Annotated in this window: 61 protein-coding genes and 2 pseudogenes (2 of these 63 running past the window's edge); 16 read left to right on the plus strand and 47 right to left on the minus strand. The window is 45.8% G+C overall.

What is annotated here, in order from left to right:
• From ltrA to AC566Q_RS15655, 3 genes are all read right to left on the minus strand, one after another.
• Positions 1-61 carry the start of a group II intron reverse transcriptase/maturase gene (ltrA, locus tag AC566Q_RS15645; protein ID WP_499607873.1) on the minus strand. 1,328 nt of this gene lie to the left of the window's left edge, so the window shows 61 of its 1,389 coding nt (coding positions 1-61); it begins with the start codon at positions 59-61; its stop codon lies off the left edge, out of view.
• Positions 62-605: 544 nt separating this feature from the next.
• Positions 606-1,298 (minus strand): hypothetical protein, encoded by a 693-nt coding sequence (locus tag AC566Q_RS15650; protein ID WP_138686915.1) that lies wholly within the window; start codon positions 1,296-1,298, stop codon positions 606-608.
• Positions 1,299-1,317: 19 nt separating this feature from the next.
• Positions 1,318-2,013 carry a tetratricopeptide repeat protein gene (locus tag AC566Q_RS15655; RefSeq protein WP_499607876.1) on the minus strand — a complete coding sequence of 232 codons (696 nt, stop codon included), beginning with the start codon at positions 2,011-2,013 and terminating at the stop codon, positions 1,318-1,320.
• Positions 2,014-2,171: 158 nt separating this feature from the next.
• Between AC566Q_RS15655 and AC566Q_RS15660 the strand changes: the two genes are divergently transcribed.
• A complete protein-coding gene (locus AC566Q_RS15660; RefSeq protein ID WP_499606862.1) occupies positions 2,172-3,152 on the plus strand; it encodes an IS5 family transposase in 981 nt (326 codons plus the stop codon).
• 85 nt (positions 3,153-3,237) lie between these two features.
• Here the strand turns inward: AC566Q_RS15660 and AC566Q_RS15665 are convergent, their stop codons facing one another.
• From AC566Q_RS15665 to AC566Q_RS15680, 4 genes are all read right to left on the minus strand, one after another.
• On the minus strand, positions 3,238-3,744 hold the full coding sequence (locus AC566Q_RS15665; RefSeq protein ID WP_499607879.1) for a hypothetical protein: 507 nt from the start codon (positions 3,742-3,744) through the stop codon (positions 3,238-3,240).
• The gene (locus AC566Q_RS15670) at positions 3,745-4,305 is read right to left on the minus strand and encodes a hypothetical protein (RefSeq protein ID WP_499607881.1); all 561 of its coding nucleotides are present in this window, start codon (positions 4,303-4,305) and stop codon (positions 3,745-3,747) included.
• Positions 4,296-6,941, minus strand: coding sequence for a carboxypeptidase regulatory-like domain-containing protein (locus AC566Q_RS15675; RefSeq protein WP_499607884.1), 2,646 nt, complete (start codon positions 6,939-6,941; stop codon positions 4,296-4,298). The genes AC566Q_RS15670 and AC566Q_RS15675 overlap by 10 nt, the downstream gene beginning before the upstream one ends.
• A 278-nt stretch (positions 6,942-7,219) precedes the next feature.
• Positions 7,220-8,734: a transposase gene (locus AC566Q_RS15680; protein ID WP_069945706.1), complete on the minus strand. Its 1,515-nt coding sequence runs from the start codon at positions 8,732-8,734 to the stop codon at positions 7,220-7,222.
• Between the two features lie 206 nt (positions 8,735-8,940).
• On the opposite strand from AC566Q_RS15680, the pseudogene AC566Q_RS15685 reads away from it, so the two are divergent.
• Both AC566Q_RS15685 and AC566Q_RS15690 read left to right on the plus strand, forming a co-directional pair.
• Positions 8,941-9,012 (plus strand): annotated as a pseudogene (locus AC566Q_RS15685) (AAA family ATPase); the annotation flags it as partial.
• Between the two features lie 54 nt (positions 9,013-9,066).
• Positions 9,067-9,810, plus strand: coding sequence for an ATP-dependent metallopeptidase FtsH/Yme1/Tma family protein (locus AC566Q_RS15690; protein WP_499607886.1), 744 nt, complete (start codon positions 9,067-9,069; stop codon positions 9,808-9,810).
• On the opposite strand, the gene AC566Q_RS15695 is transcribed toward AC566Q_RS15690, so the two are convergent.
• Positions 9,791-10,690, minus strand: a complete 900-nt coding sequence (locus AC566Q_RS15695; RefSeq protein ID WP_499607888.1) for a winged helix-turn-helix domain-containing protein — start codon at positions 10,688-10,690, stop codon at positions 9,791-9,793. The two genes, AC566Q_RS15690 and AC566Q_RS15695, sit on opposite strands and share 20 nt — an antisense overlap.
• Before the next feature lie 202 nt (positions 10,691-10,892).
• On the opposite strand from AC566Q_RS15695, the gene AC566Q_RS15700 reads away from it, so the two are divergent.
• The 4 genes from AC566Q_RS15700 (at position 10,893) to AC566Q_RS15715 (ending at position 14,647) form a co-directional block, all read left to right on the plus strand.
• A complete protein-coding gene (locus AC566Q_RS15700; RefSeq protein ID WP_499607891.1) occupies positions 10,893-11,708 on the plus strand; it encodes an alpha/beta hydrolase in 816 nt (271 codons plus the stop codon).
• A gap of 126 nt (positions 11,709-11,834) precedes the next feature.
• Complete coding sequence (locus AC566Q_RS15705; protein ID WP_499607894.1) at positions 11,835-13,154, plus strand: aromatic ring-hydroxylating oxygenase subunit alpha; 1,320 nt, start codon at positions 11,835-11,837, stop codon at positions 13,152-13,154.
• A gap of 14 nt (positions 13,155-13,168) precedes the next feature.
• The gene (locus AC566Q_RS15710) at positions 13,169-13,690 is read left to right on the plus strand and encodes a 3-phenylpropionate/cinnamic acid dioxygenase subunit beta (RefSeq protein ID WP_499607896.1); all 522 of its coding nucleotides are present in this window, start codon (positions 13,169-13,171) and stop codon (positions 13,688-13,690) included.
• A gap of 60 nt (positions 13,691-13,750) precedes the next feature.
• Positions 13,751-14,647 carry a DMT family transporter gene (locus AC566Q_RS15715; RefSeq protein WP_499607898.1) on the plus strand — a complete coding sequence of 299 codons (897 nt, stop codon included), beginning with the start codon at positions 13,751-13,753 and terminating at the stop codon, positions 14,645-14,647.
• 7 nt (positions 14,648-14,654) lie between these two features.
• On the opposite strand, the gene AC566Q_RS15720 is transcribed toward AC566Q_RS15715, so the two are convergent.
• Both AC566Q_RS15720 and AC566Q_RS15725 read right to left on the minus strand, forming a co-directional pair.
• Positions 14,655-15,167 carry a zinc-binding dehydrogenase gene (locus tag AC566Q_RS15720; protein WP_499617524.1) on the minus strand — a complete coding sequence of 171 codons (513 nt, stop codon included), beginning with the start codon at positions 15,165-15,167 and terminating at the stop codon, positions 14,655-14,657.
• Positions 15,168-15,395: 228 nt separating this feature from the next.
• Positions 15,396-15,920 (minus strand): transposase, encoded by a 525-nt coding sequence (locus AC566Q_RS15725; RefSeq protein ID WP_499607901.1) that lies wholly within the window; start codon positions 15,918-15,920, stop codon positions 15,396-15,398.
• A gap of 42 nt (positions 15,921-15,962) precedes the next feature.
• Here AC566Q_RS15725 and AC566Q_RS15730 point away from each other — a divergent pair, with 42 nt between their 5' ends.
• Positions 15,963-16,709: a methyltransferase domain-containing protein gene (locus tag AC566Q_RS15730; protein WP_499607904.1), complete on the plus strand. Its 747-nt coding sequence runs from the start codon at positions 15,963-15,965 to the stop codon at positions 16,707-16,709.
• Here the strand turns inward: AC566Q_RS15730 and AC566Q_RS15735 are convergent.
• From AC566Q_RS15735 to AC566Q_RS15760, 6 genes are all read right to left on the minus strand, one after another.
• Entirely contained in the window at positions 16,699-17,058 is a 360-nt protein-coding gene (locus tag AC566Q_RS15735) for a hypothetical protein (RefSeq protein WP_499607908.1), read from the minus strand. The two genes, AC566Q_RS15730 and AC566Q_RS15735, sit on opposite strands and share 11 nt — an antisense overlap.
• 1 nt (position 17,059) lies before the next feature.
• Positions 17,060-18,175 carry a glycosyltransferase family 2 protein gene (locus AC566Q_RS15740; RefSeq protein ID WP_499607909.1) on the minus strand — a complete coding sequence of 372 codons (1,116 nt, stop codon included), beginning with the start codon at positions 18,173-18,175 and terminating at the stop codon, positions 17,060-17,062.
• Between the two features lie 250 nt (positions 18,176-18,425).
• Positions 18,426-19,325, minus strand: coding sequence for a VOC family protein (locus AC566Q_RS15745; protein ID WP_499607912.1), 900 nt, complete (start codon positions 19,323-19,325; stop codon positions 18,426-18,428).
• A 36-nt stretch (positions 19,326-19,361) separates the two neighbouring features.
• On the minus strand, positions 19,362-19,895 hold the full coding sequence (locus AC566Q_RS15750) for a 3-phenylpropionate/cinnamic acid dioxygenase subunit beta (RefSeq protein ID WP_499607915.1): 534 nt from the start codon (positions 19,893-19,895) through the stop codon (positions 19,362-19,364).
• Between the two features lie 10 nt (positions 19,896-19,905).
• Positions 19,906-21,225, minus strand: a complete 1,320-nt coding sequence (locus AC566Q_RS15755) for an aromatic ring-hydroxylating oxygenase subunit alpha (protein WP_499607917.1) — start codon at positions 21,223-21,225, stop codon at positions 19,906-19,908.
• Between the two features lie 417 nt (positions 21,226-21,642).
• Positions 21,643-23,157, minus strand: a complete 1,515-nt coding sequence (locus tag AC566Q_RS15760) for a transposase (RefSeq protein ID WP_069945706.1) — start codon at positions 23,155-23,157, stop codon at positions 21,643-21,645.
• Between the two features lie 206 nt (positions 23,158-23,363).
• On the opposite strand from AC566Q_RS15760, the pseudogene AC566Q_RS15765 reads away from it, so the two are divergent.
• Positions 23,364-23,435 (plus strand): annotated as a pseudogene (locus AC566Q_RS15765) (AAA family ATPase); the annotation flags it as partial.
• Positions 23,436-23,489: 54 nt separating this feature from the next.
• A complete protein-coding gene (locus AC566Q_RS15770) occupies positions 23,490-23,771 on the plus strand; it encodes a hypothetical protein (RefSeq protein WP_499607920.1) in 282 nt (93 codons plus the stop codon).
• Positions 23,772-23,819: 48 nt separating this feature from the next.
• Here the strand turns inward: AC566Q_RS15770 and AC566Q_RS15775 are convergent, their stop codons facing one another.
• From AC566Q_RS15775 to AC566Q_RS15785, 3 genes are all read right to left on the minus strand, one after another.
• On the minus strand, positions 23,820-24,179 hold the full coding sequence (locus AC566Q_RS15775; protein ID WP_499607923.1) for a DsbA family protein: 360 nt from the start codon (positions 24,177-24,179) through the stop codon (positions 23,820-23,822).
• Positions 24,180-24,192: 13 nt separating this feature from the next.
• Positions 24,193-24,507, minus strand: a complete 315-nt coding sequence (locus AC566Q_RS15780; RefSeq protein ID WP_499607926.1) for a non-heme iron oxygenase ferredoxin subunit — start codon at positions 24,505-24,507, stop codon at positions 24,193-24,195.
• Between the two features lie 96 nt (positions 24,508-24,603).
• Entirely contained in the window at positions 24,604-25,626 is a 1,023-nt protein-coding gene (locus AC566Q_RS15785; protein WP_499607929.1) for a 2Fe-2S iron-sulfur cluster-binding protein, read from the minus strand.
• Positions 25,627-25,730: 104 nt separating this feature from the next.
• On the opposite strand from AC566Q_RS15785, the gene AC566Q_RS15790 reads away from it, so the two are divergent.
• Positions 25,731-26,417, plus strand: a complete 687-nt coding sequence (locus AC566Q_RS15790) for a DUF2461 domain-containing protein (protein ID WP_499607933.1) — start codon at positions 25,731-25,733, stop codon at positions 26,415-26,417.
• Positions 26,418-26,419: 2 nt separating this feature from the next.
• On the opposite strand, the gene trpB is transcribed toward AC566Q_RS15790, so the two are convergent.
• Positions 26,420-27,598, minus strand: coding sequence for a tryptophan synthase subunit beta (trpB, locus tag AC566Q_RS15795; protein WP_499607936.1), 1,179 nt, complete (start codon positions 27,596-27,598; stop codon positions 26,420-26,422).
• 190 nt (positions 27,599-27,788) lie between these two features.
• Here trpB and AC566Q_RS15800 point away from each other — a divergent pair, with 190 nt between their 5' ends.
• Positions 27,789-28,193, plus strand: a complete 405-nt coding sequence (locus AC566Q_RS15800) for a group II truncated hemoglobin (RefSeq protein WP_499607938.1) — start codon at positions 27,789-27,791, stop codon at positions 28,191-28,193.
• Positions 28,194-28,260: 67 nt separating this feature from the next.
• Here the strand turns inward: AC566Q_RS15800 and bphC are convergent, their stop codons facing one another.
• The 19 genes from bphC to AC566Q_RS15895 form a co-directional block, all read right to left on the minus strand.
• A complete protein-coding gene (gene bphC, locus AC566Q_RS15805; protein WP_499607941.1) occupies positions 28,261-29,157 on the minus strand; it encodes a biphenyl-2,3-diol 1,2-dioxygenase in 897 nt (298 codons plus the stop codon).
• A gap of 32 nt (positions 29,158-29,189) precedes the next feature.
• The gene (locus AC566Q_RS15810) at positions 29,190-30,146 is read right to left on the minus strand and encodes an IS1595-like element ISAma5 family transposase (RefSeq protein WP_499607944.1); all 957 of its coding nucleotides are present in this window, start codon (positions 30,144-30,146) and stop codon (positions 29,190-29,192) included.
• 82 nt (positions 30,147-30,228) lie between these two features.
• Positions 30,229-30,483 (minus strand): aromatic-ring-hydroxylating dioxygenase subunit beta, encoded by a 255-nt coding sequence (locus AC566Q_RS15815; RefSeq protein WP_499607946.1) that lies wholly within the window; start codon positions 30,481-30,483, stop codon positions 30,229-30,231.
• A 226-nt stretch (positions 30,484-30,709) separates the two neighbouring features.
• A complete protein-coding gene (locus AC566Q_RS15820) occupies positions 30,710-32,029 on the minus strand; it encodes a transposase (RefSeq protein WP_499607949.1) in 1,320 nt (439 codons plus the stop codon).
• A 20-nt stretch (positions 32,030-32,049) separates the two neighbouring features.
• Positions 32,050-33,581, minus strand: a protein-coding gene (locus tag AC566Q_RS15825; protein WP_499607952.1) for an IS3 family transposase whose coding sequence is annotated in 2 segments (ribosomal slippage) — positions 32,050-33,119 and positions 33,119-33,581 — 1,533 coding nt in all. Because the reading frame shifts where the segments join, the coding sequence is not laid out codon by codon here.
• Between the two features lie 407 nt (positions 33,582-33,988).
• A complete protein-coding gene (locus AC566Q_RS15830; RefSeq protein ID WP_499607955.1) occupies positions 33,989-34,216 on the minus strand; it encodes a hypothetical protein in 228 nt (75 codons plus the stop codon).
• 83 nt (positions 34,217-34,299) lie between these two features.
• Positions 34,300-34,794 carry a YcgN family cysteine cluster protein gene (locus AC566Q_RS15835; RefSeq protein WP_499607957.1) on the minus strand — a complete coding sequence of 165 codons (495 nt, stop codon included), beginning with the start codon at positions 34,792-34,794 and terminating at the stop codon, positions 34,300-34,302.
• 1 nt (position 34,795) lies between these two features.
• The gene (locus AC566Q_RS15840; RefSeq protein WP_499607962.1) at positions 34,796-35,461 is read right to left on the minus strand and encodes a fumarylacetoacetate hydrolase family protein; all 666 of its coding nucleotides are present in this window, start codon (positions 35,459-35,461) and stop codon (positions 34,796-34,798) included.
• Between the two features lies 1 nt (position 35,462).
• A complete protein-coding gene (locus AC566Q_RS15845) occupies positions 35,463-36,449 on the minus strand; it encodes a lytic murein transglycosylase (RefSeq protein ID WP_499607964.1) in 987 nt (328 codons plus the stop codon).
• A gap of 10 nt (positions 36,450-36,459) precedes the next feature.
• The gene (locus tag AC566Q_RS15850) at positions 36,460-36,750 is read right to left on the minus strand and encodes a YcgL domain-containing protein (protein ID WP_105935521.1); all 291 of its coding nucleotides are present in this window, start codon (positions 36,748-36,750) and stop codon (positions 36,460-36,462) included.
• 8 nt (positions 36,751-36,758) lie between these two features.
• Complete coding sequence (gene rnd / locus AC566Q_RS15855) at positions 36,759-37,913, minus strand: ribonuclease D (protein WP_499607973.1); 1,155 nt, start codon at positions 37,911-37,913, stop codon at positions 36,759-36,761.
• Between the two features lie 61 nt (positions 37,914-37,974).
• The gene (gene fadD / locus AC566Q_RS15860; RefSeq protein ID WP_499607978.1) at positions 37,975-39,627 is read right to left on the minus strand and encodes a long-chain-fatty-acid--CoA ligase FadD; all 1,653 of its coding nucleotides are present in this window, start codon (positions 39,625-39,627) and stop codon (positions 37,975-37,977) included.
• Positions 39,628-39,748: 121 nt separating this feature from the next.
• Positions 39,749-40,594: an alpha/beta fold hydrolase gene (locus AC566Q_RS15865; RefSeq protein WP_499607981.1), complete on the minus strand. Its 846-nt coding sequence runs from the start codon at positions 40,592-40,594 to the stop codon at positions 39,749-39,751.
• A 162-nt stretch (positions 40,595-40,756) separates the two neighbouring features.
• Positions 40,757-41,452: a Slp family lipoprotein gene (locus tag AC566Q_RS15870; RefSeq protein ID WP_105935517.1), complete on the minus strand. Its 696-nt coding sequence runs from the start codon at positions 41,450-41,452 to the stop codon at positions 40,757-40,759.
• Positions 41,453-41,731: 279 nt separating this feature from the next.
• On the minus strand, positions 41,732-42,034 hold the full coding sequence (locus tag AC566Q_RS15875; protein WP_105935516.1) for a hypothetical protein: 303 nt from the start codon (positions 42,032-42,034) through the stop codon (positions 41,732-41,734).
• Positions 42,035-42,136: 102 nt separating this feature from the next.
• Complete coding sequence (gene tsaB / locus AC566Q_RS15880) at positions 42,137-42,814, minus strand: tRNA (adenosine(37)-N6)-threonylcarbamoyltransferase complex dimerization subunit type 1 TsaB (protein ID WP_105935515.1); 678 nt, start codon at positions 42,812-42,814, stop codon at positions 42,137-42,139.
• A 3-nt stretch (positions 42,815-42,817) separates the two neighbouring features.
• Positions 42,818-44,755, minus strand: a complete 1,938-nt coding sequence (yoaA, locus tag AC566Q_RS15885) for a DNA repair helicase YoaA (RefSeq protein WP_105935514.1) — start codon at positions 44,753-44,755, stop codon at positions 42,818-42,820.
• A 65-nt stretch (positions 44,756-44,820) separates the two neighbouring features.
• On the minus strand, positions 44,821-46,137 hold the full coding sequence (locus AC566Q_RS15890; RefSeq protein ID WP_105935513.1) for an alpha-amylase family glycosyl hydrolase: 1,317 nt from the start codon (positions 46,135-46,137) through the stop codon (positions 44,821-44,823).
• A 134-nt stretch (positions 46,138-46,271) separates the two neighbouring features.
• A complete protein-coding gene (locus tag AC566Q_RS15895) occupies positions 46,272-47,171 on the minus strand; it encodes a sulfite exporter TauE/SafE family protein (RefSeq protein ID WP_240621989.1) in 900 nt (299 codons plus the stop codon).
• Positions 47,172-47,310: 139 nt separating this feature from the next.
• Between AC566Q_RS15895 and AC566Q_RS15900 the strand changes: the two genes are divergently transcribed.
• On the plus strand, positions 47,311-47,805 hold the full coding sequence (locus AC566Q_RS15900; RefSeq protein WP_105935512.1) for a DUF2244 domain-containing protein: 495 nt from the start codon (positions 47,311-47,313) through the stop codon (positions 47,803-47,805).
• A gap of 104 nt (positions 47,806-47,909) precedes the next feature.
• Positions 47,910-48,761, plus strand: coding sequence for a TraB/GumN family protein (locus AC566Q_RS15905; protein WP_499607987.1), 852 nt, complete (start codon positions 47,910-47,912; stop codon positions 48,759-48,761).
• A 9-nt stretch (positions 48,762-48,770) separates the two neighbouring features.
• Here the strand turns inward: AC566Q_RS15905 and AC566Q_RS15910 are convergent, their stop codons facing one another.
• From AC566Q_RS15910 to AC566Q_RS15920, 3 genes are all read right to left on the minus strand, one after another.
• The gene (locus AC566Q_RS15910; protein ID WP_170308520.1) at positions 48,771-49,715 is read right to left on the minus strand and encodes a GGDEF domain-containing protein; all 945 of its coding nucleotides are present in this window, start codon (positions 49,713-49,715) and stop codon (positions 48,771-48,773) included.
• Complete coding sequence (locus AC566Q_RS15915) at positions 49,708-50,235, minus strand: methanogen output domain 1-containing protein (protein WP_105935509.1); 528 nt, start codon at positions 50,233-50,235, stop codon at positions 49,708-49,710. Before AC566Q_RS15915 ends, AC566Q_RS15910 begins: the two co-directional genes overlap by 8 nt.
• Positions 50,236-50,467: 232 nt before the next feature.
• Positions 50,468-50,704, minus strand: coding sequence for a hypothetical protein (locus tag AC566Q_RS15920; RefSeq protein ID WP_499607991.1), 237 nt, complete (start codon positions 50,702-50,704; stop codon positions 50,468-50,470).
• 130 nt (positions 50,705-50,834) lie between these two features.
• On the opposite strand from AC566Q_RS15920, the gene AC566Q_RS15925 reads away from it, so the two are divergent.
• Positions 50,835-51,641 (plus strand): EAL domain-containing protein, encoded by an 807-nt coding sequence (locus AC566Q_RS15925; RefSeq protein WP_499617526.1) that lies wholly within the window; start codon positions 50,835-50,837, stop codon positions 51,639-51,641.
• Positions 51,642-51,706: 65 nt separating this feature from the next.
• A protein-coding gene (locus AC566Q_RS15930) for an IS630 family transposase (protein WP_499607994.1) occupies positions 51,707-52,736 on the plus strand; the annotation gives its coding sequence in 2 pieces (ribosomal slippage) (positions 51,707-52,161 and positions 52,160-52,736; 1,032 coding nt in all).
• 115 nt (positions 52,737-52,851) lie between these two features.
• Here the strand turns inward: AC566Q_RS15930 and fusA are convergent.
• The 5 genes from fusA to AC566Q_RS15955 all read right to left on the minus strand — a co-directional run.
• The gene (gene fusA / locus AC566Q_RS15935) at positions 52,852-54,939 is read right to left on the minus strand and encodes an elongation factor G (protein WP_499607997.1); all 2,088 of its coding nucleotides are present in this window, start codon (positions 54,937-54,939) and stop codon (positions 52,852-52,854) included.
• 154 nt (positions 54,940-55,093) lie between these two features.
• On the minus strand, positions 55,094-56,179 hold the full coding sequence (gene rlmM, locus AC566Q_RS15940) for a 23S rRNA (cytidine(2498)-2'-O)-methyltransferase RlmM (protein ID WP_499607998.1): 1,086 nt from the start codon (positions 56,177-56,179) through the stop codon (positions 55,094-55,096).
• Entirely contained in the window at positions 56,179-56,583 is a 405-nt protein-coding gene (locus AC566Q_RS15945) for a DUF423 domain-containing protein (protein WP_123327003.1), read from the minus strand. The genes rlmM and AC566Q_RS15945 overlap by 1 nt, the downstream gene beginning before the upstream one ends.
• A complete protein-coding gene (locus tag AC566Q_RS15950) occupies positions 56,580-57,209 on the minus strand; it encodes an alpha/beta family hydrolase (RefSeq protein ID WP_499608001.1) in 630 nt (209 codons plus the stop codon). The genes AC566Q_RS15945 and AC566Q_RS15950 overlap by 4 nt, the downstream gene beginning before the upstream one ends.
• Positions 57,202-57,671, minus strand: partial view of a transcriptional regulator GcvA gene (locus AC566Q_RS15955; protein WP_123327001.1) — the 3' portion only. 430 nt of this gene lie beyond the right edge of the window; 470 of the gene's 900 nt are visible here — the last part of the coding sequence; its start codon lies beyond the right edge, outside the window — the gene reads right to left on this strand; its stop codon occupies positions 57,202-57,204. Before AC566Q_RS15955 ends, AC566Q_RS15950 begins: the two co-directional genes overlap by 8 nt.

Here is a 57,671-nt window from a genome sequence, read left to right on the forward strand (position 1 = left end):
ACCGCCCGTCATCGCACTCACTGGCCGCAGTATTCTGCGCTTGTGCATCATTAATCGACATCGAGTAACAGTGTCCTAATCACGGTTAATTATGTTCAGCCCTTCATGCTATCGGTTTACTAGCACTACTACGGCCTCGGCTGACTTCTGATATCCCATCCCAACATCTCTCGATGTCAGTAGCACACTGTTTAAAAAAAATCAGAGGCAGAACACCAGACCTCCCGGGGTAATTCGCGCGACCTTCCTGCTTATGCCTGTCGGCTTTACGTTGCTGCATTCCGTGCAAGTATTGGGCTTTAGTGATAATCGCCACCTCACCCTGCAACAACGCCTAAACCGCTTCCTGTTCGTCAGGCCAGCATTTTGCCTTCGGCTTCCTTCAGATTTCACCTCGCGATGAACACCCTTGCCGTTCGGCTAGCACTTCCCCTTGCCGGGTGTGCAGAGGACTTTCACCTCCAAGTCATCGACTCACCACCACAATGAATCGAACAGTGCTTTCGCACTACGCGCCATGCCCGGCGCACGATGTAAATAACCGGCATTGCTTGCCGGTTATACTCGTCCTTTTGTAAAGCTAGCACATACTTGTACTTCTTACCTTACAACCGCGCGCGGGTCATCCCTATAAGTGCACTTTCCAACGTTTTCATTTCTTCACTGTCGCAAGCATATCGTTGCATAGTCGTTGCGACGCCTCGCAGGTTGTCACTCATTGTGAATAAAGACTTTTGTGCGTCTGCGGAAATCATACCAGACGCGCCATAAATATTTGCCAGCGCATCAACGTTATTAGCATTGGTCCCTTCACCTAATTGCTTGAATATATCGGCATGTCGCCTGGCAATCGTATAGTGGTAGGTTTGAGTGTAGGTATTGCGGTATACCTCTTCCCCCATAACGGTTCGAGTTATATCATCCCATACTTCAGTACGCGTAAATTCGACGGGGTTGGGGCCTAAGCATTTGGCTGCCAGGTGCTCATATGACACGATAAAAAATCCGGTCATTGCCGTACTCATGCTAATACCCTTTAAACTATCCCGCATTTCTTGCTTTATGGCCTGTGGATCACTCTGCCTGCCCATAAAAAGTGATGTTAGTTCAATGACACCGGAATTAAGTAACGGCTCTGTTGCTTCAACCATCGCCCGCTCGAATTTTTTATCTTCCTCGGCAATAATTTGCATGTCATTTCGGTACAGTGCATTGATATACACGGCTCCATCATCGTCCGCTTCTAACGGGCCATCCCCTACCCGCTTTCGGTAGGCGATAAGTTCAAGTTCTGCCATGCGGCACTGCTTGGCACCGTTAACCACTTGCCAGGTAGAGGAGTGCTGTTTGTCTGGCCGGATAAGTTTGATACACCCTTGCCGCTGCTGTCTTGTTGTCCTGCTGTAGTAACATGAGTGCTTTTAATTTTAAGGCATCCGAGTGAAAAGGCGCATTTGCCAGTACGGTATCCAGCTGAATTAACGCTGCCTCGTCATTTTTATCAATTAACAATTGATAAACCAAGGTCAGGCTTTTGAATGGAGACGCAGTATTAAAAGTACGTATTTCTTTAATTAATGCCTGTGCTTTATCTTTTTTATCCAGACGCATATAGGCCTGTAATTTATAAAAGGCTATTTGAGTCGCCTGCTCGGTTGTCAGCCCTGCATGTTTATGGGATAAGTTAGTTAATGCCACATCGGCCCCGGTCTTTTGATAAGCCACGGATAGCAGAGGCACCACCTCATTCACAGGGTAGCCACTGTCCATGGCCCTGTGTAACTCTTTTTCCGCACTTTCAAATTTATTGTTGGCCAAATGGACTTTACCGAGTAAAAACCTGGCTTCGGCATTGTCCGGCGATGCCTTAATGGCATTCTTTAACGCTATACTTGCCGAAGCAAAATCATTTTGTGATAAATGCTGTTTTGCCGAGGATAAATAATCCTGGGTTGATTGCTGTGAGCACCCCATAAAGACCAGGATAAAAAAGACCAGGTAGCTTCTATTCATGATGTAGTTCCGTTAACCCCTGAAAAGCCCCTAAAGATATATTTCATATGAACTTACGTGTTCATTAAATATTTCCCGCACTCTCTTGTTAGGGAAGATGCGAATAAGTCCCCGATGTGAGATCATAGCTGCATAGTAAATCACAGCCATTACCGCCCATGAGCCAACAGTTAACTTTTGCCGATAGTGAGTTTTCCAGCAAGCGCCGTCAGACCCGTAAAGAGATTTTCCTATCCCGGATGGACAACTTGTTGCCGTGGACTCAACTGCTGGAAGTAATTGAACCCTTTTATCCTAAAGCAGGCAATGGCAGACGTCCGTATGCGCTTGAGACCATGTTTCGCATTCACTGTATGCAGCAATGGTATAGCCTTGGTGATGAGGCAATGGAAGATGCGTTATATGAAATTGCTTCGATGCGCCAGTTTGCGCAACTGTCATTGGATAAAGCCATTCCAGACCGCACTACCATTATGAACTTCCGGCACTTGCTGGAAAAGCACAAGCTGACTCGCAAATTATTCAAAACGGTCAACCAATGGCTGTCGGACTGCGGTGTGATGATGACGCAGGGTACACTGGTGGATGCCACGATTATTGAAGCGCCCAGCTCCACTAAAAATAAAAAGAATGAACGTGACCCGGAGATGCATCAGACCAAGAAAGGCAATGAATGGCACTTCGGCATGAAAGCCCATATTGGTGTGGATGCCAAGAGTGGTCTGACTCATACGCTGGTGACCACCGCCGCCAACGAACATGACCTGAACCAGTTGCACAACCTGTTGCACGGCGAAGAAGAATTCGCTTCCGGCGATGCTGGTTATCAAGGCGCAGAAAAACGCGAAGAGCTGAAAGATACAAATGTGGAATGGCTGATTGCCGAACGCCCCGGAAAAGTCCGGGCGCTGAAAAAGCATCCTCGCAAAAACAAAACGGCCATTAACATCGAATACTTAAAAGCCAGCATCCGGGCGAAAGTAGAGCATCCGTTTCGGATCATCAAATGTCAGTTTGGCTTTATCAAAGCACGCTATAAAGGACTGATGAAAAATGACTCGCAGTTAGCCATGCTATTCACCTTGGCGAACCTGTTTAAAGTAGACCAAATGTTACGACGACAGCCAAGATCTGTCTGAAATCCGGGAATAACCCGGAATAAGGCCGAAATCAGGCCTAAAAAGGTAGTATATTGGCCTAAATTGAGAATTTAGCGTTCAAAAATTAGGCGGCGAATGCAAAGGCTGGTTCAAGAACTAAATTGCAGGACTTATTCGCAGTTTCCTTAGATCTTGTTCCACAGTAGATATATATGTAGCAAGAATTATTCTTGTATTTCACCATTGCAGATTCAAAGTTTGCTTGGAAGTTCTTTAAGCCTGGCTTCAACTCTATCTTCAATGCCCGCATATCCATGGAAACATTTTCAAATTTGCAGCTACATATATCTTCTAGCTTTAACTTAAAGTATTCATTTTCTTTTGCATCAACTAACAAATACAAATTCGTTGTATTAATTAAAGCCCAATCAGTATTACGATTTATCCATCGGCTAAACCCATAGATAACAAGAAAACCTACACCAGCAATAACGTAGCGAAACTTTTCAATATTGAGAAACATAACTAGCCAAAATAAAATAGCTATGGTCAACACGATCAATTTTTGATTTTTAGTTGAACCTACTAGAATTTGGCAGTCTTTTATCTCTTTTCGATTTACTATAGCCACTTATTGAGACCAGTATGATTCAATCACTGCTTTACCTAATTGATTGAAGAAAACATCATCTGCTAACTCATTTGAAAGTAGCAGCTCTTCGCCTTCCGATTTAAGCGGATATGATTTCGTAAATGGTTTATCCATCCCCAATACCTTATGGGAAACGTAAACAATTGAATATCCACCATAGTTAACAACAGCAATCATCTTCGAACTCAATATATTTCTGAAAAATGCACTATTTTTTTCCAATAATTTTGCATCTGATACTTGGGAAATGATTTTTCCACGTTCTGATTTAATCCAAGTTGCAAGTATAGCCGACGGCTCTTTCGAGCTATTAGCATCAATGATCTTTACTATTGCTTTTGCATGCTCGTCATTTAAAAGCTCGTGAATTGTCTCATCGCTGTTCTTATCGTAAAGTCTGCCATCAAATACAAATTGCACTTGAGGTTCAGCATCTCCAAGGTTGATAGTTACATTGTCCCTTGAAAACGCTTGTTTACTGATAACTGGAGACAGAAATATAAATAAAATACCAATGTTTCTAACAATCTTTAATAACATGCAACTACATCCTCAAAAGTATGAGTAATTTTTTTCTCAATCCATCCACCAAGTGTTACTTTACCAAACACACCAGGAGGCCCAACACACCCTTTAACTTCAACTGTGTCACAACCGCCACTGATGGAAAAGCTACCTTTTCCTTCTACACCAGCACTAACCTCAACGACATCTGGACTTATAACATTCACACCTAAAGAGCCAGCTACATCGATGTTTGCAGCCCCACCTAAATTCCATCCACATGTGCCGTCACAGTCGCTCTTTATACCAGACCCAGTGACTTGACCGCTTCCACCAATTGTTAAGTTGCCCGTAATATTGGCCCCACCAAAGGTAAATAATGGCGCTCTACATGTTAAAGCAGGAATACCAATTTTGACCGCCCCCTCTAGAGCAGAGGCATTCACCACTTCATCCTTATCCTCGCAACAGTCTTTCGTAACCTTAATGCTAATTTCACCCGACATTGAAGGGCTTCCTCCCGCTGTACAACCTGGAATAAACCTATCTGCTAATTCAGCTCCATTAAGCAATGCTCTTAATTGACCTAAATCATAAGCTTGGCTCCCTCCGGTACTAGGGAATACTATTTTTTTACCTTGACAGGAACCATCTACGCATTTATCCGGACCTACCTCTGTTCCTGTATAAGAGGTACAATATTTGCCATCATCACATGTTGCGTCTATTTTGTTTTCTAAGCTACCATCCGAACAATACTTGCATTCTTTATCATCTGTTTTTATGTCCAAATCATCAGGTATATCTTTAGGTGAACCATCTTCACAACCTGGTTTTTTACAGTCACCTACCACATCATTTGTTGGTATGTCGCTATTGTCCTCTTTCGATGGACCACAATATTCTTTCTGGCAGTTTCCTGGCGTTTGTACCTCAGCTATACGGTCCGGCACAAACTCACAAGTCCCAGGGCAGCTACCAACTTTATTTGAGCAATAATTACAGGTCTTTTTCTTATTTTCACAGCATCCAGAACCGCCTGGTTGAGAACCGCAATGCCAACCTGCTTTTACAACACCAACCCCTGGATTAGACTCTACTAAAGACCCATCTTCCGTTACAGTGCCCAAGCCTATTGCAACGAACTCTTCCAAATCATGGTCAAAAGAATACATTTCAACCTGAGCGCCAGGACTGTGGCCGTCAACATTTGGCAATGTCAGACGGGCAGGTGGATAAAACTGCGTTCCTGTAGGCTGGATTGTGACAATAAACTGAGGTTGCATACCATTTGGCGGTGCCATTGGCACTGCTGCAGCATTAACTGGTGTTACCGAAACAAAACCTTCGCGAGAACCATCCGGGAATGTTACAGAATCTTTTGCAATCTCGAGTTTAAATCCAGGGAATTTATCTAAGGTGAGTTCGACATCTTTTTTACCTGCATAGACTGCGTTATCAAGATTCAGCTTCACCATATAAATAGGTGATGACAGTGGGTTATCGACCCCAGCAATAGTCACAATTTGATAACTTAGAGCAGGATACTCGCCTGTTCCTTTGACAGTTGATCCATCGGCAATTAGATGAACCGGCCCAACGGGTACTGAGTCAATTTTAAATCGACCTTGCGCATCAGTTTTTGTTTCGCGAGTAGTACCATCAACCCTAACGGTTACTCCCTCAAGCGGTTCATCCTGATTGCTAAGCACTACGCCGGAAATAGTCGTATTTGCGGGGTCGGCTGCATTGAAGCCGGTTGCTAGAAAGCCAGCCGTGAGAGTCTCACCCTCAGGAGCATCTATTAGGGTAACATTTACACGCTGTGCATCTAATCCCTGCAGTTGCCCTAAGGTTAAAATAGCGCTTGCTCGACCATCACTGTCAGTAGTAGTTTCGTAGGTCCCTTTACCATTTTGTAATACACCACCACCAACAAGAACTTCAAATTTTACTCTGGCGCCCGCTACGACATTTGAACCGATATCGGTCACGGCCACTACAAAAGGTGATGGTAATGGTTGCCCGATAATACCGCGCTGATTATTCCCGGAATTTACACTTATTTTATCGCCAATTTTGGCTAATCCAGATGCAACAAAAGACACTTCGCCGTCAAAGCCAACAATTTTCGCAGACACTTTGTGATTCGCTTTTCCTACGCGGGCACCAATACCAAACTTCGTTGATGCGATTCCGTCTGCATTGGTATCCACAACCACGGCCCGGCCTTCATTTGATTCACCGTATGCAACTAAACCAGCCCCTTGCGACACCCTAAAGATAACGGCCTCATTAGCAAGCGGCGTGTTGTTTTCATCTAACACTTGAACGGTTAATGGCTCAGGTAAAAGGTCACCAATTGGCGCTGACTGATCCTGACCACTGACCAATTTAATTTTCTTACCCAACGGCACTTTGTATTCAATATTGAAACTAATTTTATCAGTATTGCCTACCTGGTCGGAGGCAGAGACCTCAATCACATTACTGCCGACCGTTAGCGGTACATCTTTTACAACATAACTTCGATTTGATACTTCACCGGTTAAACCATTGGCTTTTACATTGGCCTGAGAAGATTCTACTGTGCCGCGAACAATATCGTTGACAAGACCTGTAACTGTAATGGTATCGGTATACACCACATCACCGTCTTCATGTGATTCCAAGGTTAAGTAAGGAGGTGTTAAATCTAGCGATACCGTAATCGATGCCGTTTCTACGTTGAGTATAAGAAATATTAACGCTATGTACTACCCACTGTGTCAGCTGTATTTAAGGCCAGTTGCACGTGTGTCAAATGGGTACTTTTCAGGAATCAGTGAAGTAGTTGTCATCAAGATAGACGCAATATAACTGGTCTTTGGTACTGAAATCCGCAATGAGATATGTGAAAGCCCTTACCTCAACATGTTGCATGTTCAAGTGATGGTCTGTTTTTTGTGCTTCATGCGCCAAAATCGAAGTCGCGTTGAATGATGTAGTCACTGAATGAGGCTGTGGCTGGTGGAGCTCGAAGTGGCGGCATTAGAGAATCGTTTTTTGCTTCAAGAAGAGTCTGCTTGTCAAGGTGCGCCAAAATCTTATGGATAACAGCCGGATCCGTAATACAAGTAATAATTTTGACGTTGGTTTTTTCACAAGCCTCACAGACTGTGATGTCAATATTGAATACTCTTTTTAACCTTTGTGCCCACGACATGCTTCGCGCATGGTATGGTTTATCTGAATCTTTCAGATGCTCTGCTAAGCGAGGGCTATTCTTACCGCGTTGTGAAGCCGTTACCTCGGCACGCACCTTAGCATTGGGAGCAAACACGCCATAAAACCTCGTAAGGTTTAGCCTCGGCACTGGCACCAGTGCCGCGAGCTTGCCTATGAAATCCAAGGGAGTAAAAAAGACATGTGTGGTACCGTCTTGATAGGGAGTTTTCAGTTGATATCTTACTTTTCCTGAATCGGTTAGACTCAATCGTTGCTCGCTTAACGCTGGCCTTGAGATATATCTGCATAGCCTTTCCAGTTTGTCAGTTTGATGGCTGTCTGCAAACACCCCAGCGTGTAAGCTAAAACCGTTTATTTGAGCTAATTGACCGTAATGTTGTTCGTCTTTGGCAGGTAAGGTTTGCAAGGCAAAGACTTTTTTGCCTGTATCTGGTCCTACAGCAATGCGGTAATTGACAGAGGCTGCTTGCAAGGGCAGTAAACTATCTTCGTCATCCATGGGTAAATCGAGAAATGTGTTGTCCATATCCCGTTGAACGAGCCCGGCCTTCTCCAAGTAGGTCGCGATGCGATGGCTAATGACATTCACGAGGGTTTCCATATCATTGTGGTTTGGTGCTTTAACGCACTTGAATTTGGACTGTCCACACTCCTGAGTGATAACGCCTTCCAAAAAGAGCATGTGAAAGTGAATATTGAGATTCAGTGCACTACCAAATCGCTGAATGTAAGTCACCGCTCCTGTGTTTGCTTGCTTCTTAAGATACCCAGCCCGATGCACAATATCGCAAGAAATAGCACGATGAATGATTTGCATGATTTTACTTAAGTGTTTGGGATACCTAGCTAGAAGTAGACGAAGCGGGATGGGTAAACTCAATACCCATTGGCGTACAGGGTAACCGTGAAGAACATCTTCAACTAACAACTTGGCACTTTCTGCCATCCTTCTTGCACCGCAACTTGGGCAAAATCCCCTGCGTTTGCAGCTGAACGCCAGCAGTTTCTCATGCTTGCAGTCGTCACAAACTACACGCAAAAAACCATGCTCAAGCCGACCACACCTAAGAAACTCTTCAAACTCTTTTACCACATGAAGTGGTAACGACTTCCCTTTTTGTGAAAGCTGCTTCTGAAATTCTGGGTAGTGGCGTTCGACCAATTGATACAGTAACGTCTGCTCTGGACGATGTCGTTTATAGGTATGAGAGTGAGTTACTAGCAATGGCGCCTTTATCTTGAATTGGCATCACAGTGTGTATATGATTTTAATGTAAATCTACTGATCAATAGGGTGGGAAATTTATAGTCTCAAGGTCCGAAAAACGTACTTTGCAGCCCCTCATACTTTAGCTTCCAACCAACTGAGCCTTTTCATTGCCTTGGCAGAAAAGCTGATTTCCAACCTTAGAATGCAAATAGCCAAATAAAGGCGCGGTTTTTATTGTCGCGGCTACCAATCGGCTGGATAAACTTGATGAAGCATTATTACGTTCAGGAAGGCTTGATCTTCATGTCCATGTTCCTTTCCTGGATAAAAATGCCCGGCGCTGGTTTATCGAAAAGTTCTTGCAGTACGACGTTTACGAAGAGGCTATAGATGTTGATTTAATCGTATCACTAACGGCTGGTATGAGCGGTGCAGATTTAGAGAAGGTTCATCGGGAGACAGTGCTTCAGGCTCTAAGTAAGAATACTGGCAAAATTGGTCAAAGTACGTTACTGGAAGAAATTAATATTCTTAAATATGGCGCTAAACGGACACTTGATAAGTGCGCAAAAATGCTGGCAGAAACCGCCTTTCATGAGGCTGGTCATGCGGTTATCTCAAAAGTTCTGATGCCAGAGAGAATAATTGAACAAATAAGTATTGTGCCCAGAGAACAAGCTTTAGGAATGGTGGCCTACAACAGGGAACAAGAAATTGATTACACGAAAGCTTTTTGGTTCTCGCAGACATGTGTAGCGTTAGCTGGTCGAGCGGCCCAGGTAAAACAGTTCGGAGATGAAGGATTAGATACCGGTGCCAGCAGTGATTTGAGGCAGGCCATGTGGTCTGCCTGGAATCCTGTTGCCAAATACGGAATGCATCCCGATAGTTACAACTTAGACACCACTGTGTTACATGAATGGAGCCGTGAAGTTCACTTCAAATCTCAGACTGAAAAGTTAGTCAAAGAGTGGCTGGAGGAAGCAACCCTGAAAACTGATCAATTAGTTGACCAATACTGGGAGCAAATAAGCAAAGTTGCACAAGCCTTACTGGAAAAAGAAGTCTTATCAGAAGAGCAGTTTACATCGTTAATAGCCTGATGCGAGAATGCTTACATTCGAGCTGTTGAGTGGGTGTTTGTGGGGCATCTAACGCTTTTTGAAAATCCAATGTCATCAAAAAATAGCACTTTTTCTGCGTGATCGGCGCTGTACAATCTTGCTCTTTCACAAATGCTAATGTCTTTCCATCTGGTGAAATACTGTGCCCACCGTAGGCTTCAAGTCGAGATGTAAGTTGAATCTCTTCCAATGTGTCGACATTTTTTGCCCAGATATTGTTGGTACATTGAACATCAGAATACCGATGAAACAGTATATATTGACCATCAGGTGAATACGCGCCCGAATGCTCTTTGTTATCCGTTGCAGTTATGGTTCTGATTTCTTTGACAGTCAAACCCTCTGTATTACTGTTCAAAACCGCCATTATTGCAATAGAGGTAAACAACACTGCGAACAACCCAACCGCCACCATTTTTAATGGGGACGCAAACAATGATGTTTGCGCATTGTTATGCGGCAGCGATGATTCCGGATGAGGAGTTTCGACATCACTCTGCGGTTGTGCGCCCCTAATATGCACAACAGCACCTTGCTCAGTGAGTTGCCAACGCACGTCACACTCTAGACTGTACCCTTGCTTCGCATGCGTCTTAATAATGTTTTGTTCTTTGCCATCATCGCCAAACGCCTTGCGCAACTGGGCGATGCTACGTTGGAGTGTGTTGGGAGAAACAACGGTGTTAGCCCACACTTCGTCGAGCAAAGCATCTTGGCTCACCACCTGGCCTTGATGACGGGCTAAGTGAGTTAACACAGCTAATGCTTTGGGTGCTAGGGTTTGCGTTTTATTATTATGGGTAATTTGATTGCGAGGTAGGTCAACAAAAAAACCACCGATCCAAAATTGTTCTGACATAATTCCTCTTAAAGGCCGCAGCCTTAGATCGAATTAGCATAATCTCGCATAGACCCAAACTCAATCACTCGACTATTTCTAATCCAGTATTTAAGACAATCAGTCGAAATTCAGCGATAAATCAGTATGACGTCAAGCGTAATGAAAACACGTGAATTAGATTTCGTGACTATCATTCTTGTCAAACCCAATAGGTACTGAAATGCGACGACTATTACTGACGACTTTATTGTTATTTATTTTTTCCAGTGACGCTGCAACCCAATCTAAAAACGGTTTTGTTATACCTCGTACCGATATCATTAATATCACAGACAATGCCACTCAAAAACGCTATGAACTCTACGTTAAGCTACCTAGCAATTACGACGCCGGTGATAAACACTACCCCGTCGTCTACTACACCGATGCGTATTGGCATATAGAGATACTCTCTGCGTTATCAGAATTTTTGTTTGAAGATGTCATTTTAATTGGTATCGCATGGCAAACGAATAGCGACCCTCAATTGGTTGAAGAAGTCGGCCCTTATGTCAGTCGATTTAGCGACTACTCCTACGCCCCTTCAACAAATGAAGAGCACCAACAGAAATACCGTTTTGGTCAAGCTGCGCAGCACTTGGCCTTCATTCGCAACGACGTGATTCCTTTTGTCGATACAAGATATCGCACAGATCCTTCCAAACGCAGCTACTTTGGTTATTCATTGGGTGGGGCTTTTGGGGCATATACAGTGATGAGTCAACCAGATACATTTCACTACTATGTGCTGGGTAGCCCTTCTGTATGGCAGGACATAACACAATACACAACGCCTAAACCGGTAGGGATAGCTAGCCGAGCTAAAGTCTTTATTTCTCACGGCTCGGGCGTGGTTGAGCAAACAATGCGCGACACCCCAATGAAGCGCTATGGCACACCAGAAGAAGAAGCGGCGGCAATATGCTTTTTGGCAGCGGATGAATCATCATACATTACAGGGGAAACAATAAATGTAGCCGGCGGCGGAATTGGTTAGGTTTGACTGGAAATTGCCTGGAGACAAGGGTATATTACACCTGAATTAATTTTTTTTGATCTAAATCATGGTAAACCGTCTTAAAAAAGGCTCTGCCATGGTGCATGTTGAGGAGCTAGAAGCATTATGAATAATATTGATTGCAAACCACTCGTAGGTACCGAAGAGGGCTGGATTGATCGCCGAATATTTTGGGAACAGGCGATTTATGAACAAGAACTAGAACAAATTTTTGCCAAAGCCTGGCAGTTTGTGGCGCATGATTCCATGCTCCCTAATGCAAATGATTTTTATACCACCTACATGGGTGAAGATGGCGTTATTGTGGCTCGCCAAAAAGATGGCAGCGTGAAAGTGTTTTTGAACTCATGCACACACCGAGGTAATAAAATATGTTTTGCCGATGACGGTAATACACGTACGTTTAACTGTAACTACCATGGTTGGGCTTTTGGTACCGACGGTGAGTTAAAAGGCTTATCAAGTGAGCATGTATATAACGAAGGCGACATAGACAAAAGTAAATGGGGTCTTCAGCAAGCACGGGTTGATAATTATAAAGGGCTTATCTTTGCGACATTTGACGATGAAGCGCCCTCTTTAGAAGAATATCTTGGTGATTTTCGTTGGTACCTGGATATTATGCTGGATCAAGACGAAGGTGGGACAGAGTTTATTGGCGGTGGTATCAAAAATTATATCAATGCGAACTGGAAATTTGGTGTTGAAAACTTTATAGGGGATGCGTATCACGCTTTATGGACGCATGACTCTGGTTTCAAGGCGATGAATAATAACGAAGGCTTCCCTCCTGCGGACCCAAAAGGTAGTTATCATGCCAGTATGAATGGGCACGGTTGGGAGTTTGGCACAGACGGTTTAGGGGACATTGCCATTCTGGGGCAACCAAAAGTATTGGAATATTACGAAAAAATGCGTCCAAAAATGGCGGAGCGATTAGGTGAAATGCGCTCAAAGATTTTTGGTTCATTAGCCTCTGTATCGCTCTTTCCAAATTGTTCATTTTTACCGGGCATTCAGACATTCCGTGTTTGGTTACCAAGAGGGCCACATAAGTTTGAAATGCGTATGTGGACGATCGTGAATAAGAATATGCCAGACGAAATTAAACAAGCCATTAACATTGGTTGCATGCAAACCTTTAATCCGGCGGGTGTGCTGGAAATGGATGATGGTGAAAACTGGGAAGGTAATACCGTTGTGAATAAAGGGGTGGTGACACGTAAAGGCAAGCTGCATTATGGCTGTGGAATCAACAGTCGAATTGAACATGAAGAGCTGCCAGGGATTATTCATGCGGGGCAATTCAATGATGCTAATCAACGTTTATTTTATCAACGTTGGGCTGATATGATGAATGCAAAAAGCTGGGATGATATACCTGAGCGATACACGCCGAGATACGCCGGCAAGCCAACAGTTTAAGGAGGGGCGATAAGATGACACAGAAAAATAAAGCAGCGTCTCTTGAGCTTATTAATGAAGTTCAACAGTTTTTATATCGCGAAGCACGGCATCATGATAACGAGGAATTCAGAGAATGGTTGGACATGCTGACAGAAGACATTCATTACTGGATGCCCTACCGTTATCAGCGTTACCGCAAGAATGAGAAAGAGCCTAGCATTTATGATACTGCATACTATAACGATGACATGGAGTGTCTGGTTAAGCGAATTATGCGGACAGAGACAGGAACGTGCTGGTCTGAAGATCCGGCAACACGCAGTGCTCATGTTATTACCAATATTGAGGTTGAGTTAACGGATAACCCGGATGAATTTACAGTATATTCATTAACGACAGTCCATAGAAATATTAATGAAGATGAAGAGCACACAATGATTGGCCATCGTACCGACCTGATCAGGCGTGTTAATGGCGAGTTAAAGTTAGCAAAGCGTAAGATCATTTTGGATCAAAATATCTTTAAAAATAAAAGTTTAAATGTATATTTATAAGACGCATTTCGTGGCCAAGGAGGAAAAAGCCCTGTTTTAACGGGGCTTTTTTATTAACCGATGACGAGCACAATAAAAGCACTGATCTACCTGAATGCCGCCAGCATATTATGGGGCGGAAATATGATATTGGGCCGATATTTGAAAGATTATCTGGGCCCTTGGTCTATCGTGACGACTCGTCTTGTCATTGGTGGCGGCATCTTCCTCATTTTGTTAATAAAAAGCGGAGAACTAAAGAAAGTTAGAGAGGTTTCCGACTGGAGAACAATTATCCTTTTAGCCATAACAGGGGTTGTTGCTTTCCAGTCATTGATTTATTACGGTCTTCGTTTAACAACGTCGACAAATGGCGGGCTGATTAATTCATTAACGCCCCTGTTAACAGCGATCGCCGTGGGCGTGTATTTTAAAGAAAAGCTAACGTACCAGCATTGGTTGGCTGCCGTGGTCACCATATTTGGTTTGGCGTTTATTCTCAGCGAGGGACAGTTGTCTAATTTGTTGTCGCTGGAATTTAATCTTGGAGACTTATTAATTTTAGCGGCGGTGTTGAGCTGGGTAGGATACAGCCTTATCGCAAAAGTTGCTATGCAGCAGCTTTCACCTTTATTAATTACTTCTCTTGGCGTGATGATTTCACTGATTGTTGTAGCGCCCTTGGGGTTAATAGAAACACTATATGTTCATCCGCCGGTTTTTACTCTTAACTCGGTACTGGCCGTGTTGTTTATTAGCATAGGCCCAACGGTCTTATCGCTTCTTTTTTGGAATAAAGGGGTGTATTTAATCGGTCCTGCAAGAGCCTCGCTGTTCTTAAATACAGTCCCTGTCTATATTATTGTTATTAATGCCTTGTTTTTAGATATTATGCCCGAGCAATACCAATTAATGGGTATGCTGTTAATTTTTGCGGGCAGTTTTTATGCCGGTTTTAAGTCGCCAAAGCCACGTTAAAATAGTATTAGGGGATTAAAACCGGGCTGCCGATAGTCGTTCGTTGCTCTAAATAATCATGCGCTTTGGCAACATCGGTTAAAGCAAAAGACGGCCCGACTTGAATGTTGATGTGCCCTCTTTCTAACATATTTAAATAGCGAGCAGCACTTTCAAGGATTTCTTGTCGGTTTCTAGTGTAGTGATACAGTGTGGGTCGAGTGAGATAAAGAGAGCCTTTTTTTGAAAGTTCCAACACATCAAATGGGTCGGGTTTGCCAGAAGCATTACCAAAGCTGACCATCAGTCCTCGAACACGCAAACAATCTAAAGATGGCATAAAGGTGTCCTTACCCACACCGTCATAAACAACATCCACCTTTTGGCCGTTTGTAATGTCATTGACAGCATCAACAAAATTTTGCTCGTTATAGTTAATAACGAAATCACAGCCATTAAGTGTCGCAACACGTGCTTTTTCAGTAGAACTAACAGTGCCGATCACTGTGGCTCCAATAGTGCGCGCCCATTGGCAGGCGATTTGACCAGATTATAAGAAATATTAACGCTATGTACTACCCACTGTGTCAGCTGTATTTAAGGCCAGTTGCACGTGTGTCAAATGGGTACTTTTCAGGAATCAGTGAAGTAGTTGTCATCAAGATAGACGCAATATAACTGGTCTTTGGTACTGAAATCCGCAATGAGATATGTGAAAGCCCTTACCTCAACATGTTGCATGTTCAAGTGATGGTCTGTTTTTTGTGCTTCATGCGCCAAAATCGAAGTCGCGTTGAATGATGTAGTCACTGAATGAGGCTGTGGCTGGTGGAGCTCGAAGTGGCGGCATTAGAGAATCGTTTTTTGCTTCAAGAAGAGTCTGCTTGTCAAGGTGCGCCAAAATCTTATGGATAACAGCCGGATCCGTAATACAAGTAATAATTTTGACGTTGGTTTTTTCACAAGCCTCACAGACTGTGATGTCAATATTGAATACTCTTTTTAACCTTTGTGCCCACGACATGCTTCGCGCATGGTATGGTTTATCTGAATCTTTCAGATGCTCTGCTAAGCGAGGGCTATTCTTACCGCGTTGTGAAGCCGTTACCTCGGCACGCACCTTAGCATTGGGAGCAAACACGCCATAAAACCTCGTAAGGTTTAGCCTCGGCACTGGCACCAGTGCCGCGAGCTTGCCTATGAAATCCAAGGGAGTAAAAAAGACATGTGTGGTACCGTCTTGATAGGGAGTTTTCAGTTGATATCTTACTTTTCCTGAATCGGTTAGACTCAATCGTGCTTAGAATTTAACGACGAAGTAAATCATGCTTTAAAAATGGCCTATCAAACCCCTGACATTGTATCGGCAAGGGGGCATGTTGTTGAAGCACTTAATTTAATCGAAGGTCAACAGGTTCTAGATATTGGTTCTGGACCGGGTTTGTTGGTACGAGACATTGCGCAACAAGTTGGGCCTTCAGGAGCCGTTTTGGGTCTTGATATGGCGGATAATATGCTGGAGTCGGCCAAAGTGCTTTGCAGTGACTTCAAAACCGTGACCTTTAAGCACGGCGATGCAATGTCGTTACCATTTCCAGACAATAGCTTTGACGCAGTTTTATCGACACAAGTTTATGAATATGTACCTGACTTAAACACCGCATTGAGTGAATTTGCAAGGGTTCTTCGCCCAGGTGGTCGAGGTGTTATAGTCGACACGGATTGGGCTTTTCCCTACTGGCATTCTATGGATGTAACGATCCGTGACCGCATGATTGAGGCTTGGAAAGGTCACTGTGAACAGGAAAGTGTACCAATGCGACTTCCCGCCTCGATTAGATTATCAGGTCTACAATTGGATAATGTTCAAGCGCTACCCATTATGAATCGCGCTTATGATGAAATGAACTTTAGTTATTGGTTGTCTAAAATCATCGCTGCTTTTTCAATAGGACGACATGGCGTGATCCAAGATGAGGCCGAGCGTTGGCTTGCGGACTTTGAAAAGCTTGATACTAAAGGTGAATATTTCTTTTGTATCAATCGGTATTTATTTGAGCTAACAAAACCAGCTACTTTTTAAATCGACGCTTCTTTTTTTGTATAAAAGCACATAGCTCCACAATAATTAAGATGACCAACAGCAAGGCAAGGCTGATAATGATAGGGTAAAGACTTACTGCGAAACCGTTCGTCTCTGTTGATATTGGGACTGATACATCAGTGTCAAATAAACGGTTCACTAACTGATAGATTAAAATAAAGCCAAATATAATGGTACTGGCGATACCGAGCTGAGTCAGCACCAGACGATAACGAAAACGATGTTCCGTGTTGGTCAGGGTTAAATACAATTCTTTGAATGGTATAACCGCGGCGCAAATTAGGTAATAAAGGCCGCCGATTCCGGCACCCGGTAAGCCAACATTCATTTTAATGCCCTTTTTCGTAAGTTGTGAGTGGCGTTTTAAGGATAAGCTCCTTGACGAGCGCCTTTAAGAAGATAACTGAATTGACAACGCGTAATACCATAAAAGCGGGGATGCTGGTGAGTGCTTTCCATGTTTCATTTCTGCTATATGCTTTGATAAGTGTTGGAACGGCAACCATCGGCAGGTCAATAAGGTATCCAAGCAGGAAGAGAGGGCTCATGGTGACCGCTAAGATGGGGATGACGAATAAATAAAAAATAGAGGCGACGGAAGCGTCCCAGCACATGACACTGACAATTGAACGAAGAAAAGTCACGTGTAGAATACCTTGCCGGTGTAACCTGACATTTTGTATGAAGCCATGGGCCCAGCGTTTTAATTGTTTATGCATAAAATGGAAATTATGCGGTTCAATAGGGTAACAAATTGCGTCCGCAACAAAACGGACTTTCTTACCCAGCTGATAAGCTGTCCAAGTTAAGTCCATATCCTCGGCCATCGTGCGTAAAGACCAGCCGCCGATTTGTTTTAAATAGTCTGTGCGAAATAAGGAAAAGCAACCAGAAGAGATTAAGGGTTTTTCATAATATGACTGAATTTCTTTATAAAACGTAAAAGCCATCAGGTATTCAACATACCGACCCCTTTCCCAGAGGGTATTAACATATTGAGGAATAACAAAACCACAAACAGCAACAACGTCATCCTCAGTCATCGCAGTGTACAGCTTTTCTATAGCATCACTTTTCAGTGTTGTATCGGCATCTATAGCCAGCGTGAAGGGTGTTTGTATCTGATTAAGGGCATAGTTTTGAGCGCCAGCTTTAGACCCGGTGTTTTTAGCGGGTGAAATAACAGTGACGCCTAATGAACGGCAAATCTCAGCGGTCTGATCTGTGGATCCGTCATCAATCACGATGATTTTTTGAGCCATTAACGTTTGTGCTAACAAGCTATTAATTGTGTCGGCGATACAACTTGCTTCATTATAGGCTGGAACAATAACAGTAACAGGGCAGAGAGGCCGGCTATCGCTCTTTACTGTGTTTTGCGACAAAGAAAGGTCGCCCTGATCGCTTGAGTTCAGGGTGGATTGATGAGAAGAACGCTTGATCATATATAAATGAAAAATAGTTATTTTAGCGGAAATGGATCCGTAGCAGTAGTCTTAACAGCTTTCTCGCTAAATTTATATTGCCAGCTTAAAAGCGTTAGAGGGTGTATGAACAGTGAAATAGAAGCGTTGGTGCTTGTGAGAAAGTTTTTCTAAACAGAGGTTGTAGAGGGTTGAACCGGTCTAAAGAGACTAAAACGCTCACTTAAAGTGAGCGTTTTATTAAGGCCTTAATGTAACGTATTTGAGTTATTTATATGTCAATGTCCATGCCATAGCCAGACGCTTCGACACCATGCCCAAAGATATCACCCGAATAATGTTCTTGAGTTTCAGGCTTAATGTAATCTCCCCAGCCAAGTTCCATTAACCAGCCCGATGGTGTGGCTGAATAGAAAGTGTATAGTTGGTCATTAGCATGTTTGCCTAACTGCATAGCCACATCAATACCTTTGTCTCGAATGATATCGTGTGATTGACCAAAATCATCCAAATTGCTGTATTGAATGTGCAGATGGTTCAGGCGTTCCACCATGCCGTGGAAACCAAAAGCTATTGAATGCTGACGATCATTACAATGCATAAAACAAGGTTCAGCAAAGTTGCCATCCGGCATTGGAATTCTATATTCAACCGAGCCGACTAACCCCAGAAGCTTATAAAAATTATAGGTTTCTTCGTCATTATCAGATCGAACTAGAACATGGCCTAAGCCTTGGTTACCTGCAATAAAGTGGCCAAACATAGGGCGCCCTGGGTGAAAAGGTTTCATCACATCCACTTGGGGGCTGTAATAAATTTCGTTAGCCGTGCCTGATGGGTCTTCTAGTTTAATCAGTGCTAAGACATGGCGTTCGCGTGCTTCCTCTGTTGTTCCAACTCGATATGCAACACCGGCATCCGTTAATTGCTTTTGCATCGCTTTAAATTCTTCAAGGCCTGCAACTCGCCATCCCATGTAGGCCAGATCATCAGAGTCATCTGTTTGGTGAACGGTAATCCGGTGATGCTGTAGGTCCATCCTGAGATGAAAGCGATCATCATAACCGCTTTCAACAATTTCCAGTCCAATACATTCTGTTGCGTATTTTCTCCAGGCAGCTGAGTCGGTGACGTTTAACCCTAAATAGCCTAGCTCTATTACTTTTACCATGCTGGTTCTCCTTTTTCTTGTTCTTAATAAAACGCTTTACAAGAAGACGTTTAGACTCTTATTCATGAAAATATTCTGATCTAAAATAATTTTACGTTTGGCCAGTTTTAATTGGCCGTCGACCCGACGTAAAATATCGGTACGGTGCCCAACCATCAGATGCTCTTCGTCTTCATTCATATTGCGGTTAACCGTGATTAATGAATAAACTTTGTATTCATCAGGCTTATCTGTGTTTTCAACTTCAATGTTACTGACAACATGAGAAGAGCGTGTCGCGGGGTCTTCAGACCAGCAGGTACCGGTTTCATTTCGTAAAACCCTTCTTTTAAGATTGTGCATATCATCGTTGTAATAGGACTGATCATTGACAGTCGGTTCTACATGATTTTTACGGTAACGTTGATACCGGTAAGGCATCCAGTAATGGATATCTTCCGTTAGCATATCAAGCCAGGCTGTAAATTCCTCGGTATCTAAAAGGCGCGCTTCTTTGTATAAAAATCGTTCAACTTCAAACGTTAATTCCATAGAGGCCGCTACGGCTGATTTTTCAGATAAATGTGTCATCGTTGGGCTCCTATTTAGTTGTTTTTGTATGACGAGGTGTATAACGCGTAGGGACATCACTCCATGATTCAGCGTTCATCAAGTCAGCCCAGCGCGTATAAAAATGGCGTTGGTTTGCATCATTAAATTGACCTTTATAAATGATGCCGGGTAACTCTTCGTGATCAATTTGTCGAGTAATACCACAGCCATAATGAAGCTTTTCTTGGCGGGTGATATAGCCTTTATTAACGGCAGTGTTTCCTTCCCAGTTTTCACCGTCATCCATTTCCAGAACACCAGCCGGGTTAAAGGTCATCATGCAGCCATTATTGATTTCTTGTTTAATATCTTCAGGCATGTTTTTGTTTACGATGGTGAAAATACGTAATTCCAGTTTTTTCGGACCTCTTGGTAACCAAACACGAAAAGTTTGAATGCCGGGTAGGAAAGAAATGTTGGGGAAAATTGAAACTGAAGCAAGAGAACCAAAAATATTAGACCTTAGCTCACCGTACTTGTCTTTGATTTTCGGTTTAATAATATCTCGAACATAATTTAGCCACTTTTCAGATCCATTGATGACAACATCAGCATAACCGTCCGTTCCGAATTCCCATCCATGTCCATTCACACTGGCATGGAAAGAGTTTTCAGTCACCGCCGGTCCAAACCCTTCGCCATTATTCATGGCTTTAAGGCCCGAATCATGGTTCCAAAGTGCGTGGTAGGCGTCCCCGATGAAGTTTTCAACACCAAATTTCCAGTTAGCGTTAACGTACGATTTAATGCCGCCATTGATGAATTCAGTTTCACCATCGTTGTCAAACATCATGTCTAAATACCAAGTGAAATCACCGAGCCATTCCTCAAGTGAGGGAGCTTGTTCATCGAAGGTCGCGAAAATCAGGCCTTTATAGGTTTCTACACGTGCTTGTTTTGGGCTCCACTTGTCTTTATCAATGTCGCCTTCATCATAGACATGCTCATTGGCTAAGGCGCCAAGCTTGCCATCAATACCGAAGCTCCACCCATGGTAGTTACAGATGAAGGAGCGCGTATTGCCTTCATCGGCAAAACAAAATTTATTGCCGCGGTGGGGGCATGAGTTTAAAAAGACTTTGACACTTCCATCTTTCTGACGGGCACCAATGACACCGTCTTCACCCATGTAAGTTGTGTAAAAATCATTGGCATTAGGGATCATGGAATCGTGTGCAATAAATTGCCATGATTTGGCAAAAATCTGTTTCAATTCTCTTTCGTAAATTTCCTCTTCCCAAAAAATACGACGATCAACCCAACCTTCTTTATTATCAATAAATTGATGATAATCCGTGTTATTACTCATAATATAATGTACTCCGTATGGTTTTATCGTTATCAACAAGAATTAACGATGTTGCTAACATTGATTAATCCTTGAATAGCGCGGATGATTTTATAGATCGACTTCCAAATTCGCTTTGATGTAGATCAGGAAAAATTCACAGAGTCGGGTTTTATTTGATTTTTACTGGTGTATATTGATTTAAGTCATATCAGTTGATTATAAGAAATATTAACGCTATGTACTACCCACTGTGTCAGCTGTATTTAAGGCCAGTTGCACGTGTGTCAAATGGGTACTTTTCAGGAATCAGTGAAGTAGTTGTCATCAAGATAGACGCAATATAACTGGTCTTTGGTACTGAAATCCGCAATGAGATATGTGAAAGCCCTTACCTCAACATGTTGCATGTTCAAGTGATGGTCTGTTTTTTGTGCTTCATGCGCCAAAATCGAAGTCGCGTTGAATGATGTAGTCACTGAATGAGGCTGTGGCTGGTGGAGCTCGAAGTGGCGGCATTAGAGAATCGTTTTTTGCTTCAAGAAGAGTCTGCTTGTCAAGGTGCGCCAAAATCTTATGGATAACAGCCGGATCCGTAATACAAGTAATAATTTTGACGTTGGTTTTTTCACAAGCCTCACAGACTGTGATGTCAATATTGAATACTCTTTTTAACCTTTGTGCCCACGACATGCTTCGCGCATGGTATGGTTTATCTGAATCTTTCAGATGCTCTGCTAAGCGAGGGCTATTCTTACCGCGTTGTGAAGCCGTTACCTCGGCACGCACCTTAGCATTGGGAGCAAACACGCCATAAAACCTCGTAAGGTTTAGCCTCGGCACTGGCACCAGTGCCGCGAGCTTGCCTATGAAATCCAAGGGAGTAAAAAAGACATGTGTGGTACCGTCTTGATAGGGAGTTTTCAGTTGATATCTTACTTTTCCTGAATCGGTTAGACTCAATCGTTGCTCGCTTAACGCTGGCCTTGAGATATATCTGCATAGCCTTTCCAGTTTGTCAGTTTGATGGCTGTCTGCAAACACCCCAGCGTGTAAGCTAAAACCGTTTATTTGAGCTAATTGACCGTAATGTTGTTCGTCTTTGGCAGGTAAGGTTTGCAAGGCAAAGACTTTTTTGCCTGTATCTGGTCCTACAGCAATGCGGTAATTGACAGAGGCTGCTTGCAAGGGCAGTAAACTATCTTCGTCATCCATGGGTAAATCGAGAAATGTGTTGTCCATATCCCGTTGAACGAGCCCGGCCTTCTCCAAGTAGGTCGCGATGCGATGGCTAATGACATTCACGAGGGTTTCCATATCATTGTGGTTTGGTGCTTTAACGCACTTGAATTTGGACTGTCCACACTCCTGAGTGATAACGCCTTCCAAAAAGAGCATGTGAAAGTGAATATTGAGATTCAGCGCACTACCAAATCGCTGAATGTAAGTCACCGCTCCTGTGTTTGCTTGCTTCTTAAGATACCCAGCCCGATGCACAATATCGCAAGAAATAGCACGATGAATGATTTGCATGATTTTACTTAAGTGTTTGGGATACCTAGCTAGAAGTAGACGAAGCGGGATGGGTAAACTCAATACCCATTGGCGTACAGGGTAACCGTGAAGAACATCTTCAACTAACAACTTGGCACTTTCTGCCATCCTTCTTGCACCGCAACTTGGGCAAAATCCCCTGCGTTTGCAGCTGAACGCCAGCAGTTTCTCATGCTTGCAGTCGTCACAAACTACACGCAAAAAACCATGCTCAAGCCGACCACACCTAAGAAACTCTTCAAACTCTTTTACCACATGAAGTGGTAACGACTTCCCTTTTTGTGAAAGCTGCTTCTGAAATTCTGGGTAGTGGCGTTCGACCAATTGATACAGTAACGTCTGCTCTGGACGATGTCGTTTATAGGTATGAGAGTGAGTTACTAGCAATGGCGCCTTTATCTTGAATTGGCATCACAGTGTGTATATGATTTTAATGTAAATCTACTGATCAATAGGGTGGGAAATTTATAGTCTCAAGGTCCGAAAAACGTACAATGCAGCCCCTCATACTTTAGCTTCCAACCAACTGAGCCTTTTCATTGCCTTGGCAGAAAAGCTGATTTCCAACCTTAGAATGCAAATAGCCAAATAAAGGCGCGGTTTTTATTGTCGCGGCTACCAATCGGCTGGATAAACTTGATGAAGCATTATTACGTTCAGGAAGGCTTGATCTTCATGTCCATGTTCCTTTCCTGGATAAAAATGCCCGGCGCTGGTTTATCGAAAAGTTCTTGCAGTACGACGTTTACGAAGAGGCTATAGATGTTGATTTAATCGTATCACTAACGGCTGGTATGAGCGGTGCAGATTTAGAGAAGGTTCATCGGGAGACAGTGCTTCAGGCTCTAAGTAAGAATACTGGCAAAATTGGTCAAAGTACGTTACTGGAAGAAATTAATATTCTTAAATATGGCGCTAAACGGACACTTGATAAGTGCGCAAAAATGCTGGCAGAAACCGCCTTTCATGAGGCTGGTCATGCGGTTATCTCAAAAGTTCTGGTCATGACTTAACCGGCGTCATTGCGGTATCGCAGGATGCCGCGAGTGCGTTACAAACCATTACAGGCTTACCCGACGCGCGGCATAGGCGGCGTCAACATAGGCTTCTGCCTGACCCTTATCGTTAGCATAAAGCACTCCTACGTTCCAAGGTTCCACCTCCAAACTCTTAGGAAAGGCAAAAGGCACATCATAATGTGCAGCCCAGCGCTTTAAGTCGGCCAGCATAATTTTAATTTTAGCTGGCACATCCCTATTCGACGGGCCATAGTTACCAGCTGCTATTTTTGCCTGTGGAATATCCATCGGCAAATAGTTCACCGATAAACCGTACTTTCTGGCTAATTCTGGTAACTGTGTATGAGCCAAATAACTGAATGGACTCATCATGTCAAAGTAAAAATCTATGGAGTCTTGCACCTTAAGCCCCTACTTACTCGGCAGCGGGAATACAAACATTTCCGTCTTCTATGGTGACCGGATAGGTCTTAACGGGAATTTGGCATGGAAATGATGTTGGCTCACCTGTCTTAATGGAAAACGCACCACCATGGAAAGGACACTCAACCTCGTCACCATCCTGATATCCGTCTGTCAACATGGCCATACCATGCGTACATAGATTGTCGGTCACATAGTACTCACCCTCAAAAACATAGACAGCTAAAGCGGGAAAACCATCTGGCGTTACCGCAACAGGTGCCTCGTCTTTAACTTCGTCTGTTTTACATAATATTATCTTACTCATAATTTTGCTCTTTTATAAATGTTAAAAATAATGCTCTTAGCCTCGGGGGCTATCATACTCAATAATGATAGAAAACCGTAGACCGATTATCTGATATTAATAAAAACGGTCATAGTGAATTTGATCGAAAGGAACTTTATACTCCATCATTAGCATCCGCGTTAGGGCGTCTGTCATAGGAGGCGGGCCACAGAAATAAAATTCATGCTCGGGTAATTTATCACCCAACGTTTTTCCCAACAACTCATGAATAAAGCCAACGTCTCCAGTCCAACCCTCTGCTTCGGCGGCATCAACATCGGATACTGCATTGAAATTCTTTACTCGAGCTTTTAAATCGGCATCTGCCTCGATCAATGCAGGCGGGCAAATGTCTTTTGGCGTACGCCCCCCGTAGAACAAATAAATGTTTCTATCGCTCAATCTAGGATCTTTTGCAGCGGCTTTAATAATTGACATTTCAGGGGATAAACCTGAACCACCACCAACACAAACAATGTCTCTTGGAATTTCTGGTTTTAAATAAGCTAAACCGTATGGCCCATCAATCACTATTTCTGCACCCACCTGATAGTCATCGAATAAGGTCGTGGTCGCACTACCGCCAGGCATTTTTTTAATAATAAAACGCCATTCGCCTTCTTCATTGGGTAGATTACACATTGAATAACCACGTGACCCCCTAATGCCCGGAAAATCTAATAATGCAAATTGCCCTGCTAGGAAATGGGCCGGGTGTTCCGTTTTAAAACAGAACTCTGCCATATCATCCGTCAGTTTATTTATTTCAAATAAAACCGCTTTAGATTTGATTGGCTTATGAACAGGCGCTGCCTCAGGGTTTAAACGTACTTTTATTTCGCAATCTTCCGTAGGGATACATTGGCAGCTTAATTTCCGCCCTTTTTTAATATCGCGAGGCGATAGCCCTGGTGCATCTTCCCAAATGTTGTCTACATTACCCTCTAGCACTTCCACTTTACAGGCGCCGCAACCGCCCGAGTTACACTCATAGGGCATTCCAAGACCCGCGCGTAGCGCCGCACGCAAAATAGTATCCCCTTCTTCACATTCAAACTCAAATTCCTGATCACTGATTTTTACGTTAAAACTCGTCATGCGGCTCCTCTTACTTCAAATACGTTAATTTATGTTAAAAGGTTATTATATTACCCTCAAACAAACAAGTTGTGTTTAAAGTCAACTTTAAGGCGAGAAATTCAATGAGCACACCCTTTTATAGTCAACAAACGTTCGATTTTTTACAACAACTCTCTGAGAACAATAACAGAGTCTGGTTCAACGAACGAAAATCACAGTATGAAGAATTTGTGCGTCTCCCTTCACTTGATTTTATTGACGCCATGGAACCCAATATTAAAAACCTGTCCAGTCACTTTACTGCTGTTGCAAAAAAAACGGGTGGGTCGTTAATGCGCGTTTACCGAGATGCTCGCTTCAGTAATGATAAAACGCCCTATAAAACAAATATTGGTATTCAATTTAGGCATCTCGCTGGAAAAGACGTCCATGCGCCCGGGTTCTATCTACACATCTCCCCCAATGACTGTTTTGTGGGCGCTGGAATTTGGCGACCCGACGGCAAATCGCTGAATCAAATTAGAGAAATGATCAGTGACAGTCCAAATGCGTGGAAAAGCATCACTCACCATAAAACGTTCCGACGCTATTACAAATTTACAGGGGATTCGCTAAAAACCTACCCAAGAGGCTACGCTAAAGACCACCCTATGATTCAGGACTTAAAGCGCAAAGACTTTATTGCCATCCACCCCCTGAGCCATGATCAGATTTTATCGCCAAACCTTGTGAAAACCATTCATCACCGTTTCAATGTAGCCAGTGAGCTGATGGATTACCTGTGCAACGCGCTTGAATTGCCTTATTAAATTTATAAACCTAATTTTTCAGCAACAAAATCCGCATCCTTATCACCTCGACCAGAAAGATTAACCAAAATACTTTTTGTTGACTCCATGGTTTTGGCTTTTTTCATGGCATACGCCACTGCATGTGCACTTTCTAATGCCGGGATGATACCCTCTACTCTCGACAATGTCATAAAAGCATCGAGACAGTCTTCATCATCTATCGCAACGTATTCAGCTCGCCCTAAGTCTTTTAACAAGCAATGCTGAGGACCAACGCCTGGGTAATCTAATCCTGACGCAATGGAATAGACCGGCAAGGGCTCTCCAGACTCATCCTGCAAGTTATAACACTCAAAACCATGTAAAGCGCCTTTAACGCCCTGACTCATCGTAGCCGCATGGTCTTTTGTATCTAAACCCCGGCCAGCTGGCTCGACACCCACGATGCTTACCGCTTCATCATCTAAAAACGCTGAAAACAAACCAATGGCATTTGAGCCACCGCCAACACAAGCAGTGATCACATCAGGTAAAACCCCTTGTTCCTCAAGAAACTGTGCTCGCGCTTCTTTGCCCACAATACTTTGAAAGTCCCTGACCATCATGGGGAAGGGGTGAGGCCCGACGACTGAGCCAATCGCATAAATAAAATTTACCGGGTCTTTTAAGTATTCCTCAAAAGCACTGTCTACAGCGTCTTTTAGAGTCCGCGTTCCACGACTTACGGGCACCAAAGTACAACCCAGGATTTTCATTTTTGTCACATTTGGGTGTTCTTTTTCTATGTCCACCTCACCCATATGAATTTCACAATCGATACCCACCAAGGCACAAGCCGTTGCCAACGCAACGCCATGCTGACCCGCCCCAGTTTCTGCAATGACCTTGGTTTTACCCATGTGCTTTGCCAACAGTGCCTCACCAAGACAATGGTTAATCTTATGCGCACCCGTGTGATTTAAATCCTCTCTTTTTAGAAAGATTTTTGCCCCGCCTAACGTCTCTGTTAGTCGCTTTGCATAAAAAATAGGACTGGGACGTCCCACGTAATGAACATACAAATCATTTAGTTCGTTTTGAAAAGCCTCGGTTTTCGAAATCTCCTGATAAGCCGCTTTAATCTCATTCATGATAACGACCAAGTCAGGCGGGATAATCTGCCCGCCGTATTCTCCAAAATAACCATGTTCATCTGGCATGGGGATCCCATTATACTTCACGCGCTTCTCCTCTTTTTTTAAGCTTTTCTCAATAAGCTACTGTATTACCGACGACTCAAGATGGCAAGACACCCCTTTACGCTGTTTGTTTACAAAATTTGATTTGGATCATGGTCGACATTTCATCATAATGCGACAGTAATTGTTAAAAAACATCATAGGAAAAAGAATGACTGAAGCAACCCAGAAAACCGAGCAGCAAACGACCATGTATCACTGGATTGGTGGAGAAGAGGGGGTTCGCAACCTGGTTAACCGGTTCTACGATATTATGGACTCTGACGATGAAGCAAAAGTCATTAGAGCCATGCATAAAGAGGATTTATCTGATATTCGACAAGGTTTATTTGAATACCTATCCGGCTGGCTAGGCGGCCCACCCTTGTTTGTCGCCAAACACGGCAGCCCCTGCATCACTAAACAGCACCAGCCCTATAAAATTGATCAAAAAGCCTCTGATGCCTGGATGCATTGCATGAAGAAAGCCATGCAGGACGTTGGGATTGACGCTAAGTATCGTGACATGTTGACCCCAGCTTTCCAGCGTATTTGCGATACCTTATTGAATCACTAAACGTTACAAGAGATACAAAAAGGGCGCACTGCATAGTGCGCCCTTTTTTAACTCAAGCGAACGGCACTTAAATATCGATGTTCATTCCATAGCCTGTTGCTTCAGGCTTATGGCCAAAGATATCTCCCGTGTAGTGCTCTTGGTCTCTCATTGCCTCACGTGCACCGTGACCCAATTCCAGCAACCAGCCTGATGGTGTCGCAAAGTAGAATGTATATGCTTGGTCATTTGAATGCTTACCAAGCTGCATTGCCACATCAATCCCTTCTCTACGTGCTGTATCATGAGCAATACCTAAATCATCTAACTCTGTGTACTCAAGCATCAAATGATTAATACGCTTTTCCATTGGGCCCAAACCAAATGCCAATGAGTGCTGGCGATCATTACAATGCATAAATACAGGTTTTGCAATCATGCCGTTTGGCAACTTGATTTTATATTCAACAGAACCAACAAGGCCTAAGGTCGAATAAAAATTATAGGTCGCCTCGTCGTCCATAGAGCGGATAATAAAATGTCCGATACCTTGATCACCGGTCAAGAACTTCCCGTACATTGGACGTCCGGGGTGAAAGGGCTTCATGACATCCATTTGCGGGCTATAAAAAATTTCTGTTGGATTGCCAGATGGGTCTTCCAGCTTAAGCAAACCAAGCACAAAACGTTCCTCACACTCTTCTTCAGACGCCACACGGAAATCAATGCCGTTATCTTTTAAATGCTGTTGCATGGCTTTAAATTCTTCAAAGCCTTTGACACGCCAGCCGGCATAAGCTAAATCATCTTCATCTGATTGATGGATGACAAAACGGTGATGCTGATTATCCATTCTTAAATAAAAACGATCATCTCGATCACCTTCTTCAATTTCCAGCCCTACACATTTAGTCGCGTATTCTCTCCAGGCGTCCAAATCTGTGACGTTAAAACCCATGTAACCCAACTCTGTTACTTTTACCATTACTTAAATCCTCTTTTTAATATAAAAAATGGCTATGTTCGGATTAACTGTTGTTGAATCGAAAAGAGCCTGTTTCCGTTAAGGTTTTCTGGGTTATCCATAAACCTGAACCAACCAAGGTAATGTTCTAGGTATTTTGTGGCTACTCCGTGAAACCGTTTTATCCACGCTTTCAGACGACTGTGATAGGCGTTAACATTTTGAATATGAAAGACTTTATCTATCACCTTAACACCTCCCGCCACGTCTAAGCGCTTGTGTATTAAATCATTTTTCTCAGAAAGAGCTATGTAGGGCTTATATCCATCACTACATAACACACTGTCTTTCTCTAATTTTCCTGCTAGCTCCTGATGCAGAGTTGCCGATGTAACACTTGGCACAACGGCCTCATATGTATTCTTGGCTCTGTCTCTGACCGTTAAAACGGGCACCCAGTCATCTTTTGAACGCCCTCGTTTTTTCGCTTTCATCCCTCTTTTGCGGGGCTGACGAGTCATCCGTTTTGAGCCTTTCTCTGAGTAGGGAAAAAGTGTTTCGTCAGCCTCGATAATACCTTCTAGTTTGCTCGCCTTCAGTGCTGATGGTAGCGCTAGGAATCGATGCCGCCACCTGAACGATGTTTCAAGGTGGAGACCACATTCTTCGGCACATTTACGCAATGGCTTACTGTCCAGCATACAGCGAATATATTCTAACCAAAGCTCTTTGTACCTCAGTCGAGCTAGCGGTGTCGCCGTTGTCGCTACAAAGGTTTTGCCGCAGTTCTTGCAGCGATAACGCTGCATCTTGTTTACCTTGCCGTGCCGATTGATCAGTGAGCTATGGCAGTGCGGACATTCAGGGTTTTCAACCATCCGCTCCTCAAGCTCTGTTATCAACTGTGAGACGCTATCAGTGCCTTTCAGCAGCTTCTCAACATAACGGGTTTGACTATTTGTTAAGTGTTCTAACTCGGCTATAAGCTTTGTAAATTGTGCTGGGATCATGATCAACCCTCAATAACTGTATTCATATACAGTGTAGCAACAATTTAGCAGAACATAGCCTAAAAAATTAACACTTAATTTATCAGAAAAATATATACAAGTTCTTATCTTCCGTTACTCTAGCATCCAGAGTAATTTTTCGACTTACCAGTTGAAAACCGTCACCCACTTTGCGTAGAACATCTCTTCGGCACCCTACATGTTCAGAATGCTCCAATTGAGAACGATTCCTCACAATAACAAAATTACTTAAAACTACAAGCTCCTCCGCATGATCTGTGTGAAATGCCTGTACATTAGTAATTAAATAACGAACAGATGAAGGTGGGTTCTCCATCCATAGAGTATAAGAAATATTAACGCTATGTACTACCCACTGTGTCAGCTGTATTTAAGGCCAGTTGCACGTGTGTCAAATGGGTACTTTTCAGGAATCAGTGAAGTAGTTGTCATCAAGATAGACGCAATATAACTGGTCTTTGGTACTGAAATCCGCAATGAGATATGTGAAAGCCCTTACCTCAACATGTTGCATGTTCAAGTGATGGTCTGTTTTTTGTGCTTCATGCGCCAAAATCGAAGTCGCGTTGAATGATGTAGTCACTGAATGAGGCTGTGGCTGGTGGAGCTCGAAGTGGCGGCATTAGAGAATCGTTTTTTGCTTCAAGAAGAGTCTGCTTGTCAAGGTGCGCCAAAATCTTATGGATAACAGCCGGATCCGTAATACAAGTAATAATTTTGACGTTGGTTTTTTCACAAGCCTCACAGACTGTGATGTCAATATTGAATACTCTTTTTAACCTTTGTGCCCACGACATGCTTCGCGCATGGTATGGTTTATCTGAATCTTTCAGATGCTCTGCTAAGCGAGGGCTATTCTTACCGCGTTGTGAAGCCGTTACCTCGGCACGCACCTTAGCATTGGGAGCAAACACGCCATAAAACCTCGTAAGGTTTAGCCTCGGCACTGGCACCAGTGCCGCGAGCTTGCCTATGAAATCCAAGGGAGTAAAAAAGACATGTGTGGTACCGTCTTGATAGGGAGTTTTCAGTTGATATCTTACTTTTCCTGAATCGGTTAGACTCAATCGTTGCTCGCTTAACGCTGGCCTTGAGATATATCTGCATAGCCTTTCCAGTTTGTCAGTTTGATGGCTGTCTGCAAACACCCCAGCGTGTAAGCTAAAACCGTTTATTTGAGCTAATTGACCGTAATGTTGTTCGTCTTTGGCAGGTAAGGTTTGCAAGGCAAAGACTTTTTTGCCTGTATCTGGTCCTACAGCAATGCGGTAATTGACAGAGGCTGCTTGCAAGGGCAGTAAACTATCTTCGTCATCCATGGGTAAATCGAGAAATGTGTTGTCCATATCCCGTTGAACGAGCCCGGCCTTCTCCAAGTAGGTCGCGATGCGATGGCTAATGACATTCACGAGGGTTTCCATATCATTGTGGTTTGGTGCTTTAACGCACTTGAATTTGGACTGTCCACACTCCTGAGTGATAACGCCTTCCAAAAAGAGCATGTGAAAGTGAATATTGAGATTCAGTGCACTACCAAATCGCTGAATGTAAGTCACCGCTCCTGTGTTTGCTTGCTTCTTAAGATACCCAGCCCGATGCACAATATCGCAAGAAATAGCACGATGAATGATTTGCATGATTTTACTTAAGTGTTTGGGATACCTAGCTAGAAGTAGACGAAGCGGGATGGGTAAACACAATACCCATTGGCGTACAGGGTAACCGTGAAGAACATCTTCAACTAACAACTTGGCACTTTCTGCCATCCTTCTTGCACCGCAACTTGGGCAAAATCCCCTGCGTTTGCAGCTGAACGCCAGCAGTTTCTCATGCTTGCAGTCGTCACAAACGGCGTTTTTCAAGGTAGTTGTCGCCTGAGCTGTTAAGCTGCTTCTTTTTTATTCTCCGGATTTAGCTCTACGCTTCCGATCTTATCCCAGTTTCTGGTTTCACCAGACCAACGACTTGGATTTCTCACTTTTGCCTCGGCATATAACTCAGTGCGCTTTGCCAGTATCTGTTGGTCTTCACCTTTGTGTCGCTGCTCTGGGGTAACGAATCTTATGCGGCTATGGCGATGTTCGGTGTTATACCAGCGGACAAAATCTCGCACCCAGGCTCGCGCTTCCTCCAGCGACTTAAAGCCTTCACTCGGCCATCTATGGCAGTATTTGACTGTGCGGAACAGAGATTCTGAGTAAGGGTTGTCATTACTGACACCGGGACGGCTACGTGAGCCGATAACGCCCATTTCAATCATCTTAGCTTGCATGGTCAGGCTCTTCATCGGACTGCCATTATCAGAATGTAAGATTATCTCGTCATTCACGCATTTCTCAGACCATAGCGTGCGTTCCAAGAGGTTAGCGGCATGATCACCAGACTCGCAATCATACACTTCCCATCCCACAACTTTACGGCTAAAAATATCCATTATCATGTACAGATAAAAGAACCGACCAATGACCGTAGAGGGGCAGTACGATATATCCCAGGTCCACACTTCACAGGGACCCGTAGCCGTAAATCCATCAGGTTTTGCCAGTGTACCTTTGGGTTTTGCTTTGCCTCTGTGGCTAAGCTGATTATTGGCTTTCAATATACGGTAAAAGCTGGATTCCGAACCCAGATAAACTCCCTCATCGGCCAACATGGGCACAATCTGACTGGGCGGCAGACTGGCAAACCGCTCTTCATTGCAGATATCCAAAATGGCTTGTTGTTCTATCTCAGTTAGCTTATTTGCAGGCGTCGGCCTGCTCGCCTCCGGGCGCTTATCTGCACAAATTCCATCCGCGTCCCGCCATCGTTGTAACGTGCGCAGGGATAAGCCGATGATGCCACAGGCTTTGTGCTTTCTGGCCCCCGCACTAACGGCTTCATCAATCAGTGAAATATAGTATTGCCTATCTGAGAACGTGGTTAGTTGTCCTCGTCTTCCCCCCAGTAGGCATTTAACTTTTTTCTAAGCACCAGAAGCGCAGCAGTTTCGGCTAACGCTGCGTCTTTGCGTTTTAACTCTCTTTCCAGCTCTTTAATGCGTTTCTTATCCGCTTTACGTTCCTGGGCCTGCTGTTTACGCTTATCCGCCTCGGATTGATTACCGGAGATACAGCTATGTTTCCATTGCTGGATTTGCTCCGGGAAAAGGCCCTTTTTCCGGCAGTATTCACTTACCTCAACTTCCGACATGGCAGCAGTCTCTATCACCGCAGAAAACTTCTGCTCTGCGGTCCAATTCTCTGGCGTATTACTTTTAGTCAAACTGAAATCGGCCTCTGTATACTTGTCCCGCCAACCATACAACGTAGACAGGCTAATACCTTCTCTTTGCGCAAACTGGCGTAATGATAAACCGCTTTCAATCAACTTACTAACCACTGCCTTTTTATGTTCTTCTGGATAATGTCTCACTCATGCCTAACTTCCGCACCCTGTCTAATACTATGAAAAACTGAGGCGACAACTATCCTGACACAGGGGGTTCGGTTCGAAATGGGTGATCGGAATGGGCCGGAACATGCAGTAGTGGCGTTCGACCAATTGATACAGTAACGTCTGCTCTGGACGATGTCGTTTATAGGTATGAGAGTGAGTTACTAGCAATGGCGCCTTTATCTTGAATTGGCATCACAGTGTGTATATGATTTTAATGTAAATCTACTGATCAATAGGGTGGGAAATTTATAGTCTCAAGGTCCGAAAAACGTACAAAGCCGCCCCTGGGAAACCATTATCACGATGAACGTTTCTTACCAATAAATGAAACTGCTTTAAAGCTAAACAAGTAGATATAAAGTGGTCGTAACAGAGGTTTATGTTTAAAGCCTGGAGCGTATAAAGCTAATCAGGGCATAACTAACCAGACCAAAACACATCAGGGCAACAAATCCTGCCGGATACGCCATCAATAGCATGCCTTTGTCCCAGCCATAGAAAGCCATGGTCGTGCAAATAACCGCCAACGATAGCTCAATTAGCAGACTTTCCCAGTTCAACCGATAGTCCGAGTCAATGGGACGGGCGAAGAAATTAATTTTATAGGGCATAACGACACTCCTTTGTGTTATTACCAGTGATAGCAAAATCTGCCAGTGCTGACCAATTTAATCGATGAACGCCATTACTGGCCCTAATCGAGGTCTTCCAATGGCCAGATAGCGATATACTCTTCGAAGTTGTCCAAATCAGCTTCTGATTCGGGCACCGTCTTACCGCGCACCGACATCCCTTCCCGGTGCATTGCCGTCTTCTTGCCACGATTAAGCAGCGGATGCCAGGACGGCAAGCCACGACCTTCGTGCAGGCGCCGGTAAGCGCAGCTGGTGGGCATAAAGAAAATATCCTTGAGGTTTTCCTTCGTTAGTTTTACGCAATCCGGTACCAATTGCTGACGCTCAGTATAACGTGTGCAACTGCAGGTTTTGGTATTAAGCAAATCACAGGCGATACTGGTGTAATGAATGGTTTCGTGATGTTCCATGTAATCAGTAGGCGCAGCTTCCACGGCATCATCGTCGTCGATGAACTTGTGCAGGCAACACTTGGCACAGCCATCACAAATCGCTTCCCATTCTTCACGGCTCATGTCATCGAGTGACTTGGTTTCCCAAAAACGGTCTTCCACCTTATTCCCCTACCCGCGTATGAATGTCAAACCACGGCGCCATCTTTAATTGCAGATTATCACCCTGATGCAAAGGCCCTACGCCTTTTGGGGTGCCGGTAAGCACGATATCGCCGGGTTGTAGTGTAAACACTTCAGAGATAGCGCATAGCAACGATAAGGCATCACGCATCATCATCTTGGAATTGCCCTGCTGACGGACTTCGCCGTTTATTGTCAGGGAAAAGTCGAGGTTATCGAGTTCGGCAGAACCATCCAGCGGCGTAAAGCTACTCACCGGGCATGCCCCGTCAAAAGCCTTGGCGCGCTCCCAGGGCTGACCTTTGTCTTTCAGTTTTTGCTGTACGTCCCGCAGCGTTAAATCAAGCGCCAGACCAACACCATATAATGCATCAGCTGCGATTTGCTCGTTACTGCATTCACGCAAAGGCTTAGCGACTAACAGCGCGACTTCCAGCTCATTGTGACACTCGCCCATGTCGGCAGGGATAACCAGTGGTTTGCTGATCTCGCACAATGCCGTCGCTGGCTTCATAAATAACAAGGGTTCAGCCGGGACTTCGTTGTTGAGCTCCTGAATATGGTCAAGGTAGTTACGCCCCACGCAAACAACCTTGCCAACCGGCAGGTCAATGCGCTCGCCTGCCAGAGTAGTATGTTGATACATATTATCTCCCCTGCTTGATGCGCTCTGAAAGGTAACTCACAGACACACCAAAATAGCTAGACCGGTTCCACTTCATCAGCGTATGGAAGTTTTGATAAACCAGATATATCCGGCCATTTTTACCATCCGGCATAATCAGCGAAGCATTGATGTCCACCTGGGGTAAATCGTTTCCGTTAAAACGGCGAACGCCCTGCTCCTGCCAGAAAGGCAGGGGTTTAAACTTAGCTCGATCCAGTCCGGCCAGCGAGTAGTCGAAATCGCTGCTTACACTTACCTGACGTCCCCAGGTCTGATCATCCTGCCAGCCTTCGGAAGCCAGAAAGTTAGCTATGGAGGCAAAAACGTCTGCCGGCGTGCCCCAGATATCCTTGCGACCATCACCGTCGTAATCCACCGCATATTGCAAAAAGGATGTGGGTATAAACTGGCTCTGGCCCATAGCGCCGGCCCATGAGCCGTTGAAATCTTTCAGCGTAATATGGCCTTCCTGTAAAATCGTCAGTGCCGCCATAAACTGCTTTTTAAATAACGCTTCCCGCCGGCCTTCAAACGCCAGCGAGGCAAGCGCAGAAAGCACCGGATAACTGCCCTGAATACGCCCGAAGTTTGACTCATTGCCCCATAGCGCCACAATAAATCTTGGCTGTACACCGTATTCTTTCGCAACCTGATTGAGCAACGTTTGATGTTCTTCCAATAAGGTTACGGCCTGTTTTACTTTCCAGTCCGGCACCCGGGTTTTGAGGTATTTATCCAACGTCATTTTAGTTTCAGGCTGGTTTTTGTCGGCCTTAACCACCGTAGCCCGGTAATAAATAGTGGCAAACACGTTCTCAACAAACTGGCGGCCAAAGCCGGCGTCAATGGCGTCGGTTTTAAGCTGGGATTTGTACTGTTCAAATTCTTGCTGTTCATCGGCTTGCTGAGCAAAAACAGGGCTGAAAAACAGCCCCGCACACAACAATACGGTGCATAATTTACGCATACATCGCCCCTTAAGACTTAGGTGATGTGGGTGACAGGCCAAGCTCAGTGCGATGAGTCTCGAGCCAGTTTTCTTCCTTAGGCGGCATTTGCAGATAAAAGCCTGGCTCCTCCATGGCTTCCAGTAATTTCTGTTTGTCTACGCCCAGCGCCTTACGTTTGTGAACTGGCAGCATCATCACCAGCTGTGGATGACCAAAGTGGTTCATCAGCGCTTCAGGGACGGCAGAAAAATCATCTTTTTTAGGAACGTAAAGGTACATCCCTTCTTTCTTAGCGGTTTTATAAACGGCAATCAACATGGTGTTTATCAGTTATTTTCTTCGTGTAATATCGCGTTAACTACGGGTGCGAACAAGGGTTCACGCCATCCGGTCAGTACGTCGGGTTTGAGGCCCATCAGGCGACATTCATCAACGTTAAACCATTTGTATTTTAACAGCTGATTGAGCTGTTTTTTAGAGGCCAGCACTTCTTCTGTCACGCCGTGCTCCACGGCAATTTCACTTACAGCGTGCTTAAACTTGGCAAGCGTTTGTTTATACGCGGGAAAGTCTATCAGGCGCGATATCCGCTCAATATGTTCTCCCGGTGGCGTATTGTCGAATTCCTGTAAACCGGCATTCACTACGTTGAGAATAATATCAGGATTCAGGCGGCGTTCCTGGGGCGTTAAACTCTGTATACGGGCAAGCGCCGATTTCGACTGGGGCATACGCAGCGCGAGTTCATATAAGTGCGGCTCTTTAAACACAAAGTTTAGCGCCATATTGCGCTCTCTTGCCCGGCGAACCCGCCAGGCGGCCAGGTGTTTCAGCACGGTGAGTTGCTGGCTGGATAAACGCCAGGCATTGTTAATTTGCAAATAGGCAAACTCAGGCGGCAGGCTGGCTTTTTTCTTGTCAGCCAGACAGGCTGATTCAGATAACACCCAGTCTGTCTTGCCCTTCGCTTTCACCATATCGTAGAGTTGATGGAATGCGGGTAGCAGGTATAACACGTCGTCAGCGGCGTACCGGCATTGCTTGTCAGTTAACGGGCGGGCCAGCCAGTCAGTGCGCGACTCCCCTTTTTCCAGTTCGGTTTCCAGCAGCATTTCGATTAACCGGGCATAGCCCATGGTTGCGCCAAGGCCCAGCAGGCTGGCTGCAAACTGGGTGTCGAAAATGGGCGTTGGTACCTCGTTATAGGTGGTCAGAAAGGCTTCTAAATCTTCTGAGCAGGAATGCAGTACCTTAATCACATCCGGGTTGGTCAGCAGGCTGACCAGCGACGACATATCATCGATCGCGAGCGGATCGATTAGTACCAGTTGATGTCCGTCATAGAGCTGCACCAGGCCAAGCTCGGGGGTTAGCGTGCGGGTTCTGACAAACTCCGTGTCCAGCGCTATTGCCGGCTGGCGTGCCGCTCTGGCACACACCTCATCAAGGGTTTCCTGATCCTGTATATAAATATAATCCATAAAATAAAAAAACCGGCCTTAGGCCGGTTATACTCTTAAAATTCGGGCCTGACGACGCGCCCTAGTCTCGTAGTTCACGTCGTAAAATTTTACCGACATTGGTTTTTGGTAGCTCTTCTTTAAACTCTACGTGTTTAGGGACTTTATACCCCGTCAGATGCGTACGGCAGTGTGATATCACGGCTTCAACGGTGAGTGAATCATCTTTTCTGACAATAAAGAGTTTAACCACCTCTCCACTTACATCGTGGGGAACACCAATGGCGGCGACTTCAAGTACAGCATCATGCATTGCTGCCACTTCTTCAATTTCATTCGGGAATACGTTAAACCCGGATACCAGAATCATATCCTTTTTCCGGTCAACAATGTAGAAATATCCTTCTTCATCGCAACGGGCGATATCGCCGGTGGCCAACCAGCCGTCTTTGAGAATTTCATCACTGGCTTGAGGACGGTTGTAATAGCCTTTCATTACCTGTGGGCCTTTGACCCATAGCTCACCGGATTCTCCGACCCCTACTTCATTGCCGTTGTCATCTATCAGCATAATGTCAGTCGAGGGCACAGGTAAGCCAATAGCACCTTTATAAGCTTCTAGTTGCGGCGGGTTAACCGCCACCACAGGCGAACACTCGGTTAAACCGTAGCCTTCCAGCAGCACGGTACCAGTCACTTTCTGCCACTTTTCAGCCACCGGGCGTTGCACCGCCATACCGCCGCCGAGACCAAATTTAAAGTTAGAAAAGTCCAGATCGCTGAACCCGGGAGTATTGAGTAAGCCGTTAAATAAAGTATTCACGCCCGGTAAAATGGCAAAGGGGTATTTTTCCAGCTCTTTAACAAAGCCTGGCATATCCTTGGGGTTAGTGATCAGTAAGTTAGGGCAGCCAAACTTTAGGAATAACAGGCAGTTAGCCAGTAGCGCAAAGATATGATAGAGCGGCAGAGCGGTGACCACCAGATCTTTGCCCGGCGTAATCACCGTTGATAACAGCCCTGACACCTGCTCCAGGTTGGCAATCATATTACGATGAGTGAGCATAGCGCCTTTCGACACTCCGGTAGTACCACCGGTATACTGGAGAAAAGCGAGGTCCTGGTTGTTAATTTCAGGACGCTCGTACGTGAGTTTTTCGCCGGCTTTCAGTGCCGACATAAACGATTTGGCCCCGGACAAGCTGTAGGATGGCACCATCTTTTTAACGTGCTTCACCACAAAGTTGACTACCCAACGTTTTGGTGCCGGCAGCATGTCTGCCAGAGACGTCAGTAACACTTCCTGAATACCGGTGTCGGCCACCACTTTGTCCAGCGTATGCGCAAAGTTTTCAACGATAACGATTGCTTTGGCCTGGCTGTCGTTAAGCTGGTGTTTTAATTCTCGCGCCGTATAAAGCGGGTTTACGTTTACCACGGTCATGCCAGCACGCAGGATGCCAAACAGAGCAACCGGATACTGCAGCAGGTTAGGCATCATGATCGCGATGGCATCACCAGGCTTAAAGCCATTGTTCATCAGGTACGCGGCGAATTGCCGGGACAGGCTGTCGAGCTCACTGAAGCTGATTGTCTGACCCATATTAATATAGGCGGTTTTGTCACCATATTTAGCTACAGACTCATCGAGTATGTCGATAATGGAAGCGTAACGGTCCGGGTCGATTTCCGGTGCTACTCTCGAGTCATAATGATTAAGCCAGATTTTTTCCACCAAGCTCTCCTGTCACCTTAAGTCTTTCGATTGTTCTTGTTGTGTGTCATTGCTGGGTCAGCCACTGGTCTGACGTGTTGCATATAGTATAGGATGATCAGCAAAAGATAAACGCTGTTATTTACATTTCTTCAACAAACCGACAAATTGCATTACTAACTGCTGACGGATTAACCATATGGAAGTGATGCCCCCCTGAGAATAGTTCAAACCGACTGTTTTTCAACCAGCTTTTGCGTTTGTCATAGGTCGTATCCATTTCCTTAAAGCTGTCTGTGGCACCGCCGATCCAAACCGGGCATTCGATAGCTCCCAGCAGATTTTGCGCCTGTGACTCGGTTAACCGTAACGATGATTTGGTGCGTAAACGCGGATCGCTGCGCCAGCCGCTGAGGCCGTCTTCACGAATGGTTATATTTCTGCGCAGAATAGTGGCGGCGTGCTCAGCAGTAATGTCGCTCATTTTACAACGAGCGGCCACCGCAGCATCCAGATCTACCTCGAGGGGGCTGCCGGTGCGGCCAGGCTTGGGCATACGAGAAAGTATTGAGGTTCTTAATTGTTCTGAACTGGTTTCAGGAGGCAATGTTAGCGGCCCGCAGGCGTCAATCATAGCAATAGCGCTTACCCGCTCGGGGAATACGGCGGCGTAAATACTGGCTAGTATACCGCCCATGGAATGACCGACAATCACAACATCCTGCCAGTCTTCAGATACTACCAGCTCATGCAGGTCCTGTATGTAGTCCATTTGGTTATAGTGGGCGCCGGGTGGGCGGTGATCGCTCAGTCCATGGCCGGGCAGATCGATAGCAATATACTGATACCTGCTCATCGACGGCGCCAGGCAAGCCATACTGGCGGCGTTATCTAAAAAACCGTGTAACGCCAACACGACCTGGCCTTGCTGGCCATTGGTCATGCCTCTGATGGTGCCCGACGATATTGAAAACTCACACGCTTGCATTACTACTCCCTGGGGGCATTGCCCTGTGACTCATAGACATTGAGCAGCAGTTTAGCAGCGACGGAGGTAAATGTTGAACCTTTGTTGATAACAGTAGCGCAGCCCGAGGCATGACATTACCGCGCACCGGGCTAAAAGTTGCCGCAAGCGGCAACTTATTACCTAAGGATCCAGGCGGCGCTGAGCTTTACTTCTGGAACTCGGCGGTTGCTGCCTTGGTTGTGGGCGCGCACTCATACTCGGACGGCTGTTAGAAGGCGGCCGATAGTTATTCTTACTCCCCGACCAATAAGCAGGATCCTTGTAAGTGCGGATCATACGTACACTCGGGCCAAATCGCCACGGACTCCAGTAAGGGTGGTAGAACGGTGAATACCAGCCTGAGTAGAAATCAAAGAACACCGTAGATGTATCGTACAGCCTCTGGCGACGCCATTTGTAGTAATTGTCGACCGTAAGTGACGGAAACATATAGGGTTGTTCGCCTACCATACCTGCCAGTGGTTTACCCACCTTGCCCAGAAAAGTCACAGTGCGCCCTTCTTCAAACATGATAGGATCCACAAATTTATTGATAACCGCTTTAAACCGCCCCGGTGTTTCTTCACTGGCGTTCGGCTTGCCATAGTGATTAAGCGGGAAATACACCACTTCAATAAGGGTTTGGTCGGGTTTATTCTCGACGTTAGTAATTATGCCGCCCCAACGAGCGCTTTTACCCAGAATATCGTCACCAGCAACCACTGCCTTGTTATATCCCACCAACGGCGTATTTTCTGGTACCTGTAGCGGTTCGGGAACAACTGCACAAGCCGACAGGCTTAATGCAAAGATAACGACGAATGCACGAACTAACATATGGGTTCCTTGCTTTAGCTAAACATGTAAGAGCCATCCGGCCCACGGTTCATTTCAACTGAACCAAAAGCCTGCGGCTCCGTGCCTGACCTATCAATCATACTGCTCACATCTTATCAACGGATCAGTATGCTCGGGTTCAATCCTGAAATACTCTTATTTAGTGTAGAAGATTAAACTGAATAGAAACTGAATTCAGTGTGGTTCATTATAATGAATCAACAAGTTACTGATTATGACAATGCTAATCAAGGATAGTTTAATCTGGCAATAGCCGAATTAGGCGTAAAGGTCGACACCCATCATTTCACGTATGGCTGCGCGCTTGGTTTCACGTTCGTGACTGGCGTAAGCTTCCAGGGCGAGAATGGCCGGGCCCTGAGGCTGATCGTAGCCTGACGTCCGGCGAAACGACTCCGCCTGGGCACGGGTATTATCATCGCCGGTGCGAGGTTGAATAGCATCTAACTGGCTTGCTGGCGCTTTATCAACACGCTCCACCGCTGCGGATTTTGTCGCAGGTTTGGGCTGCGGAGCATTGCGCTCTACATTGGGTGTGATTAATTGCTGACGAATTTCCATGAAGCCGATAACGCCTGTCGATTGCCAAAGTACTGACAGCCAGTGAGCCGTCGTTAGTTAAACTCAAAGTACAGCAAATATCACGCCAGTCCTGGCCGGCACTTAGCGGCCAGGCAACTTTTTCCAGGTAACCGTATTCCGTAAATACTCTGGAGTAATGGCGTCCACCGCCATGCCCTGCCCCGCATTCAGCGTTTGTTCTGTCAGCGGCAGCATGAACCTTGCGTAAGGATAAGACACATTTACTGATTGCACTTTAAGCAATTCACTTAACACCGGGTATGCCTGCCAGCCGGTGCCAGCTACCGCCATTGAAGAGACATCAAGTTGTTCAGCGACGGCCTCAGGTGAAGTCACCTGCTCTTCGCCTACCAGCGTCGCTATGCCCTGCTGATTTTGATAATGAGCAAAATACACTTCGCCCATACGAGCATCGATGGCTACGGCAACGTCATTAACGTCACCGGAGTTGATCACCTGCTGTGCCATAGCGGCCAGAGTACTGACGCCGGCAACAGGAAGCTGACTGCCCAAAGCAAGCCCCTGAATAATGCCGGTGGCAATACGCACACCGGTAAAACTGCCGGGGCCACGGCCAAAACCCAGGCCGTCGAGTGCCGCTAAAGAAGCACCGGCTTCTTTCATCACCGCATCCACCATGGGCAGAATCTTCTGGCTGTGTTGTTGCGGACAAACCTCGTAACGGGTAAACAGTGCCTGATTAAACTGTAAGGCAACCGAACAAGCTTCGGTGGCAGTGTCAATAGTTAAAATGTTCATGGATTATTCTTCTGTAACGTGTTCTGTTTGCTCGATATTGGCCAGAAATTTTTCGACTTCACTGACATCCCGGGTCCGCTTCATTGGCGGTAAACTGCCAAGGAAGGTTTGGGCATAGGGTTTGGTAACCAGGCGATTATCGCAAATTACCAGCACTCCGGCATCAGCCGGGTCGCGGATCAGTCTGCCTGCGCCCTGTTTCAGAGTAATAACCGCCTGCGGGATCTGGATACTACCAAACGGGTTACCGCCTTTTTTACGGCATTCCTCCAGCCGGGCCTGCAGCAGCGGATCATCCGGCGCCGCAAACGGCAATTTATCGATCATTACGCACACCAGATCATTGCCACGCACGTCTACGCCTTCCCAGAAGGCGCCAGTACCAAGCAGTACAGCCGAAGGGTCAGACAGATAAGCACTTAACAGAGCCTGTTTTGACGTGCTGCCCTGCACCAGTACCGGATTATCAATTTGTTCCTGTAATGCTGCAGCGACTTCTTGCAACGCAGCATGGCTGGTAAACAGCAAAAAGCAACGCCCGCCGCTGGCTTTAATGAGCTTCTTGGCTATGGTAACCAGTTGCTTGCGCATGGTCGGCATGTGCGGTTCGGGTAAATAACGTGGCACGCATAACATGGCCTGGCTTTCATAATCAAACGGGCTGTCGAGCATCATGGTTCTGGCTTTTTCCAGCCCCATGCGCCGTTGAAAGTGAGTAAAGTCGTTATCAACCACCAGTGTAGCCGAGGTAAATACCCAGCCGCGATCGTCAGACTCAACAAAACGGCGAAATTTCGCGGCAATCGACAGAGGTGTCATATGCATTACAATATGGCGCGGCGTGGTTTCATACCACAAACTCATTCCGTCATGCTCTTTGGTGGTAAACAGGGCCAGTTTTTCACGGCTCTGCACAATACGATCAAACAGGTTATCAAGGTCTTTATCGCGCCCAATGTGCAGTTTACAAATATCGTACAGTACGCCCACTGCATCTTCGAGGCGGCTCACCTGGGTTGCTACTTCTTCGCGTTCCATGGCCTCCAGCCAGTGGCCACGCTGGGGCTTATCGGCAAACAACAAACGCAGGTCTGCGGCCTGCATGCGTACCTTCTCACCGGCTTTTTCCAACTGATCGGCATCCTTTAACACCGTACGATACAACAAGGTGATCTCTTTGCTGATTTCGGTTAGCTGACGGGTTGAGATAGCCTCGCCAAAGTATTCACTGGCGATTTCCGGGATCTGGTGGGCTTCGTCGAAGATTATGCAGTCGGCTTCGGGAATAAGCTCACCAAAGCCGGTGTCGCGCAGTGCCATATCAGCAAAGAAAAGGTGATGATTTACCACTACGATATCAGCTTCCATGGCATTCTTGCGCGCTTTTACCAGATAGCAGTCTTCATAATCGGGACAATCACGCCCCAGGCAGTTATCCACCGTGGAGGTTACCAGAGGGATCACCCGAGCATCCTCAGGCAGGGTTTTCACCTCGCCCATATCTCCGGTTTTGGTGGTGTTTGCCCAGGCTCTTACGGTTGATAATTCGTTCAGTACATCCGATTCCACCAGAGTAGAATTACCGCCATGCTGAGCAAGACGATGCAGGCAAAGATAGTTAGCCCGGCCTTTTAGCAACGCTGTTTTACGATTGCTGGCGAGAGCTTTTTTAATCACCGGCAGGTCGCGGTGAAATAACTGTTCCTGGAGGTTTTTGGTGCCCGTGGAAACAATGGATTTTCCCTTCGACAGCAACACAGGAGCCAGATAGGCAAAGGTTTTTCCGGTGCCGGTGCCGGCCTCAACAATTAAACTGTCGGCATCGTTAATGGCGCTGGCGACGGCTTTTGCCATGTCTGTTTGCGCCTGACGGGGGTTAAACCCCTGAATCGCCTTAGCCAGCAATCCCGAGCCCGAAAATACATCATCTAAACTGGGCATGTTGTTCCTGAGTGAGTGCAAAAGCGCTATTATGCCAAAGTTTTTACAGCTCGTCTGTGGGTCTGTTAGATCAGGGGAAAGTTTGCCGACACAAACACCCTGTAAGCCCAGGGTGGCAGGCTCAGAGTATCGGTTTGCGCTACCGCCGTACATGATGCTTCAAACAGGTCAATGTATTCATCGCGATACAGATTTTCATGAAAATCCACGTCAGCAGTATCTGCCGAAAGATTCAGTACCACAAATACCTTTACATCGTCTTGCCTGCGAACAAAGCTGAGCACCTGCCCGGGCAAAGAGTTAGGCACTTGTATCATGCGCGCACCATACTTGCCGTTCCAGAGTGCCGGTACCCGTTTTTTCAGATGAATAAGTTTACGGTACAACTCGCCAATCGGATGGGCCTGCCACTCGATAGGATCGCGCTCAAAAAAGGCCAGCCGTTTGCTCTCACCCGCTTCTTGACCATTGTGAATGAGCGGCATTCCCTCGCCGAGCACCGACAATACTATCGCTGCCTCTAAACATTCACCAAACTGCTCCTGCTGGGTGCCGTCCCAGGCATTTTTGTCATGGTTGCTGACGAAAGTCATGCGGTAGGCTGAACGGGGCCAGGCCCGTTCGTTCCATGAATAATATTTTCGTAATCGGTCCACAGGCGCCTGCCCCTGAGCGATTTCATGCATGGCTTCATTCCAGCTCCACGCATAGCTCATATTAAAGCCGTCACGATGGAGATCGCGATCTTCCCATTCAGCAAGAAGAAAGACCGGCTTAATGTCATCCAGCGCTACGCGAAGCTGGCGCCAAAAATCATTGGGTACATAGCCTGCTACATCACACCGGTAACCGTCGATATCAAACTCTTCAACCCAGTAAGCCATGGCCTTTATCATATAATCACGCAGGCCCGGCTGTTCGTAATCAAACTCGATGATATCGCTCCAGTCCCACCAGGGTGAAGGGCGAAAATCGCCTTTGTAATCGCGTGCATACCACTCGGGATGTTGCGTCACCAGATGGTTATCCCAGGCACTGTGATTAGGCACCCAGTCGAGGATGACTTTCAGCCCCAGCGCATGGGCTTCTTTAATGAGTCGCCGAAGACTGCTCTCGTCACCAAACTCCGGATTTACAGCAAAATAATCTTTCACGGCGTAAGGACTGCCGAGCTCACCTTTGCGATGTTTCTCGCCAATCGGATGGATAGGCATCAGCCACATGATTGTGGCGCCCAATCCGGCGATATGAGACAGTTTTTCGGTGACACCATCGAAGGTACCCGCCTGACTGAACTGACGGGTATTGACCTGGTAAATAACCGCGTCTTTGCTCCAGTCGGGCTGCGTGAGGGTGTAGAGATTAGCCGGAGAATAAGCCATGTAGTGAGGATCCGTTCACCAGTAAATAGATAAAGTCACCATAGCAGAGTTGCCAGCTTATCTTAAAGGGCAAGACCAAAGTCTGAATTATTTAGCCAATGGGGAGTGTACAGTACAGATAACAGTCAGGCTGTTTATACAATGCTCAGTATGCCCAGTAACAGCACCCAGAGCGCAAAAAACAGTTTCACCTGTCTGGGCGAAAAGAACAGCACCACATACCTTGCAAGGCGACCGCCAATCACTGCACCAGCGCCGGCAAACAACACAACATACCAGTTTACGGCAGCACTCACCAAGGCGCCATAACCAACCGCTCCCCAAACCGTGACCGCCGAAATAATCACCGCTGCACCAATGGCCAGTGTGACATCAAAGCGTCTGACAATCAGGTACACGGCAACCAGTTCACCTATCCCTACCGACAAATATGCCGTAATGATGCCACCCACAAAGCTGATCACGGCAAGCCAGTTTTTATCTGCTGCGGTTATCTGACTGCGCCCCTGAGGACTGCTTAATCGTTTCGACGAGGCCATAATCGCCAGCGCCAACAAAATAGAAAACGCGCCGAAGCCAATGTGTAACTGTGATGACACGGCCGAGAAACTAAGGTGAGGCACCAGGTAATCAAACCCATACTGCGCCAGCCATAATCCTGCCAGACCAAAAGGAATGCAGCGGCTCAGGACAGCCGGTAGCAACAGCCAGTCGGGCTGCTGACTCTTAATATGCCGGTAAAACTGCAGCCAGTTGATGGCACCGGCGGTCATACCGCAGCACTGGATGGCAAAACTGGTGGCGATGACCGCCTCCGGAGAAAATGCCAGTTGCTGAAAAAACGGCACGAACACTACGCCGCCTCCGGCCCCCGTGGCATTGGCAAAAACAGCGCCAACGATCCCCAGCAATAAAAACCCGCCATACTGAGTCAGCAGTACTGGTAGCTCTGTGCCACCTACAATAATTATCAGGGATAACCACAACACCGCCAGCAGGCTCAGCCAGGGATGGGCAATAAACGTCTTCTTCACTTTTACAATCAATTGATTTTGACCGGCAGCACTTTGCCAGAATCTCCCGTTGAAGTCGAACACCCTTTTATTAAAACCTACATTTTTACAACATTTACCCGCTATACTAAAACGGATTAAGTTTAGGTAAACAGCGCCTATGGTTTCAGTAAAGCATCAGCCACATTTTAGCCTTATCAGTTTACAACCCAATCGTTCCGCCGACTGGGTCCATAATAAATGGCTAATGGCTGGCATGGCAGGCGTTGCCCTGATCATTGCAACCATGTGGGCATTTTTTGGTATTTGGATCGTCTTTCCCTTTGCCGGTATTGAAGTTGGCTTGTTGTGTTACTTGCTTTACCGGGTCAGTCATAATACTTACCGCACGCAAACCCTGTCATTTGAGAAAGACTACGTGCATATCCAAAGCAACCAGAAATCATCACAAACTGTGACGCTTAGCCGCCGTGACACTCACCTCGAAATGTCAGAAAGCCCTCACGACTGGTATTTACCGCAGCTTGCTCTGGTCACCCCGGAACACAGTGTAAGGGTTGGCGAGTTTTTAAATCAGGCTGACCGTCACCGCCTTTATGAGGAAATCAAGAAAATTGGCATCCCGGCCTGGCGTCATCACTGGTGGAAACACTAACTATTGTTATTACACCCGCTCACCTCGCCAGTTTAAAGCCATTAATCATTGCCGGATAAGTACTTAGCAGGTAGATTAATGGTTTTGTTCAGGGACATCCGAGCATGCTGAAGCATTTATGCTGGCTATTTTTATTCACCTGCAGCTGGGCCTATGCTGCGTCGGTCTGGCAAGTAAGCAAAGCAGGCAATACTGTTTATATTGGTGGTACGCTGCATATTTTAAGTCCCCAAGACTTTCCGCTGCCCAATGCCTATGGCATCGCCTACAATCAGGCCGACAAGCTGGTATTTGAAACCGATATCGCCGGGCTCAACAGCCCACGCTTCCAGCAAGACTCCCGTGCCAGACTGACCTACGGTGACGGTACGCAACTAAAAGACGTTTTATCGAAGGAAACCTACAAGGCACTCAAGGCTCACTTAGCGGCCCGGCAGATGGACATAACAGCCATGGCCAATTATACACCGGCCCTGATTAGCATTACGCTGAGCTTCGCCGAACTGCGATTACTGGGATTAACCAGTCAGGGTGTAGATGAATTTTACTATTTTAAAGCCATGACCGACGGGAAGGCACTCGACTGGTTTGAGTCGCCTCAGCAACAGCTGGAATTTATTGCCGCGCTGGGTGGCGAAGACGAAGATCAGATGATCCGCTACGCGCTGGATGATGTGAAACAACTCCCCAAGGCGCTTGATGAGCTCAAAAAGTACTGGCAAAGCGGCGATATGGGCGCCTTATATCAAAGCCAGGGAAAAAGCTTTCATGACGACTTTCCTAAGATATATCAACAGTTGCTGGTACAACGAAACGAAAACTGGCTGCCTGCCATAGAGGAAATGCTGACTTCGGCGCAAACTGAGTTTGTGCTGGTTGGCACCATGCATCTGTCGGGGCCGGACAGCGTTTTGGATATGTTAATAAAGCGCGGCTATTCGGTACAAAAACTCTAGCCTGGTTTATTAAGAAAATTCGATATATACCTGATTACGCCCCTGTTGCTTGGCTTTGTACAAAGCGCTATCGGCGCGACTGAACAAACTCGTAGGGGTATCATTGTGAGTAATAGTTGTAATGCCAAGGCTGACCGTGATGCGTATGGTTTTCCCCTGCTCAACGATTTTCTTGCTTTGCACTAAGATGCGTAATTCTTCAGCCAGGGTAATCGCATCAACACCGGTGGTATTATGCAAATAGACGGCGAATTCTTCACCGCCCCAGCGACAAGACACGTCACTCTCTCGCAGTCGCTCCCGAATAACATCGGCCACTATTTTAATCACTCTGTCACCTGTGGTATGCCCAAAAGTGTCGTTAACATGCTTAAAATAATCGATATCTATTACTGCCAAAGAACCTTGCTGTAACTGACGCTTGTTGAGATCACACTCCATAGCTAAAAAACTATCCATAAACCGGCGGTTTTTCAGCTTTGTCAGCGGGTCGTGTAAACCGTCTTTATGCAGTTGCCGCAGCACAGAAACGCGTTGTGATAAGGCTTGTTGTAAACGTATAAAACGTTCGCGCTTACTGTTTTGCTCATCTACGTGTACTAAAATCGCGATAGGCCTGTGAGTGATCTGCGAACGCAACATGGCAAAGTAGCCCAGAAAGCGGCTCTGATTAGATTTCTCGGGCGATTTCCGGGTTATATTACAAGGGTGTAAACCCGAGACAGATAAACCATGACGTATCATTTGCGTAAAGGACCCAAATACGCCTTTTTCACTAAATACATCCGACAGGTTCATACCTTCAACCAGTTCTGGCAGTAACTTAGAACAGCGGTTATTAACCCTGGCAACCTTGCCTGAAATCCCCACTACGAGGGCCGGATTCTTAATGTTACTCAGGATTGTCTCAGTGTTAATATGTTTATTGAGTAATTCAATGGCGTTATCAGACATTGAAAAACTCCTTATAGTTCGTCGGTAAATTCTCATCAATGTCAAGTAAGATGGTGATCTGACATTGCTTGTCACCGCGGGCGATTGCTTCATCTATCGATACCGCTGCATAATTTTGACTATCGGCAACGATCTTTCCAAATACACCAGCAGTCATATTGCACATTGCGGTGTTACCAACGACTTCATTTCCAAAAGGACAACGGCGATTGCGCAACACAATTTTGCTTGCGCAAACAGATTCAACATAAAAGTCGCCGCCAATACGGCGCTTCAAATCTACCAGCAGATTTGCCAGTTGAGTGGTTGAATAACGCCTGTGACCTGAAGATGCGCGATAGGCATCCATGAAAAAATCAGCCAGACGACTAGCGACCAGACCGACAAATGCAGCACTTTCTTCGGTACCGATTATCTGTTCTAACACATCATTGAGATCCAGCAGGCATTTACGGTAAAAGTGCTTTTGTTGTATATCGATATCGAGTTCAACAAACTCTATGACGTTACTCTGACCCATGACGTTTTCCTTCTGAACAACTTCACTCCAGGCTTTAGTTAGCTTCGCAATGATTACTACCTCTGAGCGAAAACTATACTAAAGGTGTAGAACAAAATTCTCGGGAATACCAGTTATAACAACCAGCCAGAGGTTAAAAACAATTCCGCTGTGGTTCATAGGGTTGCCAAACGATGGGTAATTTCAAACTGTTTAGTCGATTAACCGCCTGCGCGGCATTGGTATATCGGCCTTAATGGGCTTTTTTGCTGTCTTCTTCCCGCTTAACCAGGATAAAGGTGAGATACATTTTGGTTGGCAGCGATAAAATCATCCCAATCGCCACCAGACAAGCACTGATAACAATGCCGGTGACACCCATTTGTTCAATGGTTTCGCTGTACATGTGGCAGTAAACGCCAGCCAGAATAAGACTGATGCCAATACTCATGATGATTTTGAGCAGCAGGATTAGCTTTTGGTCGGTCACAGTTCACCTCCGGAATATATGTTAAATCTAATGTAAATATGCGGTAGCGGTATTGATCTGAGTCACCGAATTTGTAGTGCACAACTAAAACGTCTAGCATGGGTAGAGAGATTAAGAAACAAACTAAGTGATGACTTTTAAGAACCTGACAACAACAGAGCTACCTTTATTTATTACCGAAGAAAACGCGAGAGCGCTGCCCTGTGAGGGATGTCGAAATGGCGAAGCACTTGAGTTTGATTTCAGTATGGCATTTCAGCCGTTGGTCGATTTAGCAAAGCAGAAAATATTTGGCTATGAAGGATTAGTACGCGGCCTTAACAGCGAGCCAGCAGCCAGTATCATCGGCAAGGTTACGGCGAGCAATCTCTATCGCTTTGATCAGGTATGCCGGGTGAAGGCCATCGCGCTGGCCGCAAAAGCAAATCTTCGCGAGCGCTTAAATATCAATTTTTTACCCGGGGCCGTTTATAAACCCGATATATGCATTCGCACTACACTGGCTGCAGCAGAAAAATACCAGTTTCCTTGTGAAAATATCACTTTTGAGGTGGTCGAATCTGAACACATTCGGGACACGTCTCATCTGCAAAAAATCATCGAGTATTATAAAAAAATTGGTTTTTACGTTGCACTGGACGATTTTGGCTCGGGTTACGCTAACCTCGACTGGCTGGCCGAACTAGAGCCAGACAGCACAAAGGTTGATATGAATTTAATTCGAAGTATCGATACTACTTCGCGTAAAAAACAAATCCTGGCGGCTTTATCTGCACTTTGCGGTGATTTAAATATTGGCATCCTAGCTGAAGGAGTAGAAACCAAAGCAGAACGGGATACGCTGGCTGAACTTGGAATTACTCACCAACAGGGCTATTACTTTTCACCACCACAGTACGAGGTATTCCCTCGCGTTAGTCAGGAAAAGTACCGTTAAGGCATAATACCAATTGCCTTAAAAGTTTGATCTAATGGCAGTATTCATATTCGAGTGATTTTCATATGCATACCGCCGACGACTTTAAACAATTAGCAAAGCAGACATCCAACGGCCAATTACGGACCCGCTATTTAGCTTTGTATCATTTCAAGAAAGGAGAAACACGTACTCAGATAGCCGCTTACCTTGGGGTTGCCAGAGGCAGTGTTAATACATGGGTATCCAACTATCTGGCTCACGGACTTGAAGGCCTGCAATCCAAACCTAGTCCGGGTAGACCCTGCCAGCTCTCCGTCTCTCAGCGAGAACAGGTCGCACATTTTATTGAAGAAAACGCGGTTAAAAAGGAGGGAGGTCGTTTGATTGCACAGGATGTACGACAATACATTAGCGACACCTTCCAAATCGACTATCAGTTGCGAAACGTATACCGCATCATGGATACGCTCGGTTTCAGTTGGATAACCAGCCGCTCTAAACACCCTAAACAATCACAGCAAACCCAAGATACTTTTAAAAAACTTCCAGTTGGAAACGATCCTTCACACTCCAGGTCATCTCCCTCTGGATCGCGTTGACGTCTGGTTCCAAGACGAAGCACGATTCGGTCAGCAAAATCAGACGTCCAGAATATGGGCTGCGAAGGGCAGCAGACCAAGAGTGGTAAAGCAACAGCAATTCGATTATGGCTATATCTTTGGTGCGGTGTGTCCGAGCAATGGCAATACCCAGGCGCTTATCAGCCCTCTTGTCAATAAAGAGGTGATGAAGCAGCATCTGAAATTGATCAGCGAAGCGACAGAGCCTGGGCGTCATGCCGTTGTTGTGATGGATGGCGCTGGCTGGCATACATTCGACACGGCCAGCCCATTTACCAACGTCAGTCTCGTAAAACTCCCAGCCTATTCTCCGGAGCTGAACCCGATGGAACAGGTATGGCAATGGCTACGGCAGCGTTGCTTATCAAACCGGGTATTTCGAGGTTACGAAGAAATAGTAGAACAGGTCTCTCGTGCCTGGAATACATTCATTGCGGATGTTGAGCGAGTCAAAAGTCTCTGTTGGAGAGAGTGGACAAATTTGGTCAATTAATTAATGCAATTGGCATAAGTGCTTGTTTAGCTGGTAACAGAACAGAAAAAACCCGCCATCCGGCGGGTTTTTTCGTACGCTTTACTCAGTGAGTATCGAATCAGCTGATACCAAATTATTTGGCCGCTTTACGCGCTTTAGCTTCTTCGATAACCTTGTCAGCAACGTTTTGCGGACAAGACGAGTAGTGGCTGAATTCCATAGAGAACTGACCACGACCTGAAGTAATAGTACGCAGGTGACCGATGTAACCGAACATTTCTGACAGAGGAACGTCTGCCTTAATGCGTACACCTGTTGCGCCAGCTTCCTGATCTTTGATCATACCACGACGACGGTTAAGGTCACCGATTACATCACCAACGTTGTCTTCCGGGCTGAACACGTCAACTTTCATGATTGGTTCAAGAAGCTGAGGACCGGCCTTTGGAATAGACTGACGGAATGCACCTTTCGCTGCGATTTCGAACGCGATAGCTGATGAGTCAACTGCGTGGAAACCACCGTCGAACAGTTCAACTTCAACGTCCAGAACCGGATAACCAGCCAGAACACCTTGATCCATCATAGACTTAAAGCCTTTTTCGATGGCCGGGAAGAATTCTTTAGGTACGTTACCACCAACAACGGTAGAGGTGAACGTGAAGCCAGAGTTTTGCTCGCCTGGCTTGATGCGGTAATCGATCTTACCGAACTGACCAGAACCACCAGACTGCTTCTTGTGCGTGTAGCTGTCTTCTACCGGAGTAGTGATAGTTTCACGGTAAGCAACCTGTGGCTGACCTACTTCCAGCTCAACGCCATAAGTACGCTTCAGGATGTCTACTTTGATGTCTAAGTGCAGCTCACCCATACCTTTCAGGATGGTTTCGCCAGAATCTTCGTCAGTTTCAACCTGGAACGACGGATCTTCAGCTACCAGTTTACCGATAGCGATAGACATTTTCTCGTTAGCGCCTTTATCTTTTGGCTTAACAGCAATCGAGATTACCGGCTCAGGGAAGATCATTGGCTCAAGAGTACAAGGGTTCTTAGGATCACACAGAGTATGACCAGTCTGAACGTTCTTCATGCCTACAACGGCAAGAATGTCACCAGCCTGGGCTGATTGTAATTCAGTACGCTCATCTGCGTGCATCTCAACCATACGGCCGATACGCTCAGTTTTACCCGTTGCTGAGTTAAGGATGGTGTCGCCCTTGTTCAGTACACCAGAGTAAATACGGATAAAGGTCAGGGCACCAAAACGGTCGTCCATGATCTTAAACGCTAGTGCGCGGAATGGCTCGTCAGTAGAAACCGTTGCTACTTCACCAGTAGGTTCACCAGTTTCTTCGTCAGTCAGCTCCTGTGGATCAACTTCTGTAGGTGAAGGCAGGAAGTCAACAACAGCGTCCAGTACTAACTGAATACCTTTGTTTTTAAATGCAGAACCACAGTAAGTCGGGAAGAATGACATATCGCGGGTACCTTTACGGATACAACGCTTAAGGTCTTCCAGAGAAGGCTCTTCGCCGTCCATGTAAGCCATCATCAGGTCATCGTCCTGCTCAACAGCAGTTTCAACCAGTTGCTCACGATATTCTTGCGCTTTTTCAACCATGTCTTCAGGAATGTCTACTACTTCGTAGTTTTCTGGCAGGCCAGAGTCATCCCAGATGTAGGCTTTCATGTCGAGCAGGTTAACAACACCTTTGAACTCGTCTTCGATACCAATTGGCAGGGTCATAACTAACGGGTTAGCCGCCAGTACGCGTTTAACCTGACCAACAACGCGGTAGAAGTCTGCACCCATACGGTCCAGTTTGTTTACGAAGATAACACGAGCAACTTCTGATTCGTTAGCATAACGCCAGTTGGTTTCAGACTGAGGCTCAACACCGCCTGAACCACAGAATACACCGATACCGCCGTCGAGTACTTTCAGTGAACGATAAACTTCAACAGTGAAGTCAACGTGTCCTGGAGTATCGATGATGTTCATGCGGTGATCTTTCCAGAAACAGGTGGTCGCAGCAGACTGGATAGTAATACCACGCTCAGCTTCCTGTTCCATAAAGTCAGTCGTTGACTCACCGTCGTGCACTTCACCGGTCTTATGGATTTTACCGGTAAGTTTCAAAATACGTTCTGTAGTGGTCGTTTTACCCGCGTCTACGTGGGCGAAAATACCAATGTTTCTGTAATGAGATAAGTCTGCCATTAGTTCACTTTCGTTGGTTCAGAGTAAAAAAAACGGCGCGATTATATAGGATTTCCATACCGGATTTATAGTCCTTTATGAAAAAAGACTAAAACTTATCCAGCGAAAACTCGGCCGCTTTCACCTAAATTACTGTTTTAAAAGATAAATCACATCAATTCTTGCGGATCACGGCAACCGTAACCTCATCTCTATTATGATAGAGGTGACGTATAACCATACTTGCGTTGATATTAGCTGACGCTAATTGTGATCCCACCGCTTCAATTGCGGCGCGTACGGTCTCATAGCGACGTTTCATTGGCAATTTTAAATTAAAAATTGCATGGGTTGCCCAGTTACGGGTTAACCAGTTCGCCATCAGCACCGCCACCCTGTCGGGTTTTTCAATCATGTCGCAGACCAGCAACTCAACATGGCCCATCTGCGGACGATACTTAAAACCATCTTCGGCGCGATAGTCTACCAGACCAGTGGCCATCAGGTCATCTGCCATTTTACCATTATCCACGGCTTCAACATGCATATCGCGCGATACTAACTGATAAGTCCAGCCACCAGGGCAGGCTCCCAGATCAACCGCTCTGGCACCAGCGCGGCAAATTGCATCGCGCTGGCGGGCGCTGAGCATGGTTAACAGCGCTTCTTCCAGCTTAAGTGTAGAACGGCTGGGCGCTTTAGGAGGAAACTTTAAACGGCAGATACCGTTTTCAAAAGGACTGCGCATTTTCGCCTGACTCACACCCACATAACAGGCTTCACCAGAGGTAAAAAAGACATGCAAGGCCGCTAAATTAAGTTGCTCTTTGCGGGTGAGAAGCTCTTTAGCACGTAACGCCTGACGTAAAGGCACCGCAAACTTACGGCATAACTTGGCCAGCGCTTTGCCATCTTCGGTATCCGGATAGTCCACAAACAAGGTACCGCAGCGGCTGATATCACTTTGCGCTAAAGCGTGTAATACCGGCCCGATGCGATCTGACTTATCTTCAATGGCAATACTGGCCAGCACTAAAAACATTTGGCGGGGGAAAATAGTATCACTGACCGCTACTTCATTAATAAATTGCTCTGCGTGATCCGGCACATGGAACTGAAAGCGAATATAGCCCTCACCGGCTTTGAATACCGGATACCCATACAGCGCTTTTTGCGTAGCCAGTTCCGTTAGTTCGTTACCAGTATCAACCTCGTACCCGGGGCGGCAATAGGCAATGATACTTTGTTGTGCGTCGTTCATCAGTCATCACTCCCGGGCCTGATTTCAGCGCCGTTATCTGCACCTTTAATCACGCCAATCACCAGGGCTCCCCACCCCAGCATCAGGCAAAGACCGCCAAGCGGAGTGACCGGTCCCAGCCATTTCTGGCCGGTTAATACCAACAGATAAATACTGCCGCTAAACAACACACTGCCAATAATAAACAATAACGCCGCGCGCTTACGCCATACCAGACTGGCCTGAGCGGCCAGTCCGCCCACCAGTAAAATTGCCAGAGCATGGTACATCTGATAACGCACGCCGACCTCAAAAGTGGCCAGCGCGCTGGCGTCCAGAATGTTTTTCAGGCCGTGAGCGCCAAACGCTCCCAGCATTACGCCCAATAACGCCAGCAAAGCGCCGATCATTACATACAGTCTCATACCAGTGCCTCGATAAAAGCGACACTCAGTCTGGCCGCACTTTGGATATGCTCATCCTGAGTAAGGCCACTGGCCTTTCTTGGCTTAAAACTGTGGTCACCATCAGCCAGAAAGGCAGTTTGTACCGCAGAGGACAAACCATAGCTTTCCACTTCTTCACGACGGCCAAAGGTATCCCGTTCTCCCTGAATGATCAGCAGTGGCTTTTCCAGCGCCAGCAGATGCTCGGTGCGCAGTTTTTCTGGTTTGCCCGGCGGGTGGAAAGGATAGCCAAGTGCAATAGCACCCAACGCTTTGGATTGCTCAAGGATCAAGGTGGCAACCCGGCCACCCATACTTTTGCCGCCAATGAACAATGGCAAATCCGGCCATTTAGCCTGCACGTTTTCAATCATGGTATGAAAACGCTCTTCCAGTTTCGGCATTTTATCCGGCGGGCGCTTTTTGCCGGTTTCCTTAATGATTTCCATGTACGGAAAATTAAACCGTACTACATTAATATTACGTGCAGCCAGTTGCGCAGCCATATCGACCATAAACTCTGACTCTGCTCCGGCACCGGCCCCATGGGCTAAAATTACGGTGGCTACCGGTTTAGCCGGCGTGTCGACATACCACTCAGACAAAAGCTTGTTCCTCTTTAACTAAATTGATTACCCATTCACGAAATGCGGCAATCTTACCAGATTCACCCTGCCCTTCGTGATACACCAGGTAATAAGCGTCCCGACTTTCTAATTTCTCTTCAAAAGGCATTATCAGCCTGCCGGCATCCAGTTCAGGCTTGGCCAGTACAGAATTACCCAGGGCAATCCCCTGCCCCAGTGCGGCAGCCTGCATAACCATCATGGAATGGCTGAAAACCGGGCCCTGATTAACGTTAACACCGGCCACTTTGAAATGCTGTAACCACATTTTCCAGATAGCACGGCTGGAATCGTGTAACAGCACATGATGCTTCAGATCCGAAAGTGTTTTAAGCGGTTTACTGCCCTGAAACAAACTGGGTGAACACAGCGGGGTTAAAAATTCGGTGTGCAGTTTGTCCGCCTGAATACCGTTCCAGCGCCCGCGGCCATAGTAAATGG

This window comes from Alteromonas sp. H02 (genome assembly GCF_059682525.1).

What these genes read in the sequence shown, in the direction of transcription:
- AC566Q_RS15650 (WP_138686915.1), bottom strand. Translation starts at nt 1,298, where the DNA reads ATGGCAGAACTTGAACTTATCGCCTACCGAAAGCGGGTAGGGGATGGC.
- AC566Q_RS15655 (WP_499607876.1), bottom strand. Translation starts at nt 2,013, where the DNA reads ATGAATAGAAGCTACCTGGTCTTTTTTATCCTGGTCTTTATGGGGTGC.
- AC566Q_RS15660 (WP_499606862.1), top strand. Translation starts at nt 2,172, where the DNA reads ATGAGCCAACAGTTAACTTTTGCCGATAGTGAGTTTTCCAGCAAGCGC.
- AC566Q_RS15670 (WP_499607881.1), bottom strand. Translation starts at nt 4,305, where the DNA reads ATGTTATTAAAGATTGTTAGAAACATTGGTATTTTATTTATATTTCTG.
- AC566Q_RS15695 (WP_499607888.1), bottom strand. Translation starts at nt 10,690, where the DNA reads ATGTCAGAACAATTTTGGATCGGTGGTTTTTTTGTTGACCTACCTCGC.
- AC566Q_RS15700 (WP_499607891.1), top strand. Translation starts at nt 10,893, where the DNA reads ATGCGACGACTATTACTGACGACTTTATTGTTATTTATTTTTTCCAGT.
- AC566Q_RS15705 (WP_499607894.1), top strand. Translation starts at nt 11,835, where the DNA reads ATGAATAATATTGATTGCAAACCACTCGTAGGTACCGAAGAGGGCTGG.
- AC566Q_RS15710 (WP_499607896.1), top strand. Translation starts at nt 13,169, where the DNA reads ATGACACAGAAAAATAAAGCAGCGTCTCTTGAGCTTATTAATGAAGTT.
- AC566Q_RS15715 (WP_499607898.1), top strand. Translation starts at nt 13,751, where the DNA reads ATGACGAGCACAATAAAAGCACTGATCTACCTGAATGCCGCCAGCATA.
- AC566Q_RS15730 (WP_499607904.1), top strand. Translation starts at nt 15,963, where the DNA reads ATGGCCTATCAAACCCCTGACATTGTATCGGCAAGGGGGCATGTTGTT.
- AC566Q_RS15735 (WP_499607908.1), bottom strand. Translation starts at nt 17,058, where the DNA reads ATGAATGTTGGCTTACCGGGTGCCGGAATCGGCGGCCTTTATTACCTA.
- AC566Q_RS15740 (WP_499607909.1), bottom strand. Translation starts at nt 18,175, where the DNA reads ATGATCAAGCGTTCTTCTCATCAATCCACCCTGAACTCAAGCGATCAG.
- AC566Q_RS15745 (WP_499607912.1), bottom strand. Translation starts at nt 19,325, where the DNA reads ATGGTAAAAGTAATAGAGCTAGGCTATTTAGGGTTAAACGTCACCGAC.
- AC566Q_RS15750 (WP_499607915.1), bottom strand. Translation starts at nt 19,895, where the DNA reads ATGACACATTTATCTGAAAAATCAGCCGTAGCGGCCTCTATGGAATTA.
- AC566Q_RS15755 (WP_499607917.1), bottom strand. Translation starts at nt 21,225, where the DNA reads ATGAGTAATAACACGGATTATCATCAATTTATTGATAATAAAGAAGGT.
- AC566Q_RS15780 (WP_499607926.1), bottom strand. Translation starts at nt 24,507, where the DNA reads ATGAGTAAGATAATATTATGTAAAACAGACGAAGTTAAAGACGAGGCA.
- AC566Q_RS15785 (WP_499607929.1), bottom strand. Translation starts at nt 25,626, where the DNA reads ATGACGAGTTTTAACGTAAAAATCAGTGATCAGGAATTTGAGTTTGAA.
- AC566Q_RS15790 (WP_499607933.1), top strand. Translation starts at nt 25,731, where the DNA reads ATGAGCACACCCTTTTATAGTCAACAAACGTTCGATTTTTTACAACAA.
- trpB (WP_499607936.1), bottom strand. Translation starts at nt 27,598, where the DNA reads ATGCCAGATGAACATGGTTATTTTGGAGAATACGGCGGGCAGATTATC.
- AC566Q_RS15800 (WP_499607938.1), top strand. Translation starts at nt 27,789, where the DNA reads ATGACTGAAGCAACCCAGAAAACCGAGCAGCAAACGACCATGTATCAC.
- bphC (WP_499607941.1), bottom strand. Translation starts at nt 29,157, where the DNA reads ATGGTAAAAGTAACAGAGTTGGGTTACATGGGTTTTAACGTCACAGAT.
- AC566Q_RS15810 (WP_499607944.1), bottom strand. Translation starts at nt 30,146, where the DNA reads ATGATCCCAGCACAATTTACAAAGCTTATAGCCGAGTTAGAACACTTA.
- AC566Q_RS15815 (WP_499607946.1), bottom strand. Translation starts at nt 30,483, where the DNA reads ATGGAGAACCCACCTTCATCTGTTCGTTATTTAATTACTAATGTACAG.
- AC566Q_RS15830 (WP_499607955.1), bottom strand. Translation starts at nt 34,216, where the DNA reads ATGCCCTATAAAATTAATTTCTTCGCCCGTCCCATTGACTCGGACTAT.
- AC566Q_RS15840 (WP_499607962.1), bottom strand. Translation starts at nt 35,461, where the DNA reads ATGTATCAACATACTACTCTGGCAGGCGAGCGCATTGACCTGCCGGTT.
- AC566Q_RS15845 (WP_499607964.1), bottom strand. Translation starts at nt 36,449, where the DNA reads ATGCGTAAATTATGCACCGTATTGTTGTGTGCGGGGCTGTTTTTCAGC.
- AC566Q_RS15850 (WP_105935521.1), bottom strand. Translation starts at nt 36,750, where the DNA reads ATGTTGATTGCCGTTTATAAAACCGCTAAGAAAGAAGGGATGTACCTT.
- rnd (WP_499607973.1), bottom strand. Translation starts at nt 37,913, where the DNA reads ATGGATTATATTTATATACAGGATCAGGAAACCCTTGATGAGGTGTGT.
- AC566Q_RS15865 (WP_499607981.1), bottom strand. Translation starts at nt 40,594, where the DNA reads ATGCAAGCGTGTGAGTTTTCAATATCGTCGGGCACCATCAGAGGCATG.
- AC566Q_RS15870 (WP_105935517.1), bottom strand. Translation starts at nt 41,452, where the DNA reads ATGTTAGTTCGTGCATTCGTCGTTATCTTTGCATTAAGCCTGTCGGCT.
- AC566Q_RS15875 (WP_105935516.1), bottom strand. Translation starts at nt 42,034, where the DNA reads ATGGAAATTCGTCAGCAATTAATCACACCCAATGTAGAGCGCAATGCT.
- tsaB (WP_105935515.1), bottom strand. Translation starts at nt 42,814, where the DNA reads ATGAACATTTTAACTATTGACACTGCCACCGAAGCTTGTTCGGTTGCC.
- yoaA (WP_105935514.1), bottom strand. Translation starts at nt 44,755, where the DNA reads ATGCCCAGTTTAGATGATGTATTTTCGGGCTCGGGATTGCTGGCTAAG.
- AC566Q_RS15890 (WP_105935513.1), bottom strand. Translation starts at nt 46,137, where the DNA reads ATGGCTTATTCTCCGGCTAATCTCTACACCCTCACGCAGCCCGACTGG.
- AC566Q_RS15900 (WP_105935512.1), top strand. Translation starts at nt 47,311, where the DNA reads ATGGTTTCAGTAAAGCATCAGCCACATTTTAGCCTTATCAGTTTACAA.
- AC566Q_RS15905 (WP_499607987.1), top strand. Translation starts at nt 47,910, where the DNA reads ATGCTGAAGCATTTATGCTGGCTATTTTTATTCACCTGCAGCTGGGCC.
- AC566Q_RS15910 (WP_170308520.1), bottom strand. Translation starts at nt 49,715, where the DNA reads ATGTCTGATAACGCCATTGAATTACTCAATAAACATATTAACACTGAG.
- AC566Q_RS15915 (WP_105935509.1), bottom strand. Translation starts at nt 50,235, where the DNA reads ATGGGTCAGAGTAACGTCATAGAGTTTGTTGAACTCGATATCGATATA.
- AC566Q_RS15925 (WP_499617526.1), top strand. Translation starts at nt 50,835, where the DNA reads ATGACTTTTAAGAACCTGACAACAACAGAGCTACCTTTATTTATTACC.
- fusA (WP_499607997.1), bottom strand. Translation starts at nt 54,939, where the DNA reads ATGGCAGACTTATCTCATTACAGAAACATTGGTATTTTCGCCCACGTA.
- rlmM (WP_499607998.1), bottom strand. Translation starts at nt 56,179, where the DNA reads ATGAACGACGCACAACAAAGTATCATTGCCTATTGCCGCCCCGGGTAC.
- AC566Q_RS15945 (WP_123327003.1), bottom strand. Translation starts at nt 56,583, where the DNA reads ATGAGACTGTATGTAATGATCGGCGCTTTGCTGGCGTTATTGGGCGTA.